General features: G+C 34.4%; 58 protein-coding genes and 2 pseudogenes. 44 read left to right on the top strand and 16 right to left on the bottom strand.

Annotation, left to right across the window (positions count from 1 at the left end; all coding sequences use genetic code 11):
- The 7 genes and pseudogenes from M014_RS27140 to M014_RS0117470 all read left to right on the top strand — a co-directional run.
- Positions 1-552 (top strand): hypothetical protein (locus M014_RS27140; protein ID WP_035415329.1); only part of this gene is annotated, 552 nt, incomplete at its 5' end.
- Positions 549-710, top strand: coding sequence for a hypothetical protein (locus M014_RS29290; protein WP_155924340.1), 162 nt, complete (start codon positions 549-551; stop codon positions 708-710). The genes M014_RS27140 and M014_RS29290, both read left to right, overlap by 4 nt.
- A gap of 137 nt (positions 711-847) precedes the next feature.
- A complete protein-coding gene (locus M014_RS0117440) occupies positions 848-1,066 on the top strand; it encodes a hypothetical protein (RefSeq protein ID WP_026592866.1) in 219 nt (72 codons plus the stop codon).
- 75 nt (positions 1,067-1,141) lie between these two features.
- Positions 1,142-1,369: pseudogene (locus M014_RS30680) on the top strand (hypothetical protein); the annotation flags it as partial.
- 88 nt (positions 1,370-1,457) lie between these two features.
- Entirely contained in the window at positions 1,458-1,589 is a 132-nt protein-coding gene (locus M014_RS30370; RefSeq protein WP_269321443.1) for a hypothetical protein, read from the top strand.
- Positions 1,590-2,373: 784 nt separating this feature from the next.
- Positions 2,374-2,634 carry a hypothetical protein gene (locus M014_RS0117465; protein ID WP_026592868.1) on the top strand — a complete coding sequence of 87 codons (261 nt, stop codon included), beginning with the start codon at positions 2,374-2,376 and terminating at the stop codon, positions 2,632-2,634.
- Between the two features lie 76 nt (positions 2,635-2,710).
- The gene (locus M014_RS0117470; protein WP_026592869.1) at positions 2,711-3,898 is read left to right on the top strand and encodes an RtcB family protein; all 1,188 of its coding nucleotides are present in this window, start codon (positions 2,711-2,713) and stop codon (positions 3,896-3,898) included.
- 323 nt (positions 3,899-4,221) lie between these two features.
- Here M014_RS0117470 and M014_RS0117480 read toward each other — a convergent pair whose 3' ends face one another.
- Together M014_RS0117480 and M014_RS0117485 are read right to left on the bottom strand one after the other, a co-directional pair.
- On the bottom strand, positions 4,222-5,199 hold the full coding sequence (locus M014_RS0117480) for an ornithine cyclodeaminase family protein (RefSeq protein WP_026592870.1): 978 nt from the start codon (positions 5,197-5,199) through the stop codon (positions 4,222-4,224).
- A 54-nt stretch (positions 5,200-5,253) separates the two neighbouring features.
- Positions 5,254-6,555 (bottom strand): MFS transporter, encoded by a 1,302-nt coding sequence (locus tag M014_RS0117485; protein ID WP_026592871.1) that lies wholly within the window; start codon positions 6,553-6,555, stop codon positions 5,254-5,256.
- 235 nt (positions 6,556-6,790) lie between these two features.
- Here M014_RS0117485 and M014_RS0117490 point away from each other — a divergent pair, with 235 nt between their 5' ends.
- The 10 genes from M014_RS0117490 (at position 6,791) to M014_RS0117540 (ending at position 15,933) form a co-directional block, all read left to right on the top strand.
- Positions 6,791-7,261 (top strand): GNAT family N-acetyltransferase, encoded by a 471-nt coding sequence (locus tag M014_RS0117490; protein WP_026592872.1) that lies wholly within the window; start codon positions 6,791-6,793, stop codon positions 7,259-7,261.
- Between the two features lie 81 nt (positions 7,262-7,342).
- A complete protein-coding gene (locus M014_RS0117500; RefSeq protein WP_026592873.1) occupies positions 7,343-7,912 on the top strand; it encodes a histidine phosphatase family protein in 570 nt (189 codons plus the stop codon).
- Positions 7,913-8,142: 230 nt separating this feature from the next.
- Positions 8,143-9,180: an NAD-dependent epimerase/dehydratase family protein gene (locus M014_RS0117505; RefSeq protein WP_026592874.1), complete on the top strand. Its 1,038-nt coding sequence runs from the start codon at positions 8,143-8,145 to the stop codon at positions 9,178-9,180.
- Positions 9,181-9,452: 272 nt separating this feature from the next.
- Positions 9,453-10,271, top strand: a complete 819-nt coding sequence (locus M014_RS0117510; protein ID WP_026592875.1) for a MerR family transcriptional regulator — start codon at positions 9,453-9,455, stop codon at positions 10,269-10,271.
- 244 nt (positions 10,272-10,515) lie between these two features.
- Complete coding sequence (locus M014_RS0117515; RefSeq protein WP_026592876.1) at positions 10,516-10,854, top strand: PadR family transcriptional regulator; 339 nt, start codon at positions 10,516-10,518, stop codon at positions 10,852-10,854.
- Positions 10,854-11,378 (top strand): hypothetical protein, encoded by a 525-nt coding sequence (locus tag M014_RS0117520; RefSeq protein WP_026592877.1) that lies wholly within the window; start codon positions 10,854-10,856, stop codon positions 11,376-11,378. The genes M014_RS0117515 and M014_RS0117520 overlap by 1 nt, the downstream gene beginning before the upstream one ends.
- Entirely contained in the window at positions 11,375-12,844 is a 1,470-nt protein-coding gene (locus M014_RS0117525; RefSeq protein WP_026592878.1) for a serine hydrolase domain-containing protein, read from the top strand. Before M014_RS0117520 ends, M014_RS0117525 begins: the two co-directional genes overlap by 4 nt.
- Before the next feature lie 31 nt (positions 12,845-12,875).
- Positions 12,876-13,343 (top strand): NUDIX hydrolase, encoded by a 468-nt coding sequence (locus M014_RS0117530; RefSeq protein ID WP_026592879.1) that lies wholly within the window; start codon positions 12,876-12,878, stop codon positions 13,341-13,343.
- A 170-nt stretch (positions 13,344-13,513) separates the two neighbouring features.
- Positions 13,514-14,497: a DUF4003 domain-containing protein gene (locus tag M014_RS0117535; RefSeq protein WP_026592880.1), complete on the top strand. Its 984-nt coding sequence runs from the start codon at positions 13,514-13,516 to the stop codon at positions 14,495-14,497.
- A 332-nt stretch (positions 14,498-14,829) separates the two neighbouring features.
- Positions 14,830-15,933 carry a lipocalin-like domain-containing protein gene (locus tag M014_RS0117540; protein WP_026592881.1) on the top strand — a complete coding sequence of 368 codons (1,104 nt, stop codon included), beginning with the start codon at positions 14,830-14,832 and terminating at the stop codon, positions 15,931-15,933.
- Positions 15,934-16,413: 480 nt separating this feature from the next.
- On the opposite strand, the gene tet is transcribed toward M014_RS0117540, so the two are convergent.
- Positions 16,414-18,387, bottom strand: a complete 1,974-nt coding sequence (gene tet, locus M014_RS0117545) for a tetracycline resistance ribosomal protection protein (protein ID WP_026592882.1) — start codon at positions 18,385-18,387, stop codon at positions 16,414-16,416.
- 604 nt (positions 18,388-18,991) lie between these two features.
- Here tet and M014_RS0117550 point away from each other — a divergent pair.
- Genes M014_RS0117550 through M014_RS0117560 form a run of 3 tightly spaced genes read left to right on the top strand, consistent with a single transcriptional unit; the run spans position 18,992 to position 20,421 of the window.
- A complete protein-coding gene (locus M014_RS0117550; protein WP_026592883.1) occupies positions 18,992-19,420 on the top strand; it encodes a MarR family winged helix-turn-helix transcriptional regulator in 429 nt (142 codons plus the stop codon).
- Between the two features lie 30 nt (positions 19,421-19,450).
- Positions 19,451-20,089, top strand: a complete 639-nt coding sequence (locus M014_RS0117555; RefSeq protein ID WP_026592884.1) for a nitroreductase family protein — start codon at positions 19,451-19,453, stop codon at positions 20,087-20,089.
- A 38-nt stretch (positions 20,090-20,127) separates the two neighbouring features.
- Positions 20,128-20,421: a putative quinol monooxygenase gene (locus tag M014_RS0117560; RefSeq protein ID WP_026592885.1), complete on the top strand. Its 294-nt coding sequence runs from the start codon at positions 20,128-20,130 to the stop codon at positions 20,419-20,421.
- Positions 20,422-20,468: 47 nt separating this feature from the next.
- On the opposite strand, the gene M014_RS0117565 is transcribed toward M014_RS0117560, so the two are convergent.
- Genes M014_RS0117565 through M014_RS0117575 form a run of 3 tightly spaced genes read right to left on the bottom strand, consistent with a single transcriptional unit; the run spans position 20,469 to position 23,636 of the window.
- Entirely contained in the window at positions 20,469-21,572 is a 1,104-nt protein-coding gene (locus M014_RS0117565; RefSeq protein WP_026592886.1) for a DUF4018 domain-containing protein, read from the bottom strand.
- The gene (locus tag M014_RS0117570; RefSeq protein ID WP_026592887.1) at positions 21,547-22,710 is read right to left on the bottom strand and encodes a DUF58 domain-containing protein; all 1,164 of its coding nucleotides are present in this window, start codon (positions 22,708-22,710) and stop codon (positions 21,547-21,549) included. Before M014_RS0117570 ends, M014_RS0117565 begins: the two co-directional genes overlap by 26 nt.
- Positions 22,707-23,636, bottom strand: coding sequence for an AAA family ATPase (locus tag M014_RS0117575; RefSeq protein WP_026592888.1), 930 nt, complete (start codon positions 23,634-23,636; stop codon positions 22,707-22,709). The genes M014_RS0117570 and M014_RS0117575 overlap by 4 nt, the downstream gene beginning before the upstream one ends.
- Positions 23,637-23,852: 216 nt before the next feature.
- On the opposite strand from M014_RS0117575, the gene M014_RS0117580 reads away from it, so the two are divergent.
- Together M014_RS0117580 and M014_RS0117585 are read left to right on the top strand one after the other, a co-directional pair.
- Positions 23,853-24,170: a PadR family transcriptional regulator gene (locus M014_RS0117580; protein ID WP_026592889.1), complete on the top strand. Its 318-nt coding sequence runs from the start codon at positions 23,853-23,855 to the stop codon at positions 24,168-24,170.
- 7 nt (positions 24,171-24,177) lie between these two features.
- On the top strand, positions 24,178-24,711 hold the full coding sequence (locus M014_RS0117585) for a DUF2812 domain-containing protein (RefSeq protein WP_026592890.1): 534 nt from the start codon (positions 24,178-24,180) through the stop codon (positions 24,709-24,711).
- 254 nt (positions 24,712-24,965) lie between these two features.
- Here the strand turns inward: M014_RS0117585 and M014_RS0117590 are convergent, their stop codons facing one another.
- The gene (locus tag M014_RS0117590) at positions 24,966-25,211 is read right to left on the bottom strand and encodes a hypothetical protein (protein WP_026592891.1); all 246 of its coding nucleotides are present in this window, start codon (positions 25,209-25,211) and stop codon (positions 24,966-24,968) included.
- 313 nt (positions 25,212-25,524) lie between these two features.
- Here M014_RS0117590 and M014_RS0117595 point away from each other — a divergent pair, with 313 nt between their 5' ends.
- From M014_RS0117595 to M014_RS0117635, 10 genes and pseudogenes are all read left to right on the top strand, one after another.
- On the top strand, positions 25,525-25,908 hold the full coding sequence (locus tag M014_RS0117595) for a VOC family protein (RefSeq protein ID WP_026592892.1): 384 nt from the start codon (positions 25,525-25,527) through the stop codon (positions 25,906-25,908).
- Between the two features lie 14 nt (positions 25,909-25,922).
- On the top strand, positions 25,923-26,465 hold the full coding sequence (locus tag M014_RS0117600; protein ID WP_026592893.1) for a GNAT family N-acetyltransferase: 543 nt from the start codon (positions 25,923-25,925) through the stop codon (positions 26,463-26,465).
- 4 nt (positions 26,466-26,469) lie between these two features.
- Complete coding sequence (locus tag M014_RS0117605; RefSeq protein ID WP_026592894.1) at positions 26,470-27,048, top strand: kinase; 579 nt, start codon at positions 26,470-26,472, stop codon at positions 27,046-27,048.
- Positions 27,049-27,222: 174 nt separating this feature from the next.
- Entirely contained in the window at positions 27,223-27,726 is a 504-nt protein-coding gene (locus tag M014_RS0117610; protein WP_026592895.1) for a GNAT family N-acetyltransferase, read from the top strand.
- A 293-nt stretch (positions 27,727-28,019) separates the two neighbouring features.
- Entirely contained in the window at positions 28,020-28,919 is a 900-nt protein-coding gene (locus M014_RS0117615; RefSeq protein ID WP_026592896.1) for a phosphotransferase enzyme family protein, read from the top strand.
- 132 nt (positions 28,920-29,051) lie between these two features.
- Positions 29,052-29,165: pseudogene (locus M014_RS29295) on the top strand (ArsR/SmtB family transcription factor); the annotation flags it as partial.
- A 73-nt stretch (positions 29,166-29,238) separates the two neighbouring features.
- Positions 29,239-29,886 (top strand): alpha/beta family hydrolase, encoded by a 648-nt coding sequence (locus M014_RS0117620; protein WP_026592897.1) that lies wholly within the window; start codon positions 29,239-29,241, stop codon positions 29,884-29,886.
- 207 nt (positions 29,887-30,093) lie between these two features.
- Positions 30,094-31,137: an ArsR/SmtB family transcription factor gene (locus M014_RS0117625; protein WP_026592898.1), complete on the top strand. Its 1,044-nt coding sequence runs from the start codon at positions 30,094-30,096 to the stop codon at positions 31,135-31,137.
- Positions 31,138-31,227: 90 nt separating this feature from the next.
- Positions 31,228-32,445 carry an MFS transporter gene (locus tag M014_RS0117630; RefSeq protein WP_026592899.1) on the top strand — a complete coding sequence of 406 codons (1,218 nt, stop codon included), beginning with the start codon at positions 31,228-31,230 and terminating at the stop codon, positions 32,443-32,445.
- 82 nt (positions 32,446-32,527) lie between these two features.
- Positions 32,528-32,854 carry an antibiotic biosynthesis monooxygenase family protein gene (locus M014_RS0117635; protein WP_026592900.1) on the top strand — a complete coding sequence of 109 codons (327 nt, stop codon included), beginning with the start codon at positions 32,528-32,530 and terminating at the stop codon, positions 32,852-32,854.
- Positions 32,855-32,922: 68 nt separating this feature from the next.
- Here the strand turns inward: M014_RS0117635 and M014_RS0117640 are convergent, their stop codons facing one another.
- Positions 32,923-33,108 carry a hypothetical protein gene (locus M014_RS0117640; RefSeq protein ID WP_026592901.1) on the bottom strand — a complete coding sequence of 62 codons (186 nt, stop codon included), beginning with the start codon at positions 33,106-33,108 and terminating at the stop codon, positions 32,923-32,925.
- A 325-nt stretch (positions 33,109-33,433) separates the two neighbouring features.
- Between M014_RS0117640 and M014_RS29300 the strand changes: the two genes are divergently transcribed.
- Both M014_RS29300 and M014_RS0117650 read left to right on the top strand, forming a co-directional pair.
- Positions 33,434-33,649 (top strand): DUF2268 domain-containing putative Zn-dependent protease, encoded by a 216-nt coding sequence (locus M014_RS29300; RefSeq protein ID WP_035415322.1) that lies wholly within the window; start codon positions 33,434-33,436, stop codon positions 33,647-33,649.
- Between the two features lie 328 nt (positions 33,650-33,977).
- Positions 33,978-35,120, top strand: coding sequence for a phytase (locus tag M014_RS0117650; protein WP_035415335.1), 1,143 nt, complete (start codon positions 33,978-33,980; stop codon positions 35,118-35,120).
- A gap of 220 nt (positions 35,121-35,340) precedes the next feature.
- On the opposite strand, the gene M014_RS0117655 is transcribed toward M014_RS0117650, so the two are convergent.
- A complete protein-coding gene (locus tag M014_RS0117655) occupies positions 35,341-36,327 on the bottom strand; it encodes an LLM class flavin-dependent oxidoreductase (protein ID WP_026592903.1) in 987 nt (328 codons plus the stop codon).
- Between the two features lie 92 nt (positions 36,328-36,419).
- The gene (locus M014_RS0117660; protein WP_026592904.1) at positions 36,420-36,707 is read right to left on the bottom strand and encodes a hypothetical protein; all 288 of its coding nucleotides are present in this window, start codon (positions 36,705-36,707) and stop codon (positions 36,420-36,422) included.
- Between the two features lie 720 nt (positions 36,708-37,427).
- Between M014_RS0117660 and M014_RS0117665 the strand changes: the two genes are divergently transcribed.
- The gene (locus tag M014_RS0117665) at positions 37,428-38,012 is read left to right on the top strand and encodes a Crp/Fnr family transcriptional regulator (RefSeq protein ID WP_026592905.1); all 585 of its coding nucleotides are present in this window, start codon (positions 37,428-37,430) and stop codon (positions 38,010-38,012) included.
- Between the two features lie 7 nt (positions 38,013-38,019).
- Here M014_RS0117665 and M014_RS0117670 read toward each other — a convergent pair whose 3' ends face one another.
- The 5 genes from M014_RS0117670 to M014_RS0117690 form a co-directional block, all read right to left on the bottom strand.
- A complete protein-coding gene (locus M014_RS0117670; RefSeq protein ID WP_026592906.1) occupies positions 38,020-38,739 on the bottom strand; it encodes a DUF4386 domain-containing protein in 720 nt (239 codons plus the stop codon).
- Positions 38,740-38,955: 216 nt separating this feature from the next.
- On the bottom strand, positions 38,956-39,738 hold the full coding sequence (gene lsrF, locus M014_RS0117675; RefSeq protein ID WP_026592907.1) for a 3-hydroxy-5-phosphonooxypentane-2,4-dione thiolase: 783 nt from the start codon (positions 39,736-39,738) through the stop codon (positions 38,956-38,958).
- A 6-nt stretch (positions 39,739-39,744) separates the two neighbouring features.
- Positions 39,745-40,107 (bottom strand): cupin domain-containing protein, encoded by a 363-nt coding sequence (locus M014_RS0117680; protein ID WP_026592908.1) that lies wholly within the window; start codon positions 40,105-40,107, stop codon positions 39,745-39,747.
- Positions 40,108-40,132: 25 nt separating this feature from the next.
- Entirely contained in the window at positions 40,133-41,695 is a 1,563-nt protein-coding gene (gene lsrK / locus M014_RS0117685; protein WP_026592909.1) for an autoinducer-2 kinase, read from the bottom strand.
- Positions 41,695-42,645 (bottom strand): sugar-binding transcriptional regulator, encoded by a 951-nt coding sequence (locus M014_RS0117690; RefSeq protein WP_026592910.1) that lies wholly within the window; start codon positions 42,643-42,645, stop codon positions 41,695-41,697. Before M014_RS0117690 ends, lsrK begins: the two co-directional genes overlap by 1 nt.
- Positions 42,646-42,824: 179 nt before the next feature.
- On the opposite strand from M014_RS0117690, the gene M014_RS0117700 reads away from it, so the two are divergent.
- From M014_RS0117700 to M014_RS0117735, 8 genes are all read left to right on the top strand, one after another.
- Entirely contained in the window at positions 42,825-44,318 is a 1,494-nt protein-coding gene (locus M014_RS0117700; protein WP_026592911.1) for a sugar ABC transporter ATP-binding protein, read from the top strand.
- On the top strand, positions 44,315-45,292 hold the full coding sequence (locus M014_RS0117705) for an ABC transporter permease subunit (RefSeq protein WP_026592912.1): 978 nt from the start codon (positions 44,315-44,317) through the stop codon (positions 45,290-45,292). Before M014_RS0117700 ends, M014_RS0117705 begins: the two co-directional genes overlap by 4 nt.
- Positions 45,289-46,287: an ABC transporter permease gene (locus tag M014_RS0117710; protein WP_026592913.1), complete on the top strand. Its 999-nt coding sequence runs from the start codon at positions 45,289-45,291 to the stop codon at positions 46,285-46,287. The genes M014_RS0117705 and M014_RS0117710 overlap by 4 nt, the downstream gene beginning before the upstream one ends.
- A complete protein-coding gene (gene lsrB, locus M014_RS0117715; protein ID WP_026592914.1) occupies positions 46,284-47,327 on the top strand; it encodes an autoinducer 2 ABC transporter substrate-binding protein LsrB in 1,044 nt (347 codons plus the stop codon). Before M014_RS0117710 ends, lsrB begins: the two co-directional genes overlap by 4 nt.
- Positions 47,328-47,501: 174 nt before the next feature.
- The gene (locus M014_RS0117720; RefSeq protein ID WP_026592915.1) at positions 47,502-48,101 is read left to right on the top strand and encodes a hypothetical protein; all 600 of its coding nucleotides are present in this window, start codon (positions 47,502-47,504) and stop codon (positions 48,099-48,101) included.
- Between the two features lie 113 nt (positions 48,102-48,214).
- Positions 48,215-49,261 (top strand): DUF2332 domain-containing protein, encoded by a 1,047-nt coding sequence (locus tag M014_RS0117725; RefSeq protein WP_026592916.1) that lies wholly within the window; start codon positions 48,215-48,217, stop codon positions 49,259-49,261.
- Between the two features lie 302 nt (positions 49,262-49,563).
- Positions 49,564-50,142, top strand: coding sequence for an ATP-binding protein (locus M014_RS0117730; protein ID WP_026592917.1), 579 nt, complete (start codon positions 49,564-49,566; stop codon positions 50,140-50,142).
- Positions 50,143-50,520: 378 nt separating this feature from the next.
- Positions 50,521-51,108, top strand: coding sequence for a GNAT family N-acetyltransferase (locus tag M014_RS0117735; protein ID WP_026592918.1), 588 nt, complete (start codon positions 50,521-50,523; stop codon positions 51,106-51,108).
- Between the two features lie 153 nt (positions 51,109-51,261).
- Here the strand turns inward: M014_RS0117735 and M014_RS0117740 are convergent, their stop codons facing one another.
- Positions 51,262-51,510, bottom strand: coding sequence for a hypothetical protein (locus M014_RS0117740; protein ID WP_026592919.1), 249 nt, complete (start codon positions 51,508-51,510; stop codon positions 51,262-51,264).
- 338 nt (positions 51,511-51,848) lie between these two features.
- Between M014_RS0117740 and M014_RS0117745 the strand changes: the two genes are divergently transcribed.
- Positions 51,849-52,177: helix-turn-helix domain-containing protein (locus M014_RS0117745; RefSeq protein ID WP_026592920.1), on the top strand; the 329-nt coding region annotated here is incomplete at its 3' end.

Consider the following 52,177-nt stretch of genomic DNA (forward strand, 5'->3'; position numbering starts at 1 on the left):
ACGACTTTCTCACGGCAATTTGAGGCGAGTGGTACAACGGATGTAAAAGATAAAATCAAATCGATGTACTTGTTTTCCGAAGAAACTGGCACGGGGAAAACGACGACAGCAGCCGTAATTTCAAACGAGTGGCTAATCCGACACTACATCGGTAGTTTGCAACGAAATAGGCAATCGTTGCAGATACCTGGATATTTTTTAGATGTGAACGAATGGCAAGACTTGTATAACGAATTTAATCGGACGAATGTTCCGAAGGACGTATCGGAAAAAGCGGCGAGAGAATATTACAAGCGTGGAAGTAATGCAAGATTTGCACCTTTCGCCGTTCTCGATGATATAGGCGTACGTAGTGCCACGACTGGATTCCGAGGGGACTTACATGCGTTAGTTAACTATCGTGTTTCAAACGGACTCCCAACAGTCTACACTTCGAACATTCCTATTGATGAGTTGGAGAGCGTGTTTGATCGTAGGTTGTACGATAGAGTGCGAGATTTGTGCGTAGTGTTGCCGTTTGAGGGCGAATCGAAAAGGGGGATGCGTAGATGATCACGGTACAAGACTTAATTAATGCGCTACAGAAAATCGAAGATAAATCGAAAGAAATAATAGTCGACGCGTATCCAGTTAGTGATGTAGCAAAAGTAGATACGTTAGTAGTAGATGAAGAAAGATTAGAAGACGCAGTATTTATTGATATGTATTAACTAGGGGGAATCGCAATGAAAGAAATTATTATCGGAGTGACTTTCGCAATTTATGACGTTGTGTTGGAGATAACAGATAAATCAGTTAAATAAGTATTATCAAATTTGAATTTTATTAGAAAAGGGAGAGGAAGAAAATGACTGTAAAAACAATTACTGTACCCAATAGAGATTTACAAGGATGGTTATATGGAACGAAAAATGTAACTGTTGAATGGAGTTGTCCAACCTGCGGAAAAGAAATGGGGAAACCGAATTTGGAAAACTTTTGTGAAGATGAGACATGGTATGTCGTTCATAAATGGGATAACGAGTGCGGGCATATTGCTAAGTATACAGATTTAAAAGAAATTTAACCAAAGCGTTATTTGGGAGAATTGTGATTATTCAAATGTGTTTCAGCCAGTCCAGCGCCAATAATAGCACCAATAATTAATGCGCAAGCAATTAAAATACCTAAAATAATTAACATAGCAAAAGTAATTTTTTTCGCTGTATCTCCTTTCGGGGCAAGAATAGCTAAAACAATTGAGATAGGTATTAAATAAATTAAGTAATTGTTTGTATGCCCAGATAATGAAGCAAAAAACACGATTGAAGTTAAAAACATTGAAATGAAACCAAAGTATTCTCTCATTGCTTTATCCTTTCTTGGAAAAATGAATTATACAGATTATACCATAAACAAAGAGAATCAAAATGAGTTTTCAATAAAAACGCTATTTTATTAGAAAAGGAGAATAAGTGATGAAAAATATATCTAAAGTAGAGTTCGCTACACAACAATTAAAGTTAGCTTATGAAAATTTAAAGAATCAACAAGAAATTGTAAAACAGTGTGAAAAATCATTAGAAGAAGCTGTAAAAAATGAAATGTAGTATATGCGGAGTAAACGTGACAGTTAAACCAATTACTGATATTTGTACCATCTGTAATTATAAATTAGGTGAAGGTTACTTGGTTGAAGAATTAAAAGAAATGAGGGCTTGAGATGGGTGCATGTTCATTGTGCAACGGAGAAGGATATGCAATTGACCACAAAGGTTATGAAGTACCTTGTCCTTATTGTAACGGAACAGGCGAAACAAAAAAACTAAACAAAAATTTCATTTTGTCACAAATAAAAGAGCAGTTAGCCCAGTCTAACTGCTCCATACAAAGATAATGATCTAGATGCATAGATATTATATGCTGAGTTATTGATTTTATTCAAGGAGGAATAAAGAATGTGTGCTTATTGGGAAAACGTAATTAAAGAATTCTTTAAGAAACAGGAGCAGGAACGAAATAAAAAAGCAGCTAGCAAAAGCTAACTGCTCGGCTCCAATGGGGAACTGGAGAAAGATTGTATCTATAGTATTGACGGAATGTTGAGTTTTATTCAAGGAAGGATGCTATTTATTATGTAAGTAATAAGATGCAACTCCTATAAGAACTAAGGACTCACATACAATCGCAAATATATTTTTTTGTGGTTTTCGCAAATCACTTATCAATGATAATAAAGCACCGATCCCTATAATAATCAAAAAAATAAGACTATATATATCAATCATTTTTATCACTCCTAACATTTGAATAATTTAATTATATATTAATTACTATTTTGTGGAAAAGATTGTTTAACAAAATAATCCTTTTAATAGAGACGGAGGTAGAACAATGACCGCACACTCAACGAGAGAACAAGAAACGGTATTAACTTTCGACAACGATACGAAGGAATGGAGCGCATACTCTTGCGTTCCTAAACACATTCGTAAGTTAATAGCCTTGGTCGGTGAGGAAAAAGTTACTGTTATCGATAGTGATGATGGCAATATCTTGGCGGTGAAATGTACGTTAGGAGAAAAACAAGTAAGTATGAATAAAGTACGTCAGTACAGCGAGGATCAGAAACGAGAGATGGCGGAAAGAATGTGAGCAGTTAGGACTACAAACGTATAATTTAATGTATAATTAATACAATTTACTAGATATAGGAAAAGAGGAATGAGAGATGTTGAAATTACAAGGGAAATACAATGAAGCAAAGGTATTTACGAATAACGTTGAAGAAGCAGCGGTAGGTCAAATCATTGATTTATGTAATCAGGAATTTGCAAAAGAGAGTAAAATCCGAATTATGCCTGATACACACGCCGGCGCTGGTTGTACTATTGGAACGACGATGACCATTCAAGATAAAATCGTACCTAACCTTGTTGGAGTAGATATAGGTTGTGGTATGGAAGTTGTTATAATTGATAAGAAAAAAGAGGAAATTAACTTTGATCAATTAGATGACACAATTCGTAAACATGTTCCAAGTGGTTTTAGTATTCGAGATAAGGAACATCCATTATCAAAGATGATTGATTTTAAAGATGTAAGAGCACCGTTTACATTACAACGTGCTCAAAAGAGCATTGGTACTCTTGGTGGGGGAAATCATTTTATTGAGCTTAATGAAGACGATAAAGGGAATGTGTACATTGTTATACATAGCGGTTCCCGTAACCTAGGTAAACAAGTAGCAGAGTACTATCAAAACTTCGCTTACGAACAACTACTAAGTGTTAAATCAATTAAAGACGAAATCATTGAGCGTTTAACGAAAGAAGGTAGACAACAAGAAATCCATGAAGCTTTACGCGGAATTAAGAAGCCTAAAATCCGTAAAGAATTAGCTTATTTAGAAGGTAAAGGATTCGATGATTATATGAATGACATGAAGATTGCTCAAAAGTATGCTGAGTTAAATCGTAAAGCTATGATTGATGAAATTGTAACGAGAATGGATTGGGAAGTAACTGATCAATTTACAACAATTCATAACTACATAGACATGGATAATATGATTCTACGAAAAGGCGCTATTTCAGCACAACAAGGTGAGCGAGTAATTATTCCAATTAATATGAGGGATGGGTCAATTATAGCATTCGGTAAAGGTAATTCAGATTGGAACTTTTCTGGTCCACATGGAGCTGGTCGAATCATGAGTCGCAAGAAATCCAAAGAAATGATTAAATTAGAAGATTTCCAGAACACAATGACTAACGTTTGGACGACTTCAGTTGATAAAAGCACATTAGATGAAGCGCCAATGGTATACAAACCGATGGATGAGATTGTAGAAAATACGAAAGGCACAATTGATATTAAGCATATTATCAAACCAATCTACAACTTTAAAGCTAATTAACTAGGAGGACGAACAATGAACTACGGAGATTACGAGTGGGAGTTAGGGGAGGAGGACGAGAGTTAAGGTGGATTATCGAGGGAACTGTCGGTAAATATGGTGGCGGAGGACGGAAGAAGTGACTTTTGGTGACCGCGAAAAAAGAGCGTAGTAACATACGCCCTTATACACTAATTTATTCACTATAAATGAAGAAATACCGCACTTGTGACGGATAATTATACAAATTATATTAAAGTGACCGGTCACTTTCCGAGTCACTTGATCGTACTTGTGACGGATATTTATAAATGTTACGTTATGCTGGCGAGTCACTTTTCGAATCACTTTACAAACAACTTTTCCGCATATTTTTGATAAATCGAACTAGCCACTACTGTATCCAAGAAGGCAACCCCAACAGATTTAAATAAAGTAATTTCATCAGAGTTTGTCCGGCCTTGTTTATGCCCTAAAATAATATCCCCAAGTTCACTATATATATTTGAAAAGTTCCATTCATTTTTTTCGCTTGCGATCAAGAAATCTCCTGCTTCGTGCTGAACACCTTCTAATGTATCTACAATAATTTTATCACTGCGCTGTAATGTAGTGAAATCGAGTTCTTGCATATGAGGTTGATAAGAACCAATTCCATTAATATGAGTACCGCGTTTTAAGTGTATTCCATCAAACACAGGTGTAGTGGAAGTTGTACTACAAATTACAATATCAGCCATTGCGACAGCATCGTCAGCTGATTCTATAATTTCAATGGTTCCGTTCCAATTTGGATATAAGGAGAGTAAATGATTCTTAAACCCAATTGCTTTTTGTATTGTACGATTCACGAGAAGAATACGATTTAAAGATCGAACTTCCATAACAGCTTGTATTTGTCCGAGTGCTTGGGCGCCGCAGCCAATGACAACGCATACACGAGCATCTTGACGAGCGAAATGTTCGGTTGCAATACCGCTCATTGCTCCTGTACGAAGTGTTGTTAAATAGGAGGCCTCAATTGTTGCGACATGATTACCAGTATTTGTTTCTGTTAAAACAATCAAGCTTTGTAGTGCTTTTTTTCCTTTCTGTGTATTTTGAGGAAAGATACTAACAATTTTTGTAGATGCAAATTCGATTGGAGCTACGTAAGAGGGCATATAAAGGGAGTTCGCCTCTTCTTGAGAATGCTGTATATTCAGCCTTACTGGTGTTGTAATTTCATTGTTCATATAATACTGGAATGCCTTTTCTACATCTTGTAAGCAATCTTTCATTTTATAAATGTCTTTAACCATTTCTTCTGTAATATGAATCATTTAAATCATCCTCCTTTTTAATAGAAAAGGGGGAGTTGAGAATCCCCCGACTGACTATGCTTGTATATCTTGATTTTGTATGTTCTCTGCGATCTGCTTCGTTGAAACGGCAGCGATGGCAATTAAAGAAATACAGCAAGTAAGCACAATATATAAAGCGACTGGAATCCAAGAATTGTTGTACACATTCATTAAATAAGCAGCAATCATCGGAGCTGTCCCGCCAGCAAGTGCAGCGCCTAATTGATAACCTAACGTAACACCCGTATAGCGTACTTGAGTGGAGAAAATTTCAGAGAATAATGTACCTAATACAGCTGTTACAGGTGCCCATAAAACCCCTAAGCCAATAACAGTTGCGATAATGATAGAAAAAGTAGTTCCTTGGTTTAATAGTAGGAAATATGGAAAAGCATATAAGAGAATCGCAATGGTACCCCATATGTACATTTTCTTTCTTCCAATGGAATCTGAAAGTTTTCCCATAATTGGAATCATAATAGTAGTAATGAGCATAGCGATGGTAACAGCGTTTAAAACAGTTGTATTCGGTAATTTCAGCTGTGATGTACCATAGGAAACAATGAATGTTGAGAAAATATAGAAGGGAGCTGTTTCAGCTACCTTTGTTCCTGTGGCGATTAGTACGGATTTCCAGTGATGACGTAATGTGTCGGCGATAGGTAGTTTTGAAATATTTCCACTTTCTTTTGCCTTTTTGAAATCGGGTGTTTCATCTAATCCATTTCGAATCCATAATCCTATGAATACCAATATTGCACTTAAAATAAATGGAATTCGCCATCCCCACGTCACAAAATTATCACCAGAAATCATTGTCATAAAGGAGATTGCAGCAGTTCCGAGTAACATTCCAATTGTTACACCTGTTTGTGGAATGCTACCGAAAAGTCCCTTTTTATCCTTCGGTGCATATTCGACTGCTAATAGTAAAGCGCCGCCCCATTCACCGCCAATTCCTAATCCTTGAATAATTCTTAGTAATATTAAAAGAATAGGAGCTAGTATACCGATAGTTTCATATGAAGGAAGTAAGCCAATACATACTGTCGCCCCTCCCATAAGAGAGAGAGTTAACACAAGTGTCTTCTTTCTTCCAATTTTATCACCAATATGACTGAAAATAATGCCTCCAAGCGGGCGAATGAAAAAAGGAATACCAAACGAAAGATAGGAAAGCATGAGTGCGACAAGGGGATCCTCGTTTACAAAAAATAATTTGTTAAATACAAGTGCGGCGGCAGTTCCGTATAAGAAGAAATCAAACCATTCGATTGAACTACCAATTAAACTAGCTATGAGTGCTTTTTTCTGAATAGAGCTTTGTTGGTTCATTTGTTCACCTCTTTTGTAATTTTAATATTCTAATTATTAAAAATATTTTATATAAAATATTTTTATATGTCAAAGTTTTAGGAGGAAGAGGAGTTGTTGTTATAAGTAGCAAATATTATAAAGTGATGTTTTTCATTAGAATGGAAAGGGCCAATGTAACAGTAGATATTTGTATTTACCTAATAATCAGAAGTATAAATAAGACAGAAACTAATAGGATGAGAGGAAGAGCGAAATGAAAGTCAGACACATTCGAGAGGGAGATTATGTAACGATTCATTCCGTCCTTAATGAGTGGTGGGGCGGAAGAAATATGGCTGATATGTTACCAAAACTTTTCTTTGTTCATTTTCGAGAAACAAGTTTTATTATTGAACAGGACGGAGAGACGCTAGGGTTTTTATGTGGATTTTTCTCACAAACATATACCGATGAAGCATATGTTCATTTTATTGGAGTAAATCCAAAGCATCGAAGAAAGGGCATAGCTTCTACACTATACTCATATTTTTTCGATGCAGCTCGCGCAAATAATCGTCATATCGCAAAAGCGGTAACTTCTCCAGTAAATAAAAAATCAATTCAATTTCATCAGGATATTGGATTTGAAATTGAAACAGGTGATGGAGAAGTGGATGGGGTATCTGTACATACAAATTATGATGGGAATGGAGGGAGTAGGGTATTGTTTGTGAAGAGGCTATAAAGTGAAACTTGAATCAGTGGAGGTCTTACTGTCAGCGAATAGCAGGATAAATAACGAAAAACTATGTAAAGGAGGAGTATTATGAAAACTTTCATTTACATGGTGAGACATGGCGAATCACCAAAAACAGAAGAAAATGAAAGAACAAGAGGCTTAACTGAAAAAGGGAAATTAGATACTTATCGAATAACTGATATATTACAAGGGGAGGGTATTGAGGTATTTGTTTCAAGCCCATACCATCGATCCGTCCTAACGATTCAGGGATTAGCTAAACACTTAGGGCAAGAAGTTTTCGTATTTGAAGACTTAAAAGAGAGAATTTTTTCTGCGGAAGATAAGCGAATGCCTGATAAGGAATTATTTTCTTTGTTAAAAAAGTCATTTTCTGATCCAAACTTCGCTTTAAAGGGAGGAGAGTCTAATGCGGCTTGTCAGAAACGAGCTATAAAAGTTTTAAAAGAATTATTAAAGACTTATCAAGGGCAAAAAATAGTATTAGGCACTCATGGAGCTGTTATGGCTTTAATGATGGGGTATTATGACAGTCAGTACGATTTAGATTTTTTACTACAAACATCAAAACCAGATATATATAGAATGGAATTCAATGGTGAGGAATTGGTGGGGGTTAAAAGGTTGTGGAAATAAAGTGAAACGTAAAGGTCTCCCCTTACCAAGGGGGGACTTTTTAGGATGAAGTTTATAAGTAATGTTGTCCTCAAAAAAGCACTTCACTGAACAAAAGTAACAACATTTGTTTACAGTGCATAAAAAAATATTATTAATTTTTCGTCATCCCCGTAACTTTTTAAGTAGGAAAATCGTTAAATTAAATGAATGCTAATTTTATATATTATAAAAATGGATGGGGGAAAATTATGAAGGTCCTTATATTAGGAGGTACTCGTTTTTTAGGAAGAGCGTTAGTAGAAGAAGCATTGAAAAGAGGGCATGAAGTCACCTTATTTAATCGTGGTACGAATCAGGATGTATTTCCTGAAGTCGAGCAACTAATCGGTAATAGAGACAGTGATGTATCAGTCTTAGAAAATCGAAAATGGGATGTTGTAATGGACACATGTGGATTTGCTCCTCATCAAATTAAAAAAATCGCTGCTGTACTTGGAGACAACATCGAACATTATACTTTTGTATCAAGTATCTCTACTTATAAAGATTGGATTCCATTTCATATTAAGGAAGGCTATTATTTACAGTCTATTCCGCCTACTGAAAAGTTGAAAGCGGTTGAGAATGGGGAAATATCACCTTATGAGTATTATGGAGCATTGAAAGTTTTATGTGAGGAAGAAGCAGAAAAACATTGGCCTGGGCGAGTTTTGCATATAAGAGCAGGGCTTCTTGTTGGACCATTTGACTATTCAGATCGACTCCCGTACTGGGTTCAGCGTGTAGCACAAGGTGGAAAAGTAATGGTGCCGGGGCGTTCAGACCGCCCTGTTCAATTGATTGACGTAAAAGATGTAGCAACGTGGGCGTTCGATATGACAGAAAACAGAAAAGTAGGCAAGTTTAATGTAACAGGATCGAATGATGAATTGACGATTGAAGACCTATTAAATACTTGTAAAGCAGTAACAAACAGCGATGCTGAATTTGTATGGGTAGAAGAGCAATTTCTATTGGAAAGTCAAGTGAAGCCTTGGACAGAGATGCCTTTATGGATTCCTGAATCTTTCCCGTTAGAAGGAGAAACAGAACCGTGGAAAGGTGGCTTTTTCATTAGTATAGAAAAAGCTGTTAACGCTGGTCTTTCTTTTAGACCTATTGAAGAGACCATATATGATGTGTATCAATGGGAGAAATCGAGAGAAGATATAGAGCGAAAAGCAGGTATATTAAGAGGAAGAGAGCAGGAATTGCTAGAAGCTTGGTTTCAAAAAGGGAAATTGTGATGAGGGAATATGTATCAAACAGGGGAGAGTGAATTTAGGTAAGCGTCATTCGTAAAATTAGGAGTTCCAAAAATTCGAAATCCTCGTGTAATGAAAATTAGATTTAAAAAATTCACTTTTGCCCCGTCCTAAAATTAGGCGGGGTTTTACATGTTTCGGGAAGTATAATTTTGATTGGATATTAATTGTAAATGCTTTATGATTATAGTAATGTCTCCCCTAAAGAGAGAGTCAACGATAATGTAAGAAAAAATATAAAGGGAGTGATTAGGGTGGAAAACTTATTTTCCATTGGGGAAGTAGCTAAAATAAAGGACATTACAATCAAAGCGTTAAGATATTATCATAAAATAGGAATTCTTATTCCGAAATATATTGATGAATCGACAGGTTATAGATATTATTCCATAGATCAATTTATTCATATAGACATTATAAAAAGCTGTAGAGAGTTACACACAAGTATAGTAGAACTTCAAGAGATTTTTAAGGACTGTGATACTGATACACTACTACAATTTTTACAATTAAAAAGAAATGAAGCAGAAGACAATATAAATAAAATGCAAGAAATTATCAAAACCATTGATAGCTTAAATATGAAGGTAAAGAATTCTAAGGATATATTACATGATGATGAAATATCCATTAAGTCCTTTGAAGAGCGTCACATAATTGTAGCACCATGTAAAGAAGTAGGAAGTTTAAAGGAGTTACTTTCTTATTCAGACTTAGAAAAAATCATTCATGATACAGAAGAGAAAATGTCAATGGAAAGAGGAATCATATATAAGGTTAATTCAGAGTGGACTGTAGAGCCAAGGTATGTTTTTAGTAGATTTCAAGGGAATTCCAATATAGAAGCTGGACAAAATATAGAAATATTACCAAAGGGAAAGTATTTAACATTCGCTTATAGCAAGGAAAATGAAGAGGAACGGAGAAATAAAATCATTAAATATGTAAAAGAAAATAATTTGAAAGTTAAAAGTTTTGTAGAAGTGGAGTTACTTAATGATGTCTTTAATACAGAATCTTATAGTTGTCAAATTCAAATCTTTATAGAAAATGATGAATTAGTTGACTATTAGGATAATCGAGATGAATCGTATCATAAGTAAATTGGAAGGATTCTTATGAAAATTTTATACTTAGTTAGCAAGATTAACTCCATTTTAATCAAACTTTATTTAAAATGGAGTTTTTGCGTTGGTTAATAAAGAAGGGGATGGGACTTCATTTTAATCAAGTTTTAATTCAATATTATATAAAGAAAAGTAAAAAAATTCTAAATATATACTTGAATGAAGTATATATTTTTGTTAAATTTATCCTATGGATAGAACAAGTTTAATTAAAGGTCATTTAGAGATGTGTGTGTTATCTATTTTGTCAAAGGGAAAAAGCTATGGATATGAAATTATGAAGGAGTTAGAAAAACATAATTTAAAACTGAAAGGAATAGGAAGCATTTATCCGATTTTGACTAAGCTTAAAGATCAAGAATGGGTTCATACTTACCGTGAAATTACAGAAAGTGGTAAAGTTAGGGTTTATTATGAAATCAATGAAAAGGGGAAAGTGTATCTTCAGAAAAAAATCAACGAGTGGTTGGAATTACAACAGGATATAAAATCCCTACTGCAAAGTGATTTGAAGGGAGAGCATTTGTAATGAACATAAATTTGACCAAGGAAGAAAAACAGTTTGTAAAAGAAGTTTTGGAAGAATTAAAACAATATCAAGTCAGTTCAAAGAACAGAAGAATCATTAGGCAGCAGCTTTTAGAGCATATACAAGAATGTCGTGAACACGGTCAAGATAGTCTAAAAGATTTAGGAGATACAACAACATTTGTTAAAGACTTTTTAGAAATGAACGGAATAGATCTTCATTCTGAAATCAAACAGATACGAAAATCCAAAAATAGAACAGGAATTGTATTTGTGATTGGATTCCTTACTTCAATTGTTACTTACCTCATCTCACAACTCATACTATCTATGTTTTTAACAGAATCATTTAACCCACTGCATACTAATAATGCGTTTGACTATAATATTTTGTATCACATAGCAGATAATTCTTGGTGGAATTCCTTACTAATGATTACTAGCATTTCAATTTCCTTACTAATCTCTACGTTGGTAGTGTTTCGTATCCGAAAAATAAATGTTAGTAGGCGAAACTTTATATGAACCTACTAAAATTCATTATAATTTTAATTTGTTTAGTATTTAATGCAGGCACTTTATTCCTATCAGCCTCAAAAGTCTCCGCAGAACAAGATATGAAAGATACTATAGACAACTATGTAGAAGCTTTTTTAAAAGAACATCGAATTCCAGGTGCTTCGATCGCTATTATTCATGAAAATGATTTGTTTTATTCTAAAGCATGGGGGGTAACGGGAGAAACTGAGGAAACAGTGACGACTACAACCCCATTTACTATAGGATCGATAAGTAAATCATTAACAGGTTTAGCCATAATGAAATTAATTGAAGAAGGTACCGTTAACCTAGAAGATCCAGTCAAAAAATATATTCCGTGGTTTACACTTAAAGATAAAGAAGCAGCTTCCAAAATAACAATTAAACATTTACTTACCCATTCAAGTGGGATTAGTACTTATTCGGGTTTAGCAATATCAGACAAAGAATCTGATGGGCTCAACGCTATAAAAGATAATGTGGAAAGTCTATCAAATGTTGCGCTTACCGCTCTACCTGGAGAAAAGCATCAATATAGTGATGCGAATTTCTTAATTCTTGGTGCTCTTATTGAAGAAGTTACCAATCAAACGTATTCTGACTACATGAAGCAGGAGATTTTTTTACCATTAGGTATGAAGAATGCAGCAGCTGATAATGATACTGCATATAAAAAAGGATATCTTGCTGGTTATCAATCATGGTTTGGGATTCCTAGAAAAAGTTCGGTAACATATGATAATGGGGGAGTACCGTATGGGTACATAACGGCAAGTGCAGAAGATATGGTTCAATACATCAAATTCCTTAGTCGACAAGAGAATGACAATTTTTTAACTGAAAATACTATGAATCTTTATGTATCACCTCATATTCAAACTGGTGAAAACCGTTTCTATAGCCTAGGACTAAGAATTACAAATCCAGATTCTGAGGAGAAAATGATATGGCATTCAGGCTCAACCCCTGATTCGCATGCTGAAATGTTTTTTATACCGAAAACAGGTTGGGGCGGCGTGATTCTCACCAATAAAAATCATATTCTGGAAGAAGAGGCGCTTTTCTATTTGAAGCAAGGTATTATAAATTTAATAAATGGAGATGAACCTGTTGATATTCCTTCAAATACTCCTATTGTTCAATTAATTACAATTGGGGTAATATGTTTACTTTTTCTAATGCTTGTTTATCTGTTCGTAAAGATGAGATCAAAAAAAGTTCGTAAAAGAAGCATATGGTACATTTACGGTATCATTTTCTTGGTGCTATCTATTGCGATAATCCCGGGATTAACCTATATTACGGATTCTCCATGGCATGCGATTTATGTGTTTTCTCCAGATTTAGCTTATTTATCAATTGGAGTAGTTATCTTGTTTGCTCTTAATGGATTGTTTTCTATCATGATTGCTTATAAACAAAATTTGCAAGTGAAGTATTTTAGCGGTTAAATATTAAATCATATAAAGGGGATACAGAATAATGGATCTTACATTCAAACTAGAAAAATCGTGTTTCAACTATCGAGTTGGTGCGATATGTAAACATAATAATAAAATATTAATGATTCAAAATGAAGGAGAAGACTTTTGGTATGTACCGGGCGGACGTGTACAAATGCTTGAGAGCAGCGAAGCGGCGGTGAAGAGGGAACTGAAAGAAGAGCTAGGAGTAGATGTTGATGTGAAAAGGATGTTATGGATGGTCGAAAATTTCTTTACATATGATGAACATCAATTTCATGAAATTAGCTTTTACTATGAAGTGAACTTACTTGAGTTGCCTGGAAAAGGAAAGGATTCTTTTATTTTTGAAGAAAGCGGAAGAAGATATATATTTCAATGGGTGCTAGTAGAACGAATAAGTGAATATAACTTGAAACCGGATTTTCTAAAGGATAAAGTGAATGAGTTGCCTATTCATATGGAACATCTTGTTAAGAATGAATAAAAAGAGATAGAAAGATGGAAATTGGGACTTTATTTATAATTTAAAGGAGATTATAGAAAATATACTAAGGAAAGTATAAGGTTCCAAAATATGTATTGTAAATGATATTCCTAAATATAGAGTTATAGTATGATAGAAGAGAAGTACAAAAGGAACATAGGGGGATTGCTATGATCACATTACAGCAGAAACTGGAGCAATACACACATATATATGCACAGTTAAAAGGGGAACTAAAGTGGAAAACGAGTGATTCTCGGACAGGAATGATGATTGCCGCTATGTATACAGGTAGCGATAAACCGTTTGATCTTGGACGTTTTTTAGAAATTAGTAGTTATATTAAGGATCAGGTAGGGATGTTTTCATACTTAAAGTCCTATCATCGTTTTGTGGTTGCGGCAACATTAGATATTCACTTTACGCATTACAAAAAAGCCTTTCAGCAGTTTCTAGACATATATGAACGTTTGGTCGCTGGCGGCTTTAGCCGGAGTATATTTACTTATCTCGCAGCAGCAGCGCTTTTACCAGAAGAAAGTGGGCAGCATGACACACGCATTCAGCGGTCGATGCAAGTATATAAACGCATGAAAGAGGATCATTTCTTTCTTACAAGTGCAAATGATTATCCGCTCGCTGTTTTGCTAGCGGGACAATCAGAGAAAGTAGAGACACTTATGGACCGGGTGGAACGTCTCTATCAGAAGCTGGCGGCAGCTGGCTTACGTAAAGGGAATGATCTTCAATTTTTAAGTCATATTCTTTCACTAAAAAAGGATGTCAGTGAAGATATGTTAGTCGCACAGTGCACAAACATATGGAATTTGCTAAAGCAAGAAAAGGTAAAAGTGAAACAGATGCATTATCCGGCTGTCGGACTACTAGCGTTGCTTGAGGATGGAGAGAAAGAGGTTCATTCTATTCGAGCATTCATTGAAAAATTGCAGGGAGACAAATTATTTCGCTGGCATACGGATGCAAATATTCTTATTGCAATCCAACTGTTCGTGAGTCAGAAAGGTGCGGAAAGTCAAGCTGCCAACACAGGTTTGCAAACAATGATAGAGGTCCTCATACAGGCGCAGCAGGCAGCTATGCTAGCAGCAATTACTGCTTCCTCTGCAGCAACCTCTGCTAGCAGTGGTTCATAACATGCAATGTGCGGCATGAACTTTTTCAAAAAGGTTACATAGATTAATATTTAATTCAAAAGTCGCTTGTCTGCTGACTAGCGACTTCTTAGTCTATGTTAAATTAATGAGGTAAGCGTCAAATATTCCCCACCTACTATTTGTAAATAGCCAATTTTATGCCGCATTAACGGATAGTAACACTCCCACCTCAAAATTCAGCGGAAGCAAAGAAGTTAGGTGGGAGATGAACTGTCCGTAAAAGCCCGATTGGTGAGGGCTGATTAAAGTTTCTCTTTATTACAATCATCAGTTTTCGGTCGTTAGCACATTACAAAATGGAGGTTGTTAAAATGAGTGTAAACGTAGAACAAGTTAGATTGGCAAATGATGAGGAAACTTATAGGAAATTAAATATTCATCCTACAGAACCGCAGCCAAAAGAGGATGGCATGCGCACAGATGGAAGGGAGAGTTCTTTTGAGTGGTGGTATACTGATGCCGAATTTGAGGACGGAACAACTGTGGTGACTACCTTTTACACCAAAAACCACTTTGACGTTCTTGGACCAGCATGGCCTACAGTCCAAATTGATATTACATATCCTGATGGCACCAAAATCCTTATGTCTTCTCAAGAGGCTAAAGGCAGCAGGCTTAACGCTAAAAAAGATATTTGTGATGTCAATATCAACAAATCCTACCTCAAATATCAAGATGGACAATATGTCCTTCATTTTGAAGAAGGGTATATTAAATATCATGCTGTAATGACGTCAAAATTACCGATGTGGCGTCCAAACACCGGTCATTGGTTCTACGGAGACCGAGATGAGCACTTCTTTGCATGGTTTATTGCTCAACCATCCGCGACAATCGAAGCTACTTTGACTATTGGTGATAAAATGATTCAATTAAATGGGACTGGTTACCATGATCATAACTGGGGCAATATTGGCATGGAGAAATTGATGAATCATTGGTATTGGGGAAGAGCTAAAGTGGATGGTTTTGACATCATTGCTTGCGACATTATTGCTGAGAAGAATTATAACTACAAAAGGTTGCCTGTGTTTATGTTAGCCAAAGATGGAAAAATAATATCGGACGATCAATCTCTTACTAAAATTCAGAGAGAAGATATTATAGAACATCCTGAAACTAAAAAGTTTATGGATAACCATTTAATATACCTTCAACCTATTTCAAGTTTTGAGTCTTACACAGTAGAATTTATTAGAAATAGGGATATTGTTTCAATAAGTTTATTAGACAATTTGGATTCTACTCAGGCTTTGATAGCCAAAAAATCAGGAGCTAACCCAACCTATACTCGTATCTTAGGGGATGTTCAACTAACTCATGAATTGAATGGTGTGAAAAAAATTTATAAAGCTGAGGGTTTATGGGATCAAATGTTCTTCGGGAATAATAAATATGCTATCATCAACAATTAGCTAAGAGACAATTAATAGCTTCACTTTTCACTCATAATGTGTGAAAGATCAGATTGTTTACAAAACCTTGTTTTTCGAGCTTATCTGGATAGAGCGCTCTTTTTATTTCCTGTTTGTGAAGTTTCGGAATACGAGTTGAAAGCATATTGGTGTCTACTATTATGCCAGTCATACTATGGGGATAGTTTCCGAAGATGAACTATTAAATTTCTGTGATGTTGTCGATGAATGGATAGTAATTGGTTTTTAAGTATAATTTGATAATAAATTCTCTACTTAGTTACGATACTTTAAACGCCCCGATAAAAGTGTCATATTGCTCGTGAAATACTAGAGAAAAAGAGAATCTAAGGAATTAAACTTTCTTTAGATTCTCTTTTTTTATTTTCTATGCTCAAGTTGATAAATTTGTTTTCTTTTAACAAATCAATATAAAAGGAGGTTGATTATGGGAACAACAGAGCACGCTAGTATTTTCACTTAATAAGCACGAAGCACATGCAATAAATAATCTTTTCGATTCAGTGGATTATAGTCTACTCGTTTTCGCGACGGGAATTTTGAGTCGATTTTACTATATCCACAAGATCTAGCGATAAAGACACCTTCACCTTCCGTAAAAGAATGCAGTATGCGCTTAAAATTCTCCGTTTGGGCCATCGGCAGAGTTCCTGTTAAACAAAAGGATTCGTTATGAAGTACAGGTTCTGTAAAAGCTGCATGTATAGCTGATAATTTATACATTGCTGTGCTAATTGAATGCGCTGGTACCGTTAATTCAAACTCATTTACTGGTTCATATACATTGGTCCCGGCTTGCTTTAAAGCATCCATTAAGACAAGTGGTGTTAGTTTTCTAAAATCACCAGCTGTCGTTACTGGACTTGCATAGCCGGTATGCGTTAATGTTACGACGATATCAGTGACTTCCCATCCATATAAGCCTTGTTTTAACGTTTGGAATACAGTGTCTTCAATGGCTTTATGAAATGCTAAAGGCAATGAGCCAAGCTCGACTTCTAAGTTATAAGTGATACCAGAACCTGGTGCACCACGTTTAATGTGAAAGCCAATCGTTGCATAGAATGGGTTATTGTTTTCACCCATGATTTCTACAGCATTTCCGGCTCCAATTGGTTTTTCTATACATACAATTCTTGTATTTGAAAAAGAAACCTCTAAATTATATTTTTCCTGTAAAGTTGTTTCAATCACTTCTTTTTGAACTTCACCAAACAGCCGAATATAGATTTGATTGTGAATGTCATCTTTCATTACTTTTATAAGTGGATCTTCTTCGGATAGTTCTACGAGTGCTTGATATAGGTTATGTTTTTTCCCTTTTGGCCGCGCTTCAATTGCAGCTTCCATTTGAGGTTCTGCAAAGTGAATGTCTTTCACTTTATCTGACCATTCACCTATTACATCACCGATTCTAATGTTGCAAAGCCCCCATACCTTACAAAATTCTCCTGTGCCAACAATAGGGGATTGAACAGCATTTCCATTATGAAATATATGAAGCTTTTTTATTTTTTCTTTGTGTGAAGTGGTGTTTACGTCACTTTGTTTTCGATTGATATTAATATATTTTCTTACTTGTAAACAGCCGGAGAATATCCGTACGTATGCAATTTTTTCTCCAGAAGATTCCCTTTCAATTTTAAAAACAACTCCTGATAAAATTTCATCTCGGTTATTGTTTGAAACATTCTGTGGAATCATTTTTGAAACACCTTCAAGTAATTCGGGGACACCCATACCCGTCATCGCTGAACCGAAAAAGATTGGATATACATTTGCATGCTGAATCTGATCCCAAAATTCATCTCGTAAAGTGTCTTCATGTAATACTTCGCCATTTACATAGGATTCAATTAACGATTCATTATGTGATGCTAGAAGTTCAATATACTCATCATATACAGCAGCATGTACTTCGTTTTGAATGATACACGCATCTTTTGTCCCCTCATTTTTCACTTTATATAGTGGGAGTACTTGATTAGTAAGCATATCCCGTATTTGTTGGATTACTTTAGTAGTTTGAGCACCACTCCGATCAATTTTATTGACGAATAGTATGGTCGGAATGCCTAGTTTCTGCAGAGTTTTCATTAAAATTTTGGTTTGTGCCTGAATACCTTCTACCGCAGATATTACTAAGATAGCTCCATCTAGAACGCCAAAAGATCGCTCTACTTCAGCAATAAAATCAGCATGACCTGGTGTATCAATTACATTTACTTTGAGATCATTTATAAAAAATGAAACGACAGCCGCTTTAATAGTAATTCCACGTTGTTTTTCTAACTCCATCGAATCTGTTAGTGTACTTCCTTTATCTACTTGACCCATTTCCTGAATTACATTGGTAGTATAAAGAATACGCTCAGTCAAACTCGTCTTTCCAGCGTCTACATGCGCTACAATTCCTATATTTATTGTTTTCATATGTTAAAATCCTCATTTCGTTTTTCATGTTCATGTCCTCATTTCTTTTAGTAATAAATTGCCGCATTACAATCACTCTCCAGTCTTGTATGATATTTCTATTATAAGGAATTTTTTGTAATTTGTAACATGATGAAGTATTAAATTTTGGGAGAAAACAGGTGGTAAGACACTTGACTCAAGGTTTAGAGAAAATCACTACCAAGTAAAAGCTAGATTGTTGAAGGATGATAATCAGTAGGAGATGAAGAGGTGCGATATGCGGTAGATTATTTAACAACTCTTTTGTTTGTGCTGGTGGCTATACTGTGGCTGCACTCCAAACGGAACGTCGCATAAAAGCAGTAGCGAAGTTAACAGAGTTCTTTGGTGAAAATCTGTAATAAGTAAGAAAGTTGCAGTCGTTTTCCAATTTTATTATAGGGAAACGGCTTTATATTGTTCATGGAGGTTATGGTAAAAGGGAAGAGGTTTTATTTTTTTATGTCAGCCAAAAATAAAAAAACAAAATAGTTGCTTAAAATTTTAATTGGGTATATTATTTGATGTATCAATTATTGATGTATCAAATAATTACATGTTGCCTTTGCAAAGGAGGAGTAAATTGACCAATTCATGTTCAAAGGAAGCGATTATTTTATATAAAATACACTTTCTTAATAAAGAAGTAAGTTCGAAGTTTGAAGGTTGTACAGGTATGAGTCAATCTAGGCTGGAGCTTATACTTCAGTTATATGAGGTTGATGAAATTAGTCAAAAAGAACTTCAACAAGAAGTGAATATTGATCATGCTGCAATTACAAGGCATTTAAAACAGCTTGAAGCAAATGGAATGATTACAAGACGTAAAAATCCAGATGATAATAGGGTTACTTTAGTTTCTCTTACGAAAGATGGACGAAATAAAATTCATGCCTTTCAAGAAGAGAAAGAGCGTTTTGCAGCGACTGCGCTAAAAGGGTTAAGTGAAGAAGAGCGCGATAACCTTTTAAATATGCTAAATCGCATTGAAGAAAACATACAAGAAGTCTAAATATAAAATGGAAAAAGGGAGATTACATCTATGAGTAACGTAACAAAAACAAATGATTTTACAGAAATTTTAACAGGACGTCGTTCGATTCGTAAGTACGATACAACTGTGAAAATCAGTAAAGAAGAAATGACAGAAATTTTAACAGAGGCAACGCTTGCTCCATCTTCAGTTAATATGCAGCCTTGGCGTTTTCTTGTGATTGATAGTGAAGAAGGGAAAGCAACACTTGCGCCGCTTGCGAAATTTAATCAACTTCAAGTAGAAACTTCATCAGCAATGATCGCTGTATTTGGTGATTTACAAAACTTTGATAATGCGGAAGAGATTTATGGTACAGCAGTAGAACGTGGGCTTATGCCAGCTGAAGTAAAAGAAGATCAAATGCAAAAGCTTTCTGCGTATTTCTCTACAGTTTCACCAGAAGTAATGAAAGATACAGTATTAATTGATGGTGGTCTTGTTTCAATGCAACTTATGTTGACTGCACGTGCATATGGATATGACACATGTCCAATTGGCGGTTTTGAAAAAGACAAAATTGCAGAAGCTTTCGGATTAGATAAAGACCGTTATGTACCAGTTATGCTAATTTCAATTGGGAAAGCAGCCGATAGTGGATATCAATCAGTTCGTCTGTCAATCGGTAAAGTTGCCCAGTGGAAGTAATTTTGAAAAAATTCGTAGAAGATGAAAGGGGAAGCACTTTGATTATCATTCACGCAGTATTTCAAGTAGATTCAGCAAAACAACAAGCATTTGTAGAAGAAATTAGGCCGCTCATTCATGCTTCAAGAGAAGAAAGTGGTAACGTATCATATGATTTATATAAAGATACTGAAAAAGAAAGTGCATATACAATGGTAGAGGTTTGGCAAGATGCAGAAGCAGTCGCTAGCCATAATGCAAGTGGACACTTTACTTCTTTTGTTAAAAAGGCGAATCAGTTTTTAACTGCTCCGTTAGATATTCAGGTTTATGATGGACAACGAGTAAAATAAGAAACACCCCCTCGATTACTCTAAAATAGAGTTGTCGAGGAGGTGTTTTATTTTTTCTTCTTTTTTAACGTCTTTTGATAGGCGTAAAGTTTATTTACTTCTTCTTTAAATTGCCGGAAGAGTTCAGTATTTTCCTGGTCAGCATACCGTACAGCATTGTATGTCTCTATAATTATATCGAATTGAATAGAGGCACCTTCTTCTCTTTGAATTCGCTCCATCCATGCGTCAATCGTTTCACCACGATTTCTGTTTAAAGGGGGGTTTAATTTCTTTTCTAGTTTGAATATTTCTTTGCGAATGGCGTTCGTTGGTGGGCGCGTCATTCGGGTTGTTTTTTGCAATATACCTTCTTCTTGAATAACTGTACCAGAGTTATAAAAGGATATATTCCCAAGGTGAAAGGATTTTCTCTTTTTGTACAGCTTCCAAATTACAAATGCAGCAATGATTCCAATGATTGAAGCAGTAACGGATTGAGCAACAAAGGCATCGTATGGGTGATCGGATTCTGGAAGTTCTGGACTCGTTCCACCTAACTTTTCTATTGCTTCTGTAGCATCATTTGGATTTGTAATAGATAATAATGCTTCGATACCATAGCCAAAACCAAGTGCTACCCAGTAGAAAAGATACGAGAGTACGATACGTATATACGGAATAAATAAGAAGAATAGAAGACTGACTATTCCAATTGCTGTGATAGATACAAAACGAATTGTTTTTTGATCTTTATTATAACTAGTAATCCAAAGTGACAGTAGAATAAATAAAGCGAATAAGCCTAGTACCCATAGAGAAGGTAACTTCATTAAATGAAGAAAATAAGAAACAATGAACCATAAAAAGGCACCTAGCATTTTATGGTATGCTGTTATGTCATCCCGTGCATGTACGATGTAAAAGAAGAACGGGAGTAAGATAGAGCTAACGATAGAAAAGATAGAAAATACGTAACAAAGTATAACTTGTAGAATAAATAGTAAAATGAAAGCTCTTCGCTTATTGATCTTCATTTTATGAATGGGAATCGTACAAAGAAAGCTAATGATTAAAAATAGGATGATGGGAATTGTTCTTTCTTGCTCCGTCAATAGAGAAAGAAGGAGTAGAAGAAGAAAATCATTAATGTAATGGAGCCATGTTTTCAAGTTGTTCCACCATCCCTTCATCTGTAATCAGATATGTTTGTTGTTTCATATTTGGTACATCTTCTTTTCGTATTCCTATAAAGAATAGGATGGAAGAACGTTCTTTTTTTCTATCTAAATAGTGAAGGAAGCCTTCACGTGAAAGCAATGTACTGTCCTCGGAAATACGGGCCAGCTCTTCTAACGCTTTTGCGTAGTGTAAGTGCCCCTCATTTAATGAAAGGTATAAAGGGCCATCTTCCGTAAAGATACTAACAAACAATTCAAAAGGAATCTGTTTCTCTGTTGCAAACTGACACAAATAAGAGGTGTAAGAAATTAAATCTTCAATGTTTTCTCTCCAGCCAATTCCACGATCTGCTCCTAAGGAAAGGGATAATGTCCAACTATAATTTTTTATTGCTTCATATTGTTTTGCTTGTAAAGATTGCATTTTAGCAGACGCTTTCCAATGAATACTTCGAAAAGATTCTCTCTCATATTTCTTTATCCCAATAATAGAAGATTCATCATGGAAATAAGAAAAATTTGTTTTATAAGTACCTATTGCTAATTGATGTATCTCTTGTAACCCTGCAACACGTTTTAAAGTAGGATAAACGATAATTTCAGTCTTCAATTTATCTACAGTAGGCAGATGAACTTGAATGATATGAAATGGATCACCTATAATACATTCAAATTGCTCAATTTTAAAAACCCCTCGCTTTGTAGCTGTAAACGGTAATTCCCATCTCTGTTCTGACTTTGCAGGCTGTGAAAAGCGAAAAGAAAATAACGTTTTAGATATTTGCTCAACGCCAGTTGTCTGATTTGGTATTAAGGTTGGATTGATATGTAAAAAGCAAGTGCCATTCACTAAAGGAAGTTTAGCTTTGTTTTGTAAATGAATTGATAAACTGCCTGTTTCATCAGGAAATAAGCGTGTTGTTTGTTTTTTATCGATAATTTGAAAATGCTTATCTATGTATGCTGTATAACGATAAATAAAATAAGCAAATAAATAATAAAACAAAAATGGGACAACTAAATATGAATTTGTTACATAGAACGCTAAAAACAAAGCAACCGGAATTGTTAGTTTAATAATGTGGTGCTGGAAAAATAATGGAACGGTTACAATACGTGTATAATTCATGATTGCTCAATCTCCACAGGAACGTCTACTTCCGTTAAAATAATTTCAATTAACTTCTGTTTCGTCGTGCGCAGAGCACCTTCCATTGATAAAATAAGACGATGTTTCCATACGTAAGGAAGTAAGAATTGTATATCTTCAGGCGTACAGTAATCACGACCATGTAAATAGGCTAGTGCTTGTATCGCTCTAACTAAGGCAAGTGTTGCACGTGGACTCACACCGTTGGCGATATAATCATGATTTCGTGTAGCATTAGCAAGTTGAATGATATAGTGTTCTAACGATTCGGATACGTATATTTCTTTTACTTTTTGTTGCATTTGTAAAATATCTTCTAAAGTGATAACAGAACGAATGTTATCTAAAGGTCTGTCATTTCGAAAACGGCGCATCATTTTTAATTCGTCTTCCGGGGAAGGATAGCCAATTGAAATGGTCATTAAAAAACGATCCAGCTGGGCATCTGGAAGAGGGAAAGTTCCTTGTGATTCAATAGGATTTTGCGTCGCGATAACAAAGAATGGTTTAGGAAGAGGCGTAGACTGCTTTTCGAGTGTGACTTGGCGCTCTTCCATTGCTTCTAATAAACTAGATTGTGTTCTAGGCATAGCTCGGTTTATTTCATCTGCTAGCAATATATTTGTCATGACTGGCCCGAACCTTAATTCAAATTCACTCGTTTTAGGATTAAAGTATTCAATTCCTGTTACGTCGCTCGGAAGCACATCAGGAGTGAACTGAACACGAGAAAAATCGCCACCAATACTTTTTGCAATTGTTTTCGCTAGTAATGTCTTTCCTGTTCCAGGTACATCTTCAAGTAATATATGACCATCCGCAAGTAATGAAACCAGGAGTAAATCAACCACGTTTTCTTTTCCGACAAAAACAGAACTTATATTTTCTTTTAATTTATTTATCATATGTATCACCCTTTCAAAAAGTAGACAAGTGTATTTGTTATATTTTAACAAATTTTTCTGAAAATTAATATAATAATATTTTTGTATAGAATAAATATAAAATTTTAAAAACACCATCGTTTTTAGTTGTATTTATTTGGAATACGATATACAATATCGATATACGATGTATCGTGTGTCGATACATCATGTGACGATGTATCGGAGGTAGGTATAATGAGTGTGAAAGCACAGAAATATGTTCCATTAACAGAGGCAACGTATTATATTTTGTTGTCACTAGTAGAGCCTATGCATGGCTATGGGATTATGCAAATGGTGGAAGAAATGACGAATGGGGAAGTAAAACTTGGACCTGGTACGTTATATGGAAACACGACAAAGCTTTTGAAAGAAAAACTAATTGTTGAAGTAGCATCTACAGATAGAAAGAAATGTTACGTGTTAACCCCATTTGGTAGAGAAGTGTTAGAACTTGAATTTAAAAGGTTACAACGTTCTGTTCAAAATGGGGAAAATATTCTAGGGGAGTGAAGACAGTATGGAGATTAAGAAGACATTAAAATTTTTTGCGGCGTGGAACCTAGAAAAAGAAGAGGCGTATTTAAGAAAAATGCACCAAAAGGGCTGGGCATTCCAAAACTACAATTTTATGTATACATTTAAGAAAACGGAGCCGAAAGATGTTGTTTATAAAGCCGATTTCAAACTAGACAATCGAAACTCACAAATGAATCAAAAAGAATACATTGAAATCTATGAGATGTCTGGCTGGAAGCATGTCACAAGCTTTACGAAATGGCACTATTTTTCTAAAGAAGTAACGGATGATAATGAATTACCTGATATTTATTCTGAGAAAGAAACAAAGATTGAAAAACTTATGGATTTAATGAGATTTTTTGCACCTATCTTGGTCATTATGATACTAGGGGTGTATTTGAATTACTTAGGGCCTTCGGTCAATAGTCCTATTTGGATAAAACTTATTCTAGGGATTTGCGTGTGTATAGATGTATATGTATTAATAAGGTTATTTTGGAAGATACGAGAATTAAAAAAGGAAGTTTTGTAAAGGACGTAATTTTTTCACTTCATTATATAAAGATAAGAAACTCAGTCAAGAATTGGCAGGATAAATAGACGAGTTAGTTGAGAAACAGGAAAAACAAGTGGAAGAGGCATGTAGTCAATTTCAAGGGAAGGTAAAAAAGCATTATGAAGAGATGAGTGAACGGTTAAAAGCGAGTAATTGATAGATAATCCAAAAGGTAATGAGATTTTTAGGTTACCTTTTGGATCGTTAAGGACGAATCAAGTTTTCAAGTGTTAAAATGATTGGTTTTGCGCAGGTTTGATAAACTGTTCTGGGTTCTCCACAAGCCCACATACTGCACATTGGACACGATATGAAGGTCCTTGATATGCCATATGAAAAGCATTCATTGTTTCGTTTGTGTATTCTTCTTCAACTTGTCCTGTTTGTGGATTTAATTTTACTGGTTTTACTTGTTGCTCAAGAATATTAAAGCGAGTGCGGTTTGTTTTACAACTTGGGCAAAGCATTGGTTCCATATGTATACACCTCCATTTGTAGCATTTCTTTATATGGGAAAATTTATTCAAAAGCAGCTATGTTTCATAATTTCTGTCAAAAAGTTTCTCAATATGAATTGTTGAATATTATATTTGAAATTCAGAAAATATAAAATATAATAAATGTATGAACTGGTTATGTCCAAACCAATCTCCTGTTTTATGCCAATATGTTTGAGACCGAGAAATCGGTCTTCTTTTTTTTGCTTATTATTATGAATACTGAAATGTAAACAAGGTTTTCTACATCCTTTGTCGAATTTTTAGAAGAGAATTTGAAAGGGAGATTACAATGAATTTAAAAATGAAATATGTCATTTTGTATGTAGAGCGATATGAAGAGTGTCTTCGATTTTATAAAGATATTTTAACCTTACCAATAAAGGGTGAACATGATACATATATTGAATTTGATACTGGAACGACGATTTTAGCGTTGAATAGTAGAGAGGATGTACGGGAGTTAACTGGGTTATCGATTCCGAATGGTGCATTAGAATCTTCTAATTTTGAACTTGGATTTGTTGTGGAGGATGTGAAAGAAACAATTTCGGAATTAAGAGAACAAGGTGTAAAAGTATTGGTGGAGCCAATCACGAAACCATGGGGACAAACGATTGCTTATGTGTCAGACCCAGATGGTAATTACATCGAAATTTGCAGCTCATTAGAGTAGAGGGAGAAAAGGGAATGGGGTTTCCAATTTTAGAAACAGAACGTTTAAAATTACGAGAACTCACATTGTTAGACACTGAAACAATGTTTGATTACTTTGAAAAAGAATCTGTTATCCGTTATTTTGGAATGGAGTCTTTCCAAACTATGGAACAAGTGAAAAATATGATTCAGACATTTAGAAAAAGATATGAAGAAGGGAATGTCATTCGCTGGGGGATTGAATTAAAAGGAACGAATCAATTGATTGGCACATGCGGATTTCATTTAATCAATCCAAATCATAAAAGAGCTGAAATTGGCTATGAATTAGATGATACATATTGGGGAAAAGGCTATGCATCTGAGGCAATACAAGCAATTCTTACATATGGATTTGAAACACTGCAGCTAATAAGGATTGCAGCAGTTGTTTATACAGAAAATGAAGCTTCACATCGATTACTGAAAAGAGCTGGTTTTCAGGAAGAAGGATTACTTCGAAAATATATGATTCAAAGTGGTGTTGCTCATGATACTATAATCTATTCGTTACTAAAAGAAGAGTGGCGAGGATAGTATTTTGAAAAAATTAATAGAACTCATTTCAAAAAATATAAGTAATCGATTTATCTTAGGAATAGATGGTTTAAGTCGTTCGGGGAAAACAACATTGGTAAAGCAGCTAGAAGACGAATTGAAACAAAAAGGTATTCCGTTTCATATTTTTCATATCGATGATCATATTGTAGAGCGTAGTAAGCGCTATGATACTGGATATGAAGAGTGGTATGAGTATTATCAATTACAATGGGATGTTCAATGGTTGCAAGAGCAGTTATTTCAAAAAATAAAGATGGAAAATCAGCTAAACCTTCCGTTCTATAATCATCAAACAGATTCGTGTGAAATGAGAGAGGTAATCATGCCGAATCCTTGTGTGATCGTAATTGAAGGAGTCTTTCTTCAGCGGAAAGAGTGGCGAGAGTACTTTGATTATATAGTGTATTTAGATTGCCCGCGGGAACAAAGATTTCTTCGTGAACATGAAGAAACACAAAAGAATCTTCTAAAGTTTGAACATAGATATTGGAAAGCAGAGGATTTTTATTTGAAAGTGGAAAGGCCGCAGCAAAATGTTGATTTAATTTTAAAAGGATAGAGCTAATGCTTGTCAATGTAGGAATGAGAATTTTAGTACATTTTTAGCCTAATAATGCTAGTTCTTTCGTTTTAGAGGACAAGAATTTTCAAAGTCCTTAATTTAAAGAAGCTGATTTACATATGTCGAATTATTTATTGTTATGGCAAATTAGTTAAAGTGAGGTTATATTCCATGATTCGACTCATTATGGAAAGAGATGCAGAACCCTTTTTAAACTTGTGCAGAAAGATTGATGAAGAAACGGAATTTATGTTATTTGAGGAAGGGGAAAGAGCTACTAGAATTGAACAGCAACAAAATATTATCAAAAAAATATCTCAATCTTCTAATTCAGCTATTTTTGTTGCTGAGATTGAAAATAAATTAGTAGGATATTTGATGGCAATTGGTAGTAAACCTAAAAGAATTAGACATAGTGTTTATATTGTTGCTGGTGTAACACGTGAAAATAGTGGAAAAGGAATTGGAACCCAATTATTTAAAGAACTTGAAAATTGGGCAAAAACGATTGGTGTAATTAGATTAGAATTGACAGTAAGGATAAATAATACATCAGCAATTTCTTTATATAAGAAATTAGGTTATGAGATTGAGGGAACAAAAAGAGCCGCTTGTATTATGGATGGAAACTTAGTTGATAGTTATTACATGTCTAAGATTTTGAAATACACGTAAGACGAAACTTTTCTTAACATTTATTTTTTGTTTTGAAGAACCTCTCACTTTTTATTGATGGTGATGAGATAAAGTTAAATAACCGACATCATTATTTACGAATCATAAAGTTATTTCTGTAATGCTTAAAGAAAAGAATGTTCTATTTCACTGGACTACATGTTAGTAGAAAAACAAGAAACTGTGTTATTAAACTAACGATGCAGGTTAGTAAATGAAGAGACAAAGAAATTACTATGCTACTGTTTAAATACAAGCGTTCTTGTAAATTGAGAGTTTAAGGGGAAAACAGGATGTTAGAAAATCGTGTTAGATTGAATGGAGGATTTAATAACGACGTATTTTATATTAAAGAGAAAGAAAGGGTAGTTAGAATTTCTGAAAAGGGTAAAACAAAGGAGATGATTTTACAAGAAATAGAGTGGATGAATTTTTTATATGAAAAAGGTGTACTTGTACCTAAGCCAGTAATTCCTTTAGGGTGTGAGGAAGAACGAGTTAAAACATATTTTGAATTTATTAAGGGTGATCAAATTGATGTTACAAACAAATCCCACTGGAATGAAAGGGTTTTTAAAAAACTTGGTAAAAATGTAGGAAGAATGCATGCACTATCCAAAGATTTTAAATTAAAAGCAATAAAACGTCCAGAATGGAAAGTTGAAAATCCTGATGTCTTTAATCTTGGAAGAAAGTTAGATCCATGGATTAAAGAGAAATATGAAGAGTTGGTGCATAGTCTAACTTCATATATTATTACTCCTGATACTTTCGGACTTATTCATAATGACTACCATCAAGGAAACTTAATTATTGATGAGGAAGGTCGTATAACTACAATTGATTTTGATGAATGCTCATTTAATTGGTATGCTCAAGATATTGCAGTAGCTTTCTATCATGCTTATTGGCAACATAGCTCCTTCAATGGCAATACACATTCTTTTTGTGATATATTTATGAGTAATTTTTTTGCAGGGTATAAAACAGAAAATACGCTTCATAAGGATATAATGATTCAAATTCCTATTTTCTTAAAAATAAGAGAGATTTATTTGTATCAATTATTCATACAAAAATGGGATATGAATAATTTAGAAGAATGGCAAGTATACACCTTACATAGCTTAAAAGATAAAATCAAGAATCAAGTACCATATGCAGGTATTAATGATTTTTCTATTTTTTTATAGGATGTCTCGACATGTACAGTACATTTTATTAATGCACTAACGGGTGCTTTTATTAAACGAGCAACCACTACACTAAATTAAAGAATATTTCAATATTTGATTAATTAATAAAAAGGAAGTGTTAGGGAGGAGCTGGAAATATATAATATCCAAGTAAAGTGTTCGATACTTTTCGAATGCGTTCTTGGAATTGCAGCCATTACGAATACTAGATTGATGGATACGTTAGAAAAATCTCAAATTGAATGAGGAGAGATCGGGTAATCAGTAATAGGGAAATTTATATTATGGTATTATAAAAATTTCGGAGGGGAAAATGATGAAAGGAAAGAAAAAGGAGATACAAACAAACGACAAGGTGATTCGTTATACACATATAGAAATGGGTTCCAAAACGATTTGCTTTATGTTTTCAGGTTCAGGTTACAATTACGATAAACCCTTGTTCTATTATTCGACGATGTTAATGCTCCAAAATAAAATCGATATTGTCCATATTCATTACTCTTATGATGAGCAAACAATGAAAAAAACGATTGAAGAAATAACAAAAATAATGATGGATGATATTAACCCTGTGATTTTTGATGTTTTAAAAAATGGGCAATACAACAATTCGATTTTTTTAGGAAAATCACTTGGAACAATTCCAATTGCGAATGACTTAATGAAGAGAGATGAATTCTTAAAGTCAAAAATGATTTTATTCACTCCTCTAATAAATTTTGATTCGGTTTTTGACTCAATCTTGAATAGTCAACATGAAGGGCTTTTAGTGATCGGGGATAAAGACCATTATTACAATGCGAATCAAATTGACCAATTAAGTAAATCAAATGTAACGATTGATGTTATCCAAAATGTAAACCATTCCTTAAATGTTGGAGAATTTGAAACAACAAATTCAATTTTAGCTTTATCAAGGGTAATGGAAAAACTCCAAGAAACTGTTAGGACAAATTCGTGACAAAATGATATTCATGTGGGTGTTAATTTAAGTGCTAAAATAAGTTTAAAAAGAGGTGCTAATTGCATCTCTTTTTTTATGGTTATTTTTAATTTTGTACCAATGATATATGCATCTTTTTTTTAGATTTTTTAAAATTCTAAAATTATAGAAGGTTAAATTCGATATTTATAGAATTTAATACATAACAAAATAAGGAGGGATACAATGGAAGTTTTACATATAACGAGTAGAAAAAGGGAAACATATGACGTTCAAGTAAAGTATTCGATACTTTTCGAATGTGCTCTTGGGATTGCAGCCATTACGAATACTAGGCTGATTGATACGTTAGAAAAATCTCGAAATGAATGGGAGGAGATTAGACAAACATTATCGGTGGAAATGCAAGAGCATTTACATTTCGTAGAGAAACATAATACGTGGAAAGCATTACTGCAACTATTATATCAAGAAGATTTTCAGGATTTATATGAGTTTACTCAGTATATCAATTCGTTGTCAGAATCTGAATTAAAGTATATATGTATTCCATTTGTCGGCTATAAATATGAAGAAATGAGAAAGAATGCAGCCAATGGGGAGAGGAAAGCAGTTCAAAAACTACAAGAAATCACAAATAGCAATCCATTTTTCCCTGCTTACATCGATTTTATTTGCAAAGTGGATATAAAAAAGCTGACAGAGCACCTCACTGCAGTGATGACAGGATGGTATGAAGCTGTTATAGAACCTAAAGCGGAAAAACTGTCACGCATACTAAAACAAGACTATGAAACGAAACGTCAAATGAATGAAAAAATGCAACCAGAAGAATTTGTTGAATGGGCAACAGGCGGTGTTACTTATTCTCCAGAGCCCAGTGTACATCATGTTCTTCTTATCCCGCAATATACGTACCGACCATGGAATATCGAAGCTGATATAGAAAATATAAAAATATTTCATTATCCAATTGCAAATGAAAGTATACATCCAGAAGATCCATATGAGCCAAGTTATTTTCTAGTGCATAAACATAAAGCATTGGGTGATGAAGCGAGGTTACGCATTGTAAAATTATTGTTTGAACAAGATCGTACATTGCAGGAGATAACGGAGCAGTTGAATATTGGAAAATCAACAATTCATCATCATTTAAAAATTTTAAGATCTGCGAAGTTAGTTGATATTCTAGATGCTAAGTATAGTTTAAAAAAGAAAGCATTAGAGGCTATATCAAAAGAGTTGGAATTCTATTTAAATCATTAATTATGCATTTGTACATCAAAAGGTATAATGATTTTACCTTTATAGAATATGCACAATAGGAGGAGAATGAAAAAGAAAAGTTGGTGCAAAATGGGGAAAAATATTTTAAAAAATCGATCGTTTTTCTTTATGTGGATTGGCAGCGCGATTTCCGAATTAGGTGGTGCATTTGGTACGCTATGTAATTCTGTTCTTATTTATCAATTAACAGGTTCAAAAATGGCCTTAGGAAGTATGTGGCTACTTTACTTTATCCCGTCGCTTCTTTTACAACTTGTCATTGGTCCTTTCATTGATAAATGGAGCAGGAAATGGATTATGATTGTATCTCAGTGGACACGTGGACTAGCTTTTTCACTTCCTTTATTTATGATAATCATTGGGAATGTAGAAACATGGCATATTTTTGTTGTACAAATGATAGTGGGTCTCATCACTCCATTTTACGTACCAGCCAATCAAGCGATTACGCCAACAATTGTATCAAAAGAAGAGCTGCAATCAGCGAATGCGTATATTGATGGAATGGTTCGCCTTATGATGTTTTTAGCCCCTGTATTAGGGGGAATTGTTATTGAGTTTATAGGAGTAAAGCTAACTTTATTTTTCGTTTGTTTATTTCTATTTATAAGTGGTGCTTTACTGCTATTTATACAAGAGCATAGAGTAGCTCAAACAGTTCGTAAAAGTTGGTTAAAGCAATCTATTGGAGGATTTACATATTATTTCAAACAACCCATTATTGTCTGGTTAGGTGTTTTTCTCACATTTGTTCAATTTGGAGTCGGCGTAACGATGGTTATCAATCTTCCCTATATAATAGATGACCTCTCAGCAAGCTATGCTGATTACGGATATTTTATGGCAGGTTTTCCTCTAGGATACGTAATTGGCTCTATATTTGTCGGGAAAGTGCAGCGTCGTAGTCGGCGTCTTCTCATGCTTGGAGCGTTATTAATAGGAGGGCTCACATATATTTCGCTAGGATTCAATCACAGTATCTCTTTAGCAATTTTTATTGAAGTTATAGCGGGTGTATGCATGGCATTTTTTAATGTTCATAACACGACAATATGCCAGCAAGTTGTGCCAAATGATATGATGGGAAAAGTATTTTCGGTGCGCTTATTTTTAATAAGAGGTGCGATGCCACTAGGTGTTTTAGTTGGAGGAACATTGAGTGAAATATGGGGAGTAAGGGCGCTATATGTATTAATTGGATTTATCATATGTGTAACTTCTTTAGCTGGAATACTACTTCCGTACTTTAAATTTCTTGATGAAGCTGTTCAAGAAAAATCAGCTTAAATGTTTTAATTGAAAATAATTATCATAATCAATTATAATGGAAGAATATTAGAAATATTTACATACAAAGGGAGTGGAATACATGTTTATTGAAACGAAAACGATTACAGTAAAAGAAGGAACTTCAGATCTTGTTGTTCAACATTTTACTGGAGAAGGCATCATTGAAAAATTTGAAGGATTTATCGACTTAAGTGTTCTCGTTAAAAAGGTGAGAAGAGGAGACGAAGAAGTCGTTGTACTGATTCGCTGGGAATCTGAAGATGCGTGGAAAAACTGGGAGACAAGCGAAGAACATATAGCTGGACATAGAGAAGGTCGCGGGAAACCAAAACCGGATCATATTATTAAAGCAGAGCATGCTGTGTATTATGTGAAATCATCGAAGAGTGCTTATCAACAGTCTTAAATTATAAAAACATCGTATGTAAAAGACTACATCTATATATGGATGTAGTCTTTCTTAAAAAATTTTGATTATTTGTTTTTAGGTGCATTGATTCTTTCGGAGTATAGAAGTTTTTCAACGTAATGTTTTGAAATAACCAAAGGTTGTGTGTTTGTATTATTTTTAAATTTTGTGTAATTTGGTTTTTTAACTGGTGTTGTTATAGTTTCTGCAAATTCATATGGGTAATTAACTTTAGATTTGTCTTCAAACATATAGATAGCTCCTTTCTTAGAGTATTTGTTAGAGAGTTATAATATAATATGTTCATGTTTTTTTTTTGGACTAGATATGTATTAATCAATTTATATTTGGGTAAAACAGTTCTTATTTAGTGTCCTATTTAAATATAAATAAAGCAATTAGGGGTATTCAAATCAATAGCATTGGACTGGATCTTAAAAAAGGGGGAAAAATAAGGTTTTCCTTCAGAATAAACATCAAGATATAATGATTAATAAATAGTTATGTAAGGTTATAATATTTAACCTCTTTGGTAGTAAATAAATAGTCCAAACCTTTTTCGGACAGTATGCATTCTTGTATCATAATTTTTATTTCTTCTCTGGCGTAGGTTATGCCATAGGTTATTATGTTGTAAAATCTTTTATGAAAAAGAATAACATCACAATTCAAGAAGCAACCTTGCTAAATGAAGAAGAAATTATTGCAGGGTGTGGAGTTTTTTTAGGAGATCATCTGAAGTTTGAAGTAAAACGACGCAGAAAATACGTTCTGCGTCGTTTAATTTTATAAAAATAAGTTAAATTCAAAACAGAAGGAACACTTACGGCGCCCTTAAAAAATAAACTTTTCATTTTGGGGATATTTCAAAAACAGTTTTACTTTTTAGGGATAGTGCAATTTTTTCTTCTGGATAATTTTAACAATACACGTAACACTCTGCCCACAATAACACCTGTGATTTTTTCTCCAAAAATTTACAATAAATACATAAATAATTAAAAATTAATAGATAAAATAATACAAGAAAAGTGTACCTGTCCAAGTTAACAGGATGAAGAAAACTATTTTTTTCAAGGAGGGAATACAAATGTTAAAGGAAATATCAACAGTTGCTTTAATGACGAGTGTATTATTTTCAACAGTACATTCTACACCGGATTTGGTTGAAAAATCTCTAAGTCCTAGTGTACAAGAGAAACAAAAGCATTCAAAACTTGTTAAAGTGGAAGCAAAAGAGGAAACAGATGCAGTTGCCAATGCGGGTGATACAGCTGATGATCCAGCAATTTGGGTTCATCCTCATGATCCTGAAAAGAGTAAAATTATTGGAACGAATAAGGAGGAGGGGATTTCTGTCTACAATTTAAAAGGAAAACAACTATATTCATATAACTTCGGGAAACTAAATAATGTTGATGTACGATATGGCTTTCCCATTGGAGGTAAAAAAATTGATATGGCGGCGGCTTCAAATCGTTCTACAAATACAATCGATATATTTACGATAAACTCTAAAACAGGAGAATTAGAAAATATTACGGGATCTACCATTCAATCAAGCATGAAAGAAGTATATGGATTTAGTCTCTATCATAGTCAAAAAACAGGTGTTTTTTATGCATTAGTTGTAGGAAAGGAAGGAACTTTTGAACAATATGAGTTATTTGACAATGGAAAAGGGAAAATAGACGGAAAGAAAGTACGTGAATTAAAGCTAAGTTCTCAATCAGAAGGAATTGTAGCAGATGATGAGTATGGAACAATATATATTGGTGAAGAAGATGTGGCAATTTGGAAATTCAATGCGGAACCAGATGGAGGAAACCAACCGATTGCAAAAGTAGATAGTGCTGATGGAACCCATTTAACGGCAGATATTGAGGGTTTGACGATATATTATGGAAAAAATGGGACAGGATATTTAATTGCTTCTAGTCAGGGGAATAATACTTATGCAGTGTATGACCGTAAAGGTAACAATGAGTATATTGGTAATTTTGCTATTGTTGATGGTAAAAATACTGATGGAACAAGTGATACAGACGGTATTGATGTAATGAGTTTTGGATTAGGAGAAAAATATCCAAACGGCATTTTTCTAGCGCAGGATGGAGAGAATATAGAACATGGGAAAATAGTAAATCAGAATTTCAAAATGGTAGATTGGAAAAGGATTGCAAAAGGATTCGACTCAAGATTACAAATAGAAAATAATGTAGAACCTCGTAAACTAAAATATAGAGAAACATTTAGCAAATAGTTTAGGTAAATAAAAGAACATTTCATGGTATATTGAGATGTTCTTTTATAGAATTTTATAATTTTTTAAGTTGATGGATGTATGGAAGAACCTTTACCCATCAAGCTAAAATTTTAAAGTATCCCCCAAACGAAAATTTTATATCTCTACAGTTATTAATAAGAATTCAACTCATTTTTTTCGTTTTTAGGGACACGAAATTCATATGCTAAACGATGTTTCACTTACATGCAGGAATTACATACTTACCAAATAAATCTAAAGATGAAAGCACTTTATGATGTTCTAATCCACCGAAATTCATTACTGCCATAAAATTCGTAACGCCTATTTCTCTGTAGGATTGAATTTGTTTGATAATGTCATCAGGACTGCCTATTACTGGATTGAATTTCTGTTTAAGGACTTCATATGAGATATTCGTCCCATTCGGAGTATTCATAAATAATTGATAAGGACCTTTTGCATTCGATTCAGCATCTGCGTATGTTTCAGCAACATGAACATGAAATGCAACAGGAATTTCTAACTGTTCGGGATCACCGAATCCTGACTTCAGATATATATTCTTGTATGTATCAATCAGCTTTGCTAATTCATCTCGTGATTTGCTAAATCCAAGTCCCATGAAATTGTTTCCCATACTGGCAACATGAGTAGCACCTTTTTCACTAGAAGTTGCAATCCAGTGAGGGGGAAAGGGAGATTGAATTGGGTGGACACTAAGTTTGATTTCTTTGTATTGGAAAAATTCACCTTGATGAGAAAAAGGTTTACCTGACCATGCTTTCTGTAATACTTCTAGAGACTCGTTAAATCGATCAGTTTTGTCTTCTAATGAAATATTATAACCATCAAATTCCTTCTGATTATATCCACTACCTAACCCAAAATCTAATCTTCCGTTTGATAAAAGATCGACAACCGCATAATCCTCAGCAATTCGTAAAGGGTTATGTAATGGAAGTACTGAAACACCCACACCAAGACGAATTCTGTTCGTCCTTTGGGATAAAGCAGCGAGCAGAACTGCTGGAGAGGGGTTGATTCCAAAATTTGAGAAATGATGCTCTGTAAACCAAACCCCATCAAAATTCATTTCTTCAGCCCGAACAGCTTGTTCCAATACCTCGTTGTAGAATTGTCGAGGTGTTCGGGTTGATTGATTTGGGTAATGGTCAAATATTGTTAATGTACTAAATTTCATTTCATATCGCTCCTGATAATTTTATTTAACTTTTTTACTTCACTGATAGATTACAAAGACTCAAGATGATACTGTGCACAAAGGTAATCACTCTAGTTTTCTGAATCATTCCACCGACGGCTCATTTCTAAACCATAATCCATTTCGTAAACGTCTTTTATAGCTTTAACCTTTTCAAGGCTCTCTTGGTTAAATACGGGTTTGTTTTCAAAAGCATGAAGAACAATTCTTTCAAGAAGCACGCCTAGTGAAATATCGTGATACTCTGCCATTGCTTTTAAAACTTTTACCATTCTTTTTTCCATCCTAATTCCAGTTTGTACACGTTCTACTTTAATTTTTTGTTCTTTTCCACTTATTTGTTCCTTATGTTGTGCCATAATTCCACATCCTTCTCACTAAAAAAATAGATATTTTGTTATCTATATAACAATGTACAATTATAACAACGCTATGTGTTTTGTCAATTTTGTCATTATATTATCGATTTAACATGATGGAATCCCGCCTCAAACACTATCACGCTAATATAAATTAGTATCCATAAACGGGATTTTTATTTTTTTAGAGATCCCAGGTCCATCTCCATCAACTTAAGAATTTTATAACACTCTCAAAATAAAAAATTGTACATTTTCACCTAGAGATGTCAATTTTCTCGTTTTGGGGTATTTGCTTTTCTTAGCTTGATGGGCATGCGGCGAGATCCCCTTTAAGAAAAAGGTATATTTTATTAAAATGCCATAAATCCCTACTTTTTTAATTGAAAGTAGGGATTATTTTATGCTTGGAGCTGTTATCGAAGTATTTTTTTAATCCTAATCAATATTTCGGTGAATGAGATTATAAGTAAACCATTTTTTATAATGCAAATACTCTTGCTCAACCTATGTAAATAATCATCCTCATTTGTTATAAATAATCCATAATAAGTCGTAGCGAAGCATCATTATGTTTCTAACTAATATATTAAAGTAGGATTTATAATAAAAAAAGAAAGTTCAAAGGTATGATTGAATAGGTTCTTGCTAAGAAGTTTTGTAATACAAAGATGATGTTGATCATAATGACTTAATCAGAGGAGTTGAATGGAGAGGGAAATGAAAAAAATATTAATGAAGTATATGATTAGATTTACAACACTAAACGAAGAAGAACAACAGGCAATCGTTGAAGATGTACAAATTGAGGAATATAAAAAAGGAACAATACTCCTTAGACAAGGAGATGTTCCAACTAAGTGTTATTTTGTATTGAAGGGATGTGTTAGACAGTATTCAATAGATGAAACAGGAAAAGAGGTTACATCCAATTTCTATACAGAAGAACAAGCCATTTCGAATTTCAATCATCATAGACAAGATAAGTCATCCGCGTACTCTTTAATTTGTCTAGAAGACTGTATATTGGTCGTTGGTAATCTTGACTCCGAAAAGGACATGTATAACAAATACTTACAATTGGAAACAATGATACGCAAGATGATCGAGCACAAATTTGGTGAGGTACAAGATGAGTTGGCTTCATTTATTGCATCTACCCCAGAAGAACGCTACAAAGCACTATTACGAAAACGACCTCATTTAGTCGATCGTGTACCCCAACATCAATTGGCGAGTTATCTTGGGATTACCCCAGAATCATTAAGTAGAATCAAGAAGCGAATCAATAAAGATAAATTTTAGGGAATTGTCATACATCTTTATGGACTTTTCCTCCCCTGAATAGCAGCCATATACCAAATCCCAATTCTCCTACAATCATTGGTACATTAAATACAATTTTAAGATTTGAAATTACCGCATCATATTGTGAAAGAGTCGTGTTAAATAAGTTAATGACAATATAGCCTATTGAAGCAAGCAACAATAATGCACTAATGATTTTAGGTATTCTGTCGGATTTGAAAACCAAATAGCCTACAATCATGAGGTGTCCGCCAAAAATGATCAATCCTATAGACCAAATAGATTCAAATGCTTCAAGAAACAGCATCATATGTGCCTGAAGTTGATCCATTTTAAATAATGATAAATAGTCTGTACTTTTCGAGAGAAGTAATACAAAGATTAAATTCAGTATGGCAATTCCCAATATAGTCGCATAAATAAGACGGAACCATGCACCAAGTAATGAAAGATTTTTATTAATTGGCTTCAGAAACATGTAGAAAGCCCAGGCGATCATAATGTCAGTGATCAGGATGATGACCCAACCGAAGATTTCAGCTTTGAAAAGCATATTTGATGACTTAATGTTATTAAAAGTGGCGCTGGCATCCCCTTGCACCACAAGACTTCCATGGGCAAAGCCATAGGAAAAAAATGCAGCAAGTGCCATGATGATAAGTAATATGCCAGCAACCAGAGCAGATTTTCTTTGATATGATTGTTCTTTTACTGAAGTAGCCATAATATACCCTCCTATATTACTAAGGTGGTTTCATTTTAATAGGAAGATAATGACTGGTCATTGACTTAAATCAAGAGTCCGAATTATTTTTGATACAGTATTTTGTCACAGCTAGCTTAACGGTAAAATGACAGACCTAAATATTTGGTCTGTCATTTTACTATTTCTTTTCTCTCTTAAAGGAGAAATCGTTATGGCTCTTTCTCATTCATTATTCTAGTTTTTCACTTCATTATATAATTCAAGTGCTTCTTTTACATGCAAGCCGTTTTTGACAATACCGTGTATCGCTTGAATCATTGCAGCTGGGTGTTCGGATTGCCAAATGTTCCGTCCCATGTCAACCCCAATGGCACCTTCTTGCAATGCTTGGTATGTAATTGTTAAAGCGTCTTCGATTGAGTCTAATTTTGGGCCACCTGCTATAACGACTGGGGCAGGGCATGTGCTCGTAATTTTTTCAAATCCTTCGCAGTAATACGTTTTAATAATATCAGCACCCATTTCCACACATACACGTGATGCAAGTGCTAAAAATCGTACTTCTCGTTTTTGGAGTTCTTTTGCAACTGCTGTAATACCGAGAACGGGTAAGCCGTAATCATGTGCTTCAGAAACAACATTAGCTAAATTGGTAACAGTTTGTGTTTCATATTCTGAACCGACAAAAACAGATACACCAACCCCAACCACATTTTGCCGCAGTGCTTCTTTAATTGGTGTAACAATGGTCTCATTTGCTAAATCTTTACCGACTACAGTTGGACCGCCTGAAACACGCATTACCATTGGTGTTTTGCAGTCTTCAGGAATGCAGGAATTGAGTACGCCCCTTGTTAAGAAAAGAGAATCTGTATAGGGAAGTAAATTCTTTACTGCTTCTAAAGGTTGTTCTAATCCGTGGATAGGGCCTAAAAAGTAACCATGATCTATCGCTAACATAACTGCTTTTCCATCAGGTAATATCGTATTTAATCGATTTTGAAATCCCCAAGTCATTGTCGATCACTCCTTTATTAATTTTGGATTTTCTGTTTGTACAGTATCTTTTTCTTGTAAATGTGGTGACTTAATAAAAACAGCTTTAAAGATTTGATCTGAGTGGTTAATAAGATAGTGAGATTCGTGAGGGCGAACTTGTAAGACGTCACCTTGTTTTACAGGGACCCTTTCATTATCAATATAGAAATCAATTTCGCCTTCTAAGGCATAAAAAACTTCTTCACATGTGGTGTGATAATGATTTTGAAATTCCTCCCCAGGCTGAATAACTACAACACCAAGGTCAATATTAGGGCCCTTTATTAAATACTTTGGACCGTGGTTACCAAAGCGATAGGCGAAATCATTTTCATTTACTTTGAGCATACTGTTCACTCCTTTATGTAATGTGTTACAGTGCACCTGGAGCAATCCACATATGTGATGTGAATCCTTCATCCGCTAGTGGGAGTTGTTTTTCATAAACTGATTTCCATGTTTGATAGAATTGTTGATATAGTTCGTGATGTTCAGCATTTGGTTCATATGAGCTCTCCCATTTTACAAATTCCTGAGAAGTAGCCTCCATAGAGTCATATATGCCAGCGCCGACTCCAGCGGCAATTGCTGTTCCTAAAGCGGCAGCTTCCTTCACAACGGGTACTTTGACAGGAATTCCGAGAACATCCGCAACAATTTGGGGCCAGAGCTTGCCTTTTGCAGCACCGCCTGCAAAAATAACTTCAGAAGGGAATTTTCCAGTTAATGATTCTATTAATTTTAAATTTCCAAGTGTTACAAATGCAGCGTTTTCTTCGATTGCACGGAACAGTTCTTTCTTTCCGCATTTATCAGCATCTAAGCTTAAATTAATGAAAGAAGGTGCGGCGTGGCGCCATGAAATATAATTCATTACATTTGAAAAGGTAGGAATAATACCATATGATCCGATTGGAACATGTTTTGCTTGTTCTTCTAATAGTTCGTAAGCATCTACACCTAGTTTAGTAGCAAGTGCCTTTTCATCTTGGCAAAAAGCATCTCGAAACCATCGCATAACAAGACCTGGGAAGAAAGCGATTGTTTCATATTGCCAAAGTGTAGGGATAGCGTGGCAATTGACGCGAATTTGAGCGTTTGGGTCGGTTTTTGGGCTTGTTATATTTACTTCTTGTTGCCAAAAGCTACCTCCGCAAATAAAGGTTTGTTCAGGGTTTACAACTCCTGAACCGAGTGAGGCCATCTGAGCATCGCCACCTCCAGTAACTACCGGTGTTCCTGCGTGTAACCCTGTCAGCTCTGCACTTTGTTTTGTTACATGACCAATAACTGTCCCTGCTTCATTTACTTTTGGGGCAAATGTTAAAGTTAGGCCGCATTGCTCAGCAATGGAATTATCCCAAGTTCTATTTTGTAAATGAAATATACCAGACGTACATCCGTTTGAAGGGTCTATTTGTAACACACCACATAGCTTATAGAGAATCCAATCATTTAACATTGTAAAAGAATGGACTGTATCGTATATATCGGGTTGATGTTTTTTGAGCCAAAGTAATCTAGGTAAGGCACCTAGTGCAAAAGTTTGCCCTGACTTCTCATATAATTCTACTTCGAGGTTTGAACGAATCTGTTTTAACTCACTTACTTCAAAAGAAGCACGGCCATCAACGTTCGCACATGCCCATATGTCTTGACCATCTTTATCATATAGAACAAATCCTTCGCGCATACTTGTTGCACTAATTCCTTTAATAGAAGAAGGGGATATATTGCTTTTTTTGAGTACATCTTTCGTACACTCTTGAACGAGTTTCCAGTTTTCTATCACATCAAAATTCATAGAACCAGGATAACGAGAGTCTGGTTTATGAACCCACTCTTTTTGACTTACAGCCAGCTGATTTCCTTGTAAATCGAAAAGAACAGCTCTGATACTACCAGTTCCTGCGTCGTAAGCTAATAGAGCAGACATTATGATTCACCTTCCTTTCTTAATAGGGAGAGTGCAGTGTCCTCATCGGTAATTAATGTATGAATGAATTTACCTTTTAAAGCCCCGTAAATTGCATCTATTTTGTCTTCACCCCCAGCTACACCAACTACATGTTTCATCTTTCGAAGAACAGGAAGAGGTGTACCAATTAAACGAGCGTGATGCGGAAGTTCTAGTAATTCTCCATGTGTATTGTAAAATTGCCCTAGAATATCTCCAGCACCATTTTGACTACGTATATAGGTCATTTCACGAAGCGTTAATTTTTCTTCTTTTACAATTGTTGCATCATGAGATAAACCACCGATACCGACTATTGCTGTATTAGCAAGTGAAGCGACATGTAGCATATCTTTAACGGCTGGTTCTGAAAGAATGCTTTGTGCCATTTCAGTTGTAGATGCTAAAAATGGTGTGGGAATGATATGAAGTTCTCCTTGCATGTGATTGAGATAGTTCTGTTTTTTAGGAAGGTAGTGATTTACACCACCTGTAAGAGTAACGATCGAAGGTTGTATAGATATGTCAAAATGGATGTTTTCTAGCATTTTTGATATAGTTTCTCCCCAACCAATGCCAAGTAAATCTCCTTGCTGTAAATGAGTTTCTAAATATTGCGCTGCAGCTTTTCCTAAAGAATAAGGTGGATTTTCCATTGGCGTAGGGATCACAAAAGAGTCTTTTAAATGAAATCTTTTAATCAGTTCACGTTCAATGCTTAGGCAATGTAAACCTGTACCTTTTACATGAAATGTAACGACACCTTCAGCTCGTGCTTTATCTAATAACCGAACGACTTTGTTTCGTGAGATGTGAAGCAATGAAGCGATCTCTTGCTGCGTTAAATGATCTTTATAGTAATACCAGGCTACTTTTGTTAACAAATTTTCTTCAAAACTCAGCTGTGACATTCTCTTCATCCCTTTCAACAATTGACCAATGCTTAAACATATGTGTTATGTATTTTGTTTATACCGATAGAAATAGCCATTATGCTGAAGAAAAATTTGTTCTAGATATGAAAAAAGGGATATACAATGCTACAAAACAAGTAGAACAAAAAATCATTTTCTCAAAAATTGTTCCGCATAAAGGAGGATGACAAGATGTGAAGAACGTGCCCTTATTAGAGGTGAAACAAATTAGTAAATCATTCTCAAACCAACTTGTATTAAAAGAGGTTACATTGGAATTAGAACGCGGAGATGTATACGCTCTAGTAGGAGGAAATGGTGCTGGGAAATCAACATTGATGAAGATATTAACAGGTTTATACTCTTATGATGCCGGGGAGATGTATGTAAAAGGAAGAGAGCAAAGTTTTTCTAATCCAGCAGAAGCACATTCAAATGGTATTTATTTAATCCCACAAGAACCGTTAATTTTTCCTCATATGACAATTGAAGAAAATATATGTATCGGAATAAAAGCAAAGAAGAAGGAACTTCGTAAAAAGGTAAAAGATTTGATAAAAAGTTTAGGATGGAACATAGAGCTAAGTGCAATTGGAAGTTCATTATCAATTGCGCAGCAACAATTAGTAGAAATATTAAGGGGATTAATAAGAGAAGCAGAGATTCTTATTTTAGATGAGCCAACATCGACATTAACAACTCATGAAATAAAGAGTCTTTTTGTGTTAATGAAAAGCTTAAAGGAAAAGGGAATTGGGATGATTTATATTACGCATCGTTTTCCGGAAATCTTTGAAATTGCGAATAAAGTAGCTATTTTACGAGATGGAATAATTGTGAATCAAGGGAATGTATCAGACTATACATATGACATGTTAATGGAGGGGTTATTGCCAAAAGATTATAAACAAGAGAAGAAGAAAGAGGCGCCTCAAGAAACGATAAAACATTTTCAACGAGTATTAGAGGTAACAAATCTGTCGAGTGATATATTTCAGAATATATCATTAACCGTACATGCTGGAGAGATTGTAGGAATTGCTGGTGTTGTTGGATCAGGTAGAACGGAATTAGCAGAAGCATTATATGGGCTAAGACCTGTGCGGTCGGGAGCTATTTTATTAGAAAGAAAGTCAATTGCAAAGTATTCGACGAGTAGACGACTAGATGAAGGGTTGGTATATGTTCCTGAGGATAGGGCTGGTAATGGTATCTTTTCAATTGCATCTGTTGAAGAAAATATAACGTCAGCGTCTTTACACCGACTCAGTACTTTTTTCTTAAACCACAAAAAAGAAAGCGCTTTAACTAAAGCGTATATTAGTAAGTTTCGGATAGCCGTACCTAGTAAAGATGAAAAAATGACATCTTTATCAGGTGGAAACCAACAAAAAGTTGTATTAGCTAAATATCTTGCCTGTGAACCTACATTAATCATTCTTGATGAACCGACGCGCGGGATTGATGCGAAAGCAAGATTAGAAGTGTACGAGGCAATTCAAAGTTTAAAACAATCCGGACTTGCAATTTTATTGATTTCTTCTGATGTAGAAGAAATTGTTCAATTGGCAAACAGGGTATATGTGATGAGAAATGGAGAATTTGTTTCTCACTTGGGGAAAGAAAAAATTTGTATAGATGAAGTTACACGTCTCGCATATGGAGGAAGGGAGGGTGTAACGGAATGAAACGTTTTTCAAATCTATTTAAAATGCATGAAACATCCATTATCATTTTATTACTTATTTACATAGCACTTGTAGGAATGATTAATCCTAGTTTTGTTCAGTTTAGTTCGCTTTCTTTAATTATGAAATCAAGTCTTATCTTAGTCATACTAGCTATTGGTCAATCATTCGTATTATTTACTAAAAATATCGATGTTTCAGTGGGCTCTATTATGGGGTTAAGTGCAGCGGTTTGTGGGATGTCTTTGACAAATGGTAATAGCATTTTAATTTCCATTATTGCTGCAATCTTGCTTGGAGCTGTCATTGGAATGATAAATGGCATTGGGGTTACGATGTTTCGTGTGCCGGCAATTATTATGACATTAGGAATGTTAGGAATTATTAGAGGAACAATGTTGATCTATACAGGTGGCAAATGGATTGAAGATATTCCTAAGTCTTATAAACAGATGTCTTCTGTTATGATACTAGGGCTACCTATTTCAGTATGGATCATTTTGGCTATTTTACTATTATTATATATTTTTTTAACGAAAGCACCTTTTGGAAGATATTTTTATGCTACTGGAGATAATGAAGATGGAGCACGTCTCATTGGAATACCTGTAAATAGGGTGAAAATATATGCATTTATTATTTCGGGAATAAGCGCCGGGATTGCAGGATGCATATTTGTTATGAATATCGGCTTTGTGCCAAATCAAACTGGTACAGGAATTGAGCTGCAAGTAATTGCTGCCGCTGTTCTCGGGGGGATACATTTAAAAGGTGGAACAGGTTCTATATTTGGAGCAGCACTAGGGGCAATTTTTTTAGAAGTTATTAGTAGTTCACTAGTCTTCTTAAAAATACCTGCTTTCTGGAATAGTACTATATCAGGATTTTTACTGTTACTTATTATTATATTAGACAGTACTTTGAAAAAATGGAAGGGAATAAGACAGCTGGAAGAAAGAAGGATGAATCAATGAAGTATGCACGTGGATTTTTCAGATGGGAAGGGGTTCTGATTGTATTACTTATTATTGAGTTCATACTTTTTGGCTTATTTAACAATGATTTTTTTAATATTAGTAATTTACTTTTCAGTATGAATGACTTCGTTTTTATTACGATTGCCGCAATTCCGATGACATTTGTAATTGTTACAGGTGGAATCGATGTATCTGTAGGGTCCATTATGGGGCTTACTTCAATTCTTATTGGTGTGCTCTGGATGAATGGACTTCCGGTTATTGTAGCTACGATTATTGCCTTGTTTATTAGTTGTCTAGCCGGTTGTATCAATGGGCTAATTATTAAAATGACAGGTGTGGAACCTCTTGTTGTTACACTTGGAACGATGTTTTTATATGCAGGAATTGCACTTGTTATCTCGGGTGGCTCAAATGCCAGTGGCTATGAGGGAATAAGCGGGTTACCAGATTCTTACGTGCAACTTGCAAATGGCAGTTTTATAGGAATTCCTAATTTACTATGGTTACTTTTCGTTTTGACTGTTTTGTTTGCACTCTTACTTCATCGTACAAGGTATGGTCGTTATGTTACGCTAACCGGTACGAATGAAAAAGCTGCGGAATATTCCGGCATTCGTACAAAAAAGGTAGTCATTATCGCATATATTCTTTCCGGGTTAGGAGGTGGGTTAGGAGGCACTTTTTTAACAGCATATTTCGGTTCAGCACGAGCTGATATTGGAAGCGAGACAATTCTGCCGGTTATTACGGCAGTTGTATTAGGTGGGACACTCATTACTGGGGGAAAAGGAAGTATTCTCGGAACGGTACTAGCAAGTATATTTATTGGCATGATGCAGTACGGTTTACAAATGACAGGCTTAACAAACGAACAATCAAATGTTGTTATTGGTATTATACTTATCCTCTCTGTTATTATTAGGCATTTCAAATTACAGCAACTCACTATGAGGAAAAGAAGAAATTTGCATAAGGGGGAAATGTCATGAAAAGAAAACTGGGACTTCTTCTTATTATGTGTATTTGTATCATCGGTTTAATCGCATGTTCTAGCAAAACAGCAGACAAGAAAAAAGCAGATGATGTAAAATTTGCTTTCATTCCGAAATTAACAGGAGTCGGTTTCTTTACATCGGGTGGTGAAGGGGCAAAAGAAATGGGAGATAAGTTAGGCGTGCAAGTGAAATATGATGGACCATCAGAGGCGAGTGTATCAGGCCAAGTGAAGTATATAAATAATTTTATTAATCAAAACTATGATGCATTAATGGTTTCCTCTACATCAGTTGATGGACTTTCACAATCATTACAGAGAGCAAAGAAAAAAGGAATGACCGTTTTAACGTGGGATTCTGATGTGAATCCGAAAGATCGTTCATTTTATATAAGCCAAGGAACGCCGGAGCAACTTGCAAATCTATTAATTCAAATGACTTCATCACAAATTGGAGATAAAGGGAAAGTAGCATTCTTCTATTCAAGTCCGACTGTAACAGATCAGAACCAGTGGGTAACAAAAGCAAAAGAGATTATAAAAGAAAAATATCCAAATTGGGAAATTGTAACGACGCAGTACGGGGAAAATAACGCACAAAAATCATTATCGGTTGGCGAAAGTATTTTAAAAACGTATCCCGATATTAATGCAGTAATTTGCCCTGATGCAACGGCACTTCCAGCAATGGCGCAGGCTGCTGAAAACTTAAAAATGGATAAAAAAGTAATTGTGACAGGATTTTCAACTCCAAATGTAATGCGTGATTATGTAAAACGAGGAACGGTTCAGCAATTTGGATTATGGGATGTAAAACAACAAGGAGCACTTACAACTTATGTTGCAAATGAAATTGTGGTAAAAGGGAAGAAATTAAAAGTTGGGGATAGTTTTGAAGTTCCAAATATAGGTAAAGTAAAGGTGGAACCGAATTCTATTCAAGGCTATGACTACGAAGCAGATGGAAACGGAATTATCGTACTGCCGGAACGAGTTGTGTTCACGAAGGATAATATTGATAAGTATAATTTTTAAAGTAAAAAGTTCATTCCTGTATAGAAAGGAATGAACTTTTTATTGTTTTTGATAGAATTTATCCCTCAAAAGTATGAAGAAAGATTAATAGAATTCCCGCTTCTGGTAGAGGTGATTATAACGCCATGTTTATACAATTATATTAAATATATAGAATACAGAGGAGAGATTTAAATGTTATTTCATTATCATTTTTGGACGCCTTATTTAGAAGAAATGGAGAATTTTTATAAAAAGTATGGGTTTCGCATTTCTAACAGGATTGGAAAGTATAATGGAGAATTTCAACAATTTAATTCGCCATTAACGTGGGATGATTTTCGTGATAAACAGGTACTTTTTCGGATTATTGAGGCTAGAAAGGGTAAGATTAATATAACCTTTGGCTATGGAAAAAGTATTAAATTTGATCATATTGGTTTTCTAACGTCAAAAGAAGAAAGTGAATCAATTTGTGCACAAGCTGAAAAATTAAAGTGGAAAGTAAATATAGGAGAAAAGAGAAGCTTCATTTCAACACCATATGGTTTTCGAATTGAATTACAAACAAATTTGGATGCAATAGATGATAGTCAGGCTAAAGAAGAAGTACAGAAAATTGTAATGACAACAAAAAAAACGGGATTAGAACAGGACCTTTCATTTCTATTTCAAAAAAAAATAAATCATATTGAAACTATTCTTGATAGTAAAACGGCATTGAAATATGTATATTTTAATCCTTTATATCAAAAGAAACAAAAAGATCCTAATGGTGTGGAGATATATTTTTAAACTTCATTTGTGATTTTAAGTAAATGAAAAGGTTATTTGTAAAAATATGCTATTTCAACCATTTATGTTATAATCATTCTGAATATTCGAACTTATGGTCAGGAGGAATATAAATGCTTACACCAAAACAAATCTCCAACTTATTTAGAAATTTTTCTATAAAGGAAAGTAAAGGGTCGAGCGATTTATACGAACATTTATCATTGGAAATTTCAGAAGATGAGGAAATTCTTGCATTAGCGTCACACGCACAACTTGGTCAGCCAACTCCTAACTTATTACTTGGTGCCGTTCACTATTTATTATTGAAAGGGAATAGTCATGTATTAAAACAATATTATAGTAGTCTTGTTGCGAATCCAGAAAAAAATCTAGAACATGCTTTTCACCATTTTAAAGATTTTTGTAAGCTTCATCGAGAAGAGATAATCGATATTTTAAAAACAAAGCTAGTACAAACAAACGAAGTAAGAAGGTGTACATATTTATATCCGAGTTTTTGTTATATGTTTCATAAAGTTAATAAACCATTAGCTTTAATTGAAATTGGGACAAGTGCGGGTCTACAATTGTTCTGGGATCAATATAGTTATTCATATGGAACAGGAGGAGTATATGGAAATATACATTCTAATGTCCAATTGAAATCAGAAATAAAAGGGGACAATCAGCCATTTTTCTTACCACAAAGTCCACCTGTCATAGAAAGAATCGGACTTGATTTACATATAAATGATTTAAAGAATGAAGAAGATTATTTATGGTTACGCTCACTTATTTGGCCTGAGCATGAAGAACGACTTGAAATGTTTGATCACGCAGCAGCTTGCTTAAAAGAACAATCTGTGAAACTGATAGAAGGGGATGGAGTAGCTCTTCTTTCAGAAGTTGTGGAACAAATTCCAGATGATGCAGTAATTTGCATTTTCCACACACATGTGGCGAATCAAATACCAGAGAGTATAAAACATAACTTAGTAGATAAAGTGAAAGAAATCGGAGCGAAACGCGATGTTTTCCATCTTTATAACAACATGTGGGATAGAGATCTTCATCTTGATTATTTTATAAATGGAAAAGAATATCGTGAAACGGTTGGGGAAACAGATGGTCATGCGCGGTGGTTTAGTTGGAGATTGGAAGATAAGTCGTTATGCTAAAAGTAAAAGACAACTATCATCAGTTGTCTTTTTATTTTCGAATTATAATTCCTCGCTTACTTATTATAACTTATATTTTCAAATCAAAAAAATTACAGAGAGATGCAGCAGAATGGACTATTACTATATTAAGAAAAAGATACAATAGATATCTAAAATGAAACTCAAGTGATGATAACAAATAAATTGTATCTTCATCTGAGTCCTATATTTTCATCTTAATAAAGCAGTGCTTTTAATTCTAATGTATTTTTATTTCAAAGTTGTAACAAAATGATCATTTAATAATGGAGGTTGAAGCTATGAAAAGGTTAGTAATTATTACAGTAGGTAAAACCCATAGTGGGAAAACTACATTTGCAAGAGCTCTAGAAAAAGAGCTAAATAACTGTTTTGTTATGGACCAAGATAACCACGCTGAATTTATAAACACTTTTTATAAGAACTTACAACCGAAACTAGGGCCTAATACTCTTAAGCATGCCCTCTCAAAGCTAATTGTCGATTATGCAAAAGAACACACTGATTTAAATCTTATTATTTGCAACTCAAATCGAAGTCGAAATGGACGAGTGTACTTGCTTGAAGAGTTATTTAATAAAGATGAGTTTATCCGTATTTTGGTTCATTTTGATATTCCTGATGATGTTCTTCTTGAACGAGTTACTCAAAGTAGGCGAAGTACTAATATATTTAGGGGTGCTTATTCTAATTTTGAAGAAGTGCTTGATCGACAACAGACTGAATCTCTACAAGAAGATGTAACTGATCCAGTAGAAGGTGAAGCAGATTATTTATTTGTAATTAAAGACAACGAGGAAGTTGATTTTGTTATTAAAGAAGTTGTTCATATTGCTACATGTTTATCCGTTGTTCGTTGATTATTATTCAGTGATGTTTGAGTTTTACATAAGGTGTACTGATTTAAAAAGAGGAAGTTATTAAGATAATGCGGTGCTATTGCTCGAACAAGTAACAATCGTTTATTCATTTCCCTAAGTCGATTAAAATGCCAAAAAGACTGCTTTTTAATCGAAATTAGTTATTTTTTAGCCATTTTAGTGATAATAGTTTATTTTGCAAACACTACAATACATTAAAAAACGTCAGTCATGTTAGTTTTTTAAAGGGCCAAATTGTTAGGGGAAAGAGGAAATTGAAGGTTCATCTTGAATTTGTAAGTTATACTGGGAGAAAAGGGTTTAATAGAACTAGATTATTCAAATAGTTGAAGTGAAAAAAATACAAGGGGAAAAGTTATGAAACATAAAACACCAGAAAAATTATTTAGGATAGATTGTAGAGATATTTATCTTCAAGAGTTTTCAATTGAAGATGCAGATAGTATTCACAGAATATCAAACCAACCAGAAATATTTAATTTTTTGCCAGACTGGAAATCAACAAAAGAACAGCGGGTTGATTGGGTTACCAATTACGAAATACCAGCAAATAAAGCGTTTCTTGATGCCGCTGTAAATACATCAAACATAGATGGTCATTTTTTAAAACTAGGGGTATTTATTAAGGAAACAGATGAATTTATTGGTTGGTGCTGTACGGGCATAAAAGATGAGCTGCCTTTACCGAATAGAGAAATTATGTATGCTATTTCAAGTGAATATCAAAAGAAAGGTTACGCTACTAAAGCGTCTAAAAGATTGATTGACTATTTGTTTACAAATACAAATTTGGAAGTCATTAACGCAGTAGCTTTAATTAACAACATTTCATCAAATAAAGTAATTGAAAAATGTGGATTTACTTATCTGAGTCAACAGACGATAGAAAACGAACTATATAATCATTATATATTGAATAAGTCAGAGTGGATGAAAAATCATTAAAAGAAAATGTTGTTGTTCCAGAAAAGGGCGCGATTCTGGAATAAGAAAGGACATTACTATTAGTCATATAAAATATGTAATGTTCTTAAAATTATTTATCATATTTAGCGAGAAGACCCCTACCTCAAGCGCGTAACGGTAGGTGGGGGTAGTTCAATTAGGTATTGATAAACTCTTCATCAAAATGGTTTCATTTCTTTTTGGATTAACTTTCTGTTTTATAAAAAAGTTGGATTGTTTCGATGAACTCCATTCCACAAACAACCCTGTTAATGAAGGGGGAGGGGATCTCAACATCGTTTTAGAATTTAAGATGCGAATTTTTTGTTTTTTCCGATAGGCTGAACAATGTTCATTGGAAATACGATAATTTTCCCTGCCAGTTAAAACTGCTACTTCCACTAATTTATTATCTCCCGACAGAAAACTCCCACCTCAAGGAATGGGTAGGACATGGTCCAATGAGTAGGTGGGAGATGAATAGTGGTTAGATAAAAGTCTAATGGTTCTCCTTGCGGAAGAGAACTGACGCAGGAAGAAGTATGCTTACATAGAAGGAATTGTTCCATTATAAAAGTCTTTCCATATGTATACATTTTTGAAGGGTGGCAGAGGAATTTCGACAAAAAAGAAGAAATGATACGAGAGAAGTATTTTTTGAATAGATTATGATATCGTTCTCATGAATATCATGAAAAAAGCATGTAGAAAAACTAAAATAGGAAGTGAGGTGGAAAGTGGTGCTCGTCCATAAAGCGTATAAGTTTCGGATCTATCCTAATGCAGAACAAAAAATACGTATCGCGAAAACAATGGGTTGTTCTCGTTTTGTATTCAATTACTTTTTGGCAAAATGGAATGATAGATATAAAGAAACAGGGAAAGGATTCACCTATGGCACTTGTTCTTCGCAATTACCTGCCCTCAAAAAAGAATTTGTATGGCTCAAAGAAGTGGACAGCACGGCTCTTCAATCTTCTCTTCACAACCTCGCTGACTCGTATTCACGATTCTTCAACAAACAAAACAAAGCACCTCGGTTTAAGTCGAAAAACAATAAAGTCCAATC

It is taken from the genome of Bacillus sp. UNC437CL72CviS29 (assembly GCF_000482345.1).
In the GTDB taxonomy this organism is placed as follows: Bacteria; Bacillota; Bacilli; order Bacillales; family Bacillaceae_G; genus Bacillus_A; species Bacillus_A arachidis.

Excerpts from the sequence above, each read along its gene's own strand:
- M014_RS29290 (WP_155924340.1), top strand. The coding sequence starts at position 549 with ATGATCACGGTACAAGACTTAATTAATGCGCTACAGAAAATCGAAGAT.
- M014_RS0117440 (WP_026592866.1), top strand. The coding sequence starts at position 848 with ATGACTGTAAAAACAATTACTGTACCCAATAGAGATTTACAAGGATGG.
- M014_RS30370 (WP_269321443.1), top strand. The coding sequence starts at position 1,458 with ATGAAAAATATATCTAAAGTAGAGTTCGCTACACAACAATTAAAGTTA.
- M014_RS0117465 (WP_026592868.1), top strand. The coding sequence starts at position 2,374 with ATGACCGCACACTCAACGAGAGAACAAGAAACGGTATTAACTTTCGAC.
- M014_RS0117470 (WP_026592869.1), top strand. The coding sequence starts at position 2,711 with ATGTTGAAATTACAAGGGAAATACAATGAAGCAAAGGTATTTACGAAT.
- M014_RS0117480 (WP_026592870.1), bottom strand. The coding sequence starts at position 5,199 with ATGATTCATATTACAGAAGAAATGGTTAAAGACATTTATAAAATGAAA.
- M014_RS0117485 (WP_026592871.1), bottom strand. The coding sequence starts at position 6,555 with ATGAACCAACAAAGCTCTATTCAGAAAAAAGCACTCATAGCTAGTTTA.
- M014_RS0117490 (WP_026592872.1), top strand. The coding sequence starts at position 6,791 with ATGAAAGTCAGACACATTCGAGAGGGAGATTATGTAACGATTCATTCC.
- M014_RS0117500 (WP_026592873.1), top strand. The coding sequence starts at position 7,343 with ATGAAAACTTTCATTTACATGGTGAGACATGGCGAATCACCAAAAACA.
- M014_RS0117505 (WP_026592874.1), top strand. The coding sequence starts at position 8,143 with ATGAAGGTCCTTATATTAGGAGGTACTCGTTTTTTAGGAAGAGCGTTA.
- M014_RS0117515 (WP_026592876.1), top strand. The coding sequence starts at position 10,516 with ATGGATAGAACAAGTTTAATTAAAGGTCATTTAGAGATGTGTGTGTTA.
- M014_RS0117520 (WP_026592877.1), top strand. The coding sequence starts at position 10,854 with ATGAACATAAATTTGACCAAGGAAGAAAAACAGTTTGTAAAAGAAGTT.
- M014_RS0117525 (WP_026592878.1), top strand. The coding sequence starts at position 11,375 with ATGAACCTACTAAAATTCATTATAATTTTAATTTGTTTAGTATTTAAT.
- M014_RS0117530 (WP_026592879.1), top strand. The coding sequence starts at position 12,876 with ATGGATCTTACATTCAAACTAGAAAAATCGTGTTTCAACTATCGAGTT.
- M014_RS0117535 (WP_026592880.1), top strand. The coding sequence starts at position 13,514 with ATGATCACATTACAGCAGAAACTGGAGCAATACACACATATATATGCA.
- M014_RS0117540 (WP_026592881.1), top strand. The coding sequence starts at position 14,830 with ATGAGTGTAAACGTAGAACAAGTTAGATTGGCAAATGATGAGGAAACT.
- tet (WP_026592882.1), bottom strand. The coding sequence starts at position 18,387 with ATGAAAACAATAAATATAGGAATTGTAGCGCATGTAGACGCTGGAAAG.
- M014_RS0117555 (WP_026592884.1), top strand. The coding sequence starts at position 19,451 with ATGAGTAACGTAACAAAAACAAATGATTTTACAGAAATTTTAACAGGA.
- M014_RS0117570 (WP_026592887.1), bottom strand. The coding sequence starts at position 22,710 with ATGAATTATACACGTATTGTAACCGTTCCATTATTTTTCCAGCACCAC.
- M014_RS0117575 (WP_026592888.1), bottom strand. The coding sequence starts at position 23,636 with ATGATAAATAAATTAAAAGAAAATATAAGTTCTGTTTTTGTCGGAAAA.
- M014_RS0117580 (WP_026592889.1), top strand. The coding sequence starts at position 23,853 with ATGAGTGTGAAAGCACAGAAATATGTTCCATTAACAGAGGCAACGTAT.
- M014_RS0117585 (WP_026592890.1), top strand. The coding sequence starts at position 24,178 with ATGGAGATTAAGAAGACATTAAAATTTTTTGCGGCGTGGAACCTAGAA.
- M014_RS0117590 (WP_026592891.1), bottom strand. The coding sequence starts at position 25,211 with ATGGAACCAATGCTTTGCCCAAGTTGTAAAACAAACCGCACTCGCTTT.
- M014_RS0117595 (WP_026592892.1), top strand. The coding sequence starts at position 25,525 with ATGAATTTAAAAATGAAATATGTCATTTTGTATGTAGAGCGATATGAA.
- M014_RS0117600 (WP_026592893.1), top strand. The coding sequence starts at position 25,923 with ATGGGGTTTCCAATTTTAGAAACAGAACGTTTAAAATTACGAGAACTC.
- M014_RS0117610 (WP_026592895.1), top strand. The coding sequence starts at position 27,223 with ATGATTCGACTCATTATGGAAAGAGATGCAGAACCCTTTTTAAACTTG.
- M014_RS0117615 (WP_026592896.1), top strand. The coding sequence starts at position 28,020 with ATGTTAGAAAATCGTGTTAGATTGAATGGAGGATTTAATAACGACGTA.
- M014_RS0117620 (WP_026592897.1), top strand. The coding sequence starts at position 29,239 with ATGAAAGGAAAGAAAAAGGAGATACAAACAAACGACAAGGTGATTCGT.
- M014_RS0117625 (WP_026592898.1), top strand. The coding sequence starts at position 30,094 with ATGGAAGTTTTACATATAACGAGTAGAAAAAGGGAAACATATGACGTT.
- M014_RS0117630 (WP_026592899.1), top strand. The coding sequence starts at position 31,228 with ATGGGGAAAAATATTTTAAAAAATCGATCGTTTTTCTTTATGTGGATT.
- M014_RS0117635 (WP_026592900.1), top strand. The coding sequence starts at position 32,528 with ATGTTTATTGAAACGAAAACGATTACAGTAAAAGAAGGAACTTCAGAT.
- M014_RS0117640 (WP_026592901.1), bottom strand. The coding sequence starts at position 33,108 with ATGTTTGAAGACAAATCTAAAGTTAATTACCCATATGAATTTGCAGAA.
- M014_RS0117650 (WP_035415335.1), top strand. The coding sequence starts at position 33,978 with ATGACGAGTGTATTATTTTCAACAGTACATTCTACACCGGATTTGGTT.
- M014_RS0117655 (WP_026592903.1), bottom strand. The coding sequence starts at position 36,327 with ATGAAATTTAGTACATTAACAATATTTGACCATTACCCAAATCAATCA.
- M014_RS0117660 (WP_026592904.1), bottom strand. The coding sequence starts at position 36,707 with ATGGCACAACATAAGGAACAAATAAGTGGAAAAGAACAAAAAATTAAA.
- M014_RS0117665 (WP_026592905.1), top strand. The coding sequence starts at position 37,428 with ATGAAAAAAATATTAATGAAGTATATGATTAGATTTACAACACTAAAC.
- M014_RS0117670 (WP_026592906.1), bottom strand. The coding sequence starts at position 38,739 with ATGGCTACTTCAGTAAAAGAACAATCATATCAAAGAAAATCTGCTCTG.
- lsrF (WP_026592907.1), bottom strand. The coding sequence starts at position 39,738 with ATGACTTGGGGATTTCAAAATCGATTAAATACGATATTACCTGATGGA.
- M014_RS0117680 (WP_026592908.1), bottom strand. The coding sequence starts at position 40,107 with ATGCTCAAAGTAAATGAAAATGATTTCGCCTATCGCTTTGGTAACCAC.
- lsrK (WP_026592909.1), bottom strand. The coding sequence starts at position 41,695 with ATGTCTGCTCTATTAGCTTACGACGCAGGAACTGGTAGTATCAGAGCT.
- M014_RS0117705 (WP_026592912.1), top strand. The coding sequence starts at position 44,315 with ATGAAACGTTTTTCAAATCTATTTAAAATGCATGAAACATCCATTATC.
- M014_RS0117710 (WP_026592913.1), top strand. The coding sequence starts at position 45,289 with ATGAAGTATGCACGTGGATTTTTCAGATGGGAAGGGGTTCTGATTGTA.
- lsrB (WP_026592914.1), top strand. The coding sequence starts at position 46,284 with ATGAAAAGAAAACTGGGACTTCTTCTTATTATGTGTATTTGTATCATC.
- M014_RS0117720 (WP_026592915.1), top strand. The coding sequence starts at position 47,502 with ATGTTATTTCATTATCATTTTTGGACGCCTTATTTAGAAGAAATGGAG.
- M014_RS0117725 (WP_026592916.1), top strand. The coding sequence starts at position 48,215 with ATGCTTACACCAAAACAAATCTCCAACTTATTTAGAAATTTTTCTATA.
- M014_RS0117730 (WP_026592917.1), top strand. The coding sequence starts at position 49,564 with ATGAAAAGGTTAGTAATTATTACAGTAGGTAAAACCCATAGTGGGAAA.
- M014_RS0117735 (WP_026592918.1), top strand. The coding sequence starts at position 50,521 with ATGAAACATAAAACACCAGAAAAATTATTTAGGATAGATTGTAGAGAT.